Origin of the sequence: Dyella sp. 2RAB6 (genome assembly GCF_052115385.1) — a bacterium.
Classification (GTDB): Bacteria; Pseudomonadota; Gammaproteobacteria; order Xanthomonadales; family Rhodanobacteraceae; genus Dyella_D.
Genome location: NZ_JBFRGP010000014.1, coordinates 1 through 57,671, shown reverse-complemented (window position 1 = coordinate 57,671; position 57,671 = coordinate 1). Strand labels below are relative to the sequence as shown.

Below are 57,671 nucleotides of genomic sequence, written 5' to 3'. Positions count from 1 at the left end.
CGATGCCGAACGCCAGCGCGCCGAACGCACCGTGGGTGGAGGTGTGGCTGTCGCCGCAGACGATGGTCATGCCCGGCTGGGTGGCGCCCAGCTCCGGGCCGATCACGTGCACGATGCCGCGCTCGCTGCTGTCCCAGCCGTGCAGCTCGACGCCGAACTCGCGGCAGTTCGCTTCCAGCTGCGCGACCTGGGCTTTCGCTTCTTCGTTCGCGTAAGGGCGCTCGCCCTTGTCGTTGGCGGGCAGGGTGGGCGTGGAGTGGTCCAGCGTGGCCAGGGCGCGGTCGGGGCGGCGCAGCTTCAGGCCGCGCTCGCGCAGTTCACTGAAGGCCTGCGGCGAGGTGACTTCGTGCACCAGGTGCAAGTCGATGTAGAGGATCGCGGGGGTGTCGGCGGTTTCAGCGGCGACGACGTGCGCGTCCCAGAGTTTTTCGAACAGAGTGCGCGTGCTCATGCGGCTACCTGCTCGGTGGCCTGCGTGTGCACTGGCGTCAGCCAGCCCCAGCGATCGTCGGTCCGGCCGTCGAACAGGCCGAAGAAGGCATCCTGCAATGCACGGGTGATCGGACCGGGGCGGCCACTGCCGACCGGCTTGCGGTCGACCGAACGCACCGGGGTGATCTCGGCGGCGGTGCCGGTCATGAACACTTCGTCGGCGGTGTACAGCGCTTCGCGCGGCAGGTCGCGCTCCTCGACCTTGATGCCGAGGTCTTCGGCCAGGGTCATCACCGTGTCGCGGGTGATGCCGGCCAGGATGCCGGCGCTGGTCGGCGGGGTCAGCAGCTTGCCGTTCTTGACCACGAACACGTTTTCGCCGGCGCCTTCGCTCAGCAGGCCGTTGTGGCCGAGCGCGATGCCTTCGGCGTAGCCGCCGCGGCGCGCTTCCAGGCCGATCAGCTGGCTGCTCAGGTAATTGCCGCCGGCCTTGGCCCAGCTCGGCACGGTATTCGGCGCCGGACGCTGCCACGAGGACACGCACACGTCGGCGCCCTGCTCGCGCGCATCGCCCAGGTAGGCGCCCCATTCCATCGCCATGATCGCCACGTCCACCGGTGCGCCGGGCTTGGCCAGCACGCCCAGGCCGCCGGCGCCGCGGAACACGATGGGACGCACGTAGGCCGAGCCCATGCGGTTGGCGCGGATCACTTCCATGCAGGCGGCGTTGATCTCGTCTTCGCTGTAGCCGATCTCGATCTCGTACACGCGCGCCGACTCGAACAGGCGCCGCGTGTGGTCGCCAAGGCGGAAGTAGGCCGGGCCCTGCGGGGTGGCGTACACGCGCTCGCCTTCGAACACGGAGGAGCCGTAGTGCAGCGCGTGGGTGCTGACGTGGACCGTGGCTTCGGTCCACGGCTTGATCTGGCCGTTGTGCCAGAGAAAGGGCGTGGTCATGCGGTGGCTCCTTGGACTTGCGGTTGCGCGGCGGCGGACGGGGCGGCCTGCCGCTCGATGCGGTTGACGATGGAAAGCGCGGCCAGTGCGGTGGCCTCGACGATGTCGGTGCTGACGCCGTTGCCGCGCCAGTCGCGGGTGGCGTGGCGCGCGGTGAGCTGGGCCTGGCCCTGGGCGTCGCCGCCTTCGCTGACGGCGCGCACCTGGAACTGGGTCAGTTCCAGGTCGGTGCCGGTGGCGCGCTCGATCGCGCGCAGCACGGCGTCGACCGGGCCGTCGCCGATGGCGGCTTCGCCGATCTCGCGGCCGTCGTCGTGGGCCAGCCGCACCGAGGCGGACGCGCTGCCGCCCAGGTGCGAGGAGGTGTTCAACTGCACGATGCGCCACGGACCGGTGGCATCCGGATCCTGGCCCAGCGCCAGCGCTTCCAGGTCTTCGTCGTGGATCTCACGCTTCTTGTCGGCCAGCGCCTTGAAGCGCGCGAAGATGCCGTCCATCGCGGTCTCTTCCGGGCTATGGCCCAGCGCCTGCAGGCGCGCACGCAGCGCGTGGCGGCCGGAATGCTTGCCCAGCACCAGCTTGGTCTCGCCCATGCCGACGTCCTGCGGACGCATGATTTCGTAGGTGCCGCGGTGCTTGAGCATGCCGTGCTGGTGGATGCCCGATTCATGCGCGAAGGCGTTGTCGCCGACGATCGCCTTGTTGCGCGGCACGGCCTGGCCGGTGAGCTGGGTCAGCAGGCGCGAGGTCTGCACCAGGCGGCGCGCGTCGATGCGCGAATCCACGCCGAAGTAGGGGCCGCGCACGCGCAGCGCCATCACCACTTCTTCCAGCGAGGCATTGCCGGCGCGCTCGCCGATGCCGTTGATGGTGCATTCGACCTGCCGCGCGCCCGCGCTCACCGCGGCGAGGCTGTTGGCGACGGCCATCCCTAAGTCGTCGTGGCAGTGCGAGGAGAACACCACCCGCTCGGCGCCCTTCACGTGCTTGCGCAGGTAGGCGAAGCGCTCGGCGATCTCGGCCGGCGTGACGTAGCCCACCGTGTCCGGCGCATTCAGCGTGGTGGCGCCGGCGGCGACGGCAGCGCTGAACACTTCGGCCAGGTAGTCCGGCTCGGTGCGCATGGCGTCCTCGGCGGAGAACTCGACCTCGTGGCACAGCGCGCGGGCGCGCTCGACGGCGGCGATGGCGGTGTCGATCACCTGCTGCTTGCTCATGCCCAGCTTGTGCTCGCGATGCAGCGGGCTGGTCGACAGGAACACGTGGATGCGCGAATGCTGCGCGGCTTCCAGCGCGCGGCCGGCGCTGTCGATATCCGCCGCCTGGCAGCGCGCCAGCGCGCAGACGGTGGAGTGGCGCACGGCCTTGGCGATCTCGGCGACGGCGGCGAAGTCGTCCGGCGATGCCTGCGGAAAGCCCGCCTCCATCACGTCGACGCCGAGCGCTTCGAGCGCATGGGCCATGCGCAGCTTGGCGCGGCGGTCCATGCCGAAGCCGGGCGCCTGTTCGCCATCGCGCAGGGTGGTGTCGAAGATGCGCACGCGGTCGTCGGCTACTACGCCGTCCTCGCTGCTGTCGTTGCTGTGCTGGGTCTGGTGGTTCATGTCGGCTCCGCTGCTGGCGCGTGGCCGAGGGCAACAAAAAACCCCGCATCCTGTTCGGGTGCGGGGTTCTTTGGGGTATTCAGGTCAGTTTTGCTTTACCTGGAACACACGCCCTCAGCCCGCACCTCCGTTGGTAATAAGGAGTACGAGTACAAGGGCAAGAAGGAGGTTGCCGCGCAGCCGCAGCAGGCCGTGAACCGCTGGAGGGCGGGTCCTTTCGGCGATGCTGGCGGTGGTGTTGCGTTGCGACATGTCATCGACCCTAACGGGGGCTGTCAGGGCGTGTCAACAGTTTCTTCTGTAATGATCGAAAAAAGTTTGCTCGATCACATTTGGACGTCCAGATGGCTGGATGCGATGAGGACGCGATTATTCGTGGTGATTTCGTGGAGCCTCGTGCATCGAGGAAAAGCCTGGAAATCAGACCATTCCTATTGATGGCATCGAAGGTCGACAAGTAAGTCGACGCATTTCAGCGCTTTGCACGGACTGGTACGCGGCGTCGCATGCGCGACCATGCAGCGGCGTACGGAGTCATTCGGGGCCAGCTTTGGCATGGGCAAAAAGCGGATGCGGCGGGGCACAAAAACGGACCAGGGCGTCGACCGCAGCGCAGGGGTGAACCGTCAGCCAGAGCCGACGGCCGCACCGTTCACCAGAACCAAGCTTGGAGTTCGCCCATAAGTTCACCTCCGAAGTTTGCCTGGACATTCACCCTAGCCGGCGCGCCTGCACTGGCGCGGCCCCGTCCAGCAACCAGGCTTTCAGCCCCTGGTCGCTGGCTTGCAGCGCTTCGGCGTGCGCCGGCCGGCCGAGCATGGCGGCCAGTGCGGGCGGGGTGGGCACGCTGTGTCCGATCAGCGGTTCGATCACGCTTTCGAACTTGGCCGGGTGCGCGGTGGACACCACGGCCCAGTCGTCCTGGCGTTCGCGCCGATCGAGCCGGTGCATGGCGGTGGCCGTGTGCGGGCAGAACACTTCGCCGTGCGCCGCGTGCCTGAGCACGGTGGCGCGGATGGCGGCGTCGTCCACGCTATGGGAAGCAAGCTGGCCACGCAGGTCTTCGTCGTAGGGGAAGGTCCAGCGCAGCCGCTCGAAGTTGCTCGGCGCGCCGACATCCATCGCATTGGCCAGGGTGGCGACCGCGGCGCGCGGCGCGTAGGCGGCGCCGGCGAAGTAGTCCGGCAGTGTCTGGTTGGCATTGCAGGCCAGCTCGATCGCGCCGACCGGCAGCCCGATCTCGCGCACCCACACCGCGGCCAGCGCGTTGCCCAGGTTGCCGGTGGGCACGATGAAATTGAGCGGGCGGCCATGCTCGCGCCACCAGCGCAGCGAGGCGTGCGCGTAGTACGCCATCTGCGGCAGCAGGCGGCCGAGGCTGATGCTGTTGGCGGACGACAGCGGACGCTGCGCCTGCAGCGCCGCGTCGTTGAGCGCGGCCTTGACCATGCGCTGGCAGTCGTCGAAGCGACCCGCCACGCGCAGCGCGCGCACGTTGTCGCCGAAGCAGCCGAGCTGGTGCGCCTGGCGCGGCGAGACCAGTCCGTCCGGATAGAGGATCACCACCTCGACGCCGGGCTGGCCATGGAACGCGGCCGCCACCGCGGCGCCGGTGTCGCCCGAGGTGGCGACCAGGATGGTCAGCGGCGGCTCGCCGGCCTGACGCAGGCGGCGGAAGCAGCTGGCCAGGAAGCGCGCGCCGAAATCCTTGAATGCGGCGCTGGGGCCGTGGAACAGCTCCAGCATTGCCGCGCCCGGGTACTGCGGCAGCGGGCGCAGCGGCGCGTCGAACGAGAACGCCTCGGCGCAGATCGCCGGCAGTTCCGCCGCCAGCGCATGGCCGGCGAAGAACGGACGCAGCAAGCGCGCGGCGGTGTCGGCCAGGCTGCCGTCGGCATCGAAATCGCCTGGCTTGAGGCTGGGCAGCGCCTCCGGCACATACAGTCCGCCATCCGGCGCGAGCCCGGCGGCGATCGCCTCGCCGATGCCTGCGCCTTCCGCGGCGCCGCGCGTGCTGTGATAGAGCAGCGGTTCACTCATGCCTTGCGCTCCACATCGATCAAGGTGGCGGCCGGCCCGGCGATGGGCGAGACCAAGAGGTCGCTGTCCAGGCCGGCGTCGGCGAAAGCCGCGGCCATCGCGGCGGCGGCGGCCTGGGCTTGTTCGCGGCGTTCGAACCAGCCGAACACGCTGGGGCCGGCGCCGGAGATGCTGGCGCCCATCGCGCCATGATCCATCGCCGCCTGCTTCACCCGCGCGAAACCCGGAATCAGCGGCGCGCGGCGCGGTTCCACCAGCACGTCGTCGAGGCCTTCGCGCACCAGCGCCGCATCGCCCTGCCAGCAGCCGGCCAGGGTCAGCGAGAGATTGGCGCTCTGCGCCACGAATTCGCCCAGCTGATACGCCCCGGCCAGCGCGGCGCGCGCCTTGCGCGTCTCCAGCACCATATGCGGATGGACCAGGGCGCAATGCCAGGCGTCCGGCACCGGCACGCGCACCAGCCGGTCGCGCGTGGCCAGCACCAGGCCGCCGAGCAGCATCGGGCCGACGTTGTCGCCGTGGCGGCCGCCGCTGGCCACCGCCTCGCCTTCGAGCGCGAAGCCGTACAGCGATTCCATCGGCAGCGGGCGTTCCAGCAGCGCGTTGGCGGCGACCAGCGCGGCCACGCAGGACGAAGCCGAGCCGCCCATGCCGGAACCCAGCGCGATGCCTTTGTGCAGCACCAGCTCGAAGCCGTGGCGCAGTCCCAGCGCCTTGCGCAGCGCCATCAGCGCCATGCCGGCGGTGTTCTGCGCGGGGTCCAGCGGCAGGTCGGTGACGCAGCCTTCGATGGCGGCGATGCGCACCACCGGTTCGTCGATGCGGCGCACCTGGGCGCGGTCGCCGGCGCCGGCCAGGCTGTGGCCGAGGATGTCGAAGCCGATGCCGACGTTGCCGACACTGGCCGGCGCGTGGGCCTGGGCGGAAAGAGCGCGTTGGGGTGAGCGGGCCATCGGTTCCGGGGATTGGGCAAGTTGAGCGTTCATGCGCGCGCCTCCAGCGACTCGGCGATGCGCAGCAGGTCGCCGAACACGCCCGCGGCCGTCACTTCCGGCCCGGCGCCCGGTCCCTGCACCAGCAGCGGATTATCGTGGTATCGGCGCGTGGTGAATTGCACCACGTTGTCGGTCAGGCGCGTGTGCGCAAAAGGGTGGGCGGCGGGCAGCACGGCCAGCTTCACGCTGGCGCGGCCGTCGCGGTCCAGGCTGGCCACATGGCGCAGCACGCCGCCTTCGGCGCGGGCGATGGCCAGTTGCGCGGCCATCGGCGCGTCCAGCTCGTGCAGGCGGGCCATGAAGGCGTCGGCGTCCAGCGCGGCCAGTTCGGCCGGCACCAGGCTCTGTACGTTCACGTCGTCCAGCGACAGCGCCCAGCCGGCTTCGCGGGCGAGGATCACCAGCTTGCGCGCCACATCCAGGCCGGACAGGTCGTCGCGCGGATCGGGCTCGGTATAGCCCAGCGCGTGCGCCTCGCGCACCAGCGCGGAGAACGGGCGGCCGCCGTCGTGGCGGTTGCACAGCCACGCCAGCGTGCCGGAGAACATGCCGTCGACGGCGAGCAGCTCGTCGCCGGTATCGAGCAGGTCGCGCAGCGTCTGCACCACCGGCAGGCCGGCGCAGACGGTGGCTTCGTAGCGGAAGCGCGCGCCTGCATGGCTGGCCGCGCGAATCGACTGCCAGCGCTCCAGCGGGCCGCTGCCGGCGAGCTTGTTCGGGGTGACCACGTGCACGCCGTCGGCCAGCCAGCCGGCGTAGTGCGCGGCCACCTCGTCGTTGGCGCTGCAGTCGATCAGCATGGCGTGGCGGCCGTCGTCGCCCAGCACGTGGCGCGCGAACTGGCGCAGGTCGGCAGGGCGCCAGGTCTGGGCGCGGTCGCAGCGGCGGTTGAGGTCGGGGTCGTCGCTGTCCAGCCACATGCGCTTGCTGGCGGCCACGCCGCACAGCTTCAGTTCCAGGCCGGCTTCGGACAAACGAGTCTGCGCCGCACGCAGTTGGGTGAGCAGGGCGCTGCCGACACGACCGGGGCCGATCAGACCCACGGCCAGCATGCGGCGGCGTGGAGTGGTCGTCGGCAGCGCCCTGGCAAGCACGGCGTGTTTGGGATGTTCCAATTGGGGGGCGAGGGCGTTCACGGTGGTCTCCTTGGGTTGGGAGCCCCGTCTCTCGCTTGGCGGTTCGGAGTAGCCCGGCCCGCCTCTCTTGAGGGCGGGGCCGTTGCGTGTGATGAAGCTACTCGCGCGCGGACACCCACCCGTGGCCGGTGGTACCGGTACCGGTGGTAATGGTCGTGGCGGAGGAAGCGATGGCGCCGGCCAACGGCATGCGCCCGGCGTGGGCCGGGTTGGAAAGCATGCGGATGGAGGAAGCAAGTGGCGACATGCGACCGACCATACGGGCCATGCTGCACTGCAGTCAACAGGTGCAACTGAAACTTTAGGGGCGCGCCCCGGTGACACCCACGTAACGAGGCGAGGTGTTGAATCCCCGCGGTCTCAACAACAAGGAGCGACCTCCATGAACAAGCGCATCCGCAGTATCGCCGCCACCAGCCTGGCCCTCTGCCTCGGCCTGGCCTGCGGTTCGGGCAGCGCGCAGGACCTCGGCAAGCTTGGCGGCCTGCTCGGCGGGGGCGGCGGCTCGATGAGCTCCGGCAGCATGGGCAACGTTGCCGGCCTGCTGCAGTACTGCGTGAAGAACAACTACCTCGGCGGCGATTCCGGCGCCTCGGGCATCAAGGACCAGCTGATGGGCAAGCTCGGTGCCGGCGGCGGCGCGTCGTCCAGCGGCGAGGCGGCCTCGGGCGGCGACGTGCTCGGTGGGCTGATGGGCAAGAAAAAGAAGAATTCGAGCCAGCCCACGGGTGGCGATGCCAGCCGCGATCCGAGTTACCTCAGCGGCGCCAAGGGCATTCTGCAGGGCGGCAACGGGAAGAGCCTGGACCTGTCGAGCGTCGGTGGTGGTTCGAGCGATCTGAAGTCGCAGATCACCACCAAGGTGTGCGACACGGTGTTGAAGCAGGGGAAGTCGTTCTTGGGGATGTAAGGCTGCCTGGTGGAACCCTTCTCCCCGCCGGGGAGAAGGTGGCGGCAGCCGGATGAGGGGCGGGTGCTCGCCACGAGCTATCGACGCAGCGACGCCTGCTTCTGCGCTGCTGCTTCACCGCTCCGTAGGTCCCCCTCACCCCGCCCTCTCCCCGGCGGGGTGAGGGAGCAAGGGCGTCACTTCGACAGGTCGATCGCGTACACCGCCGTCCCGTCCCCGTTGTCCTTCACCTGCCGCAGGTTCTTCACTCCCGCCTCGCGCGCCTCCGCTTCCTTGCCCGCGGCGCCCTTGAACACCACCGCCCCGCGCGTCTTCACCGGTGCGAAGCGCCACGACGCCTTCGGCAGGTCCTTCGCGTCCAGCGTGCGCTGGCGCTCCAGCCACCTGGCCAGGATCTCGCGCGTGCCATCCGGCGCGGACAGCACGATGTTCTTGCCGTCCAGCCCCGGGAAATTGCCGCCGCCGCTGGCGCGGTAGTTGTTGGTCACCACGATGAAGGGCTGCTGCGGCTGCACCTTCTTGCCCTTCCAGCGCAGGTCGACGATGCGTTTGCCGGCCGGCTTGGTCACGTCGATCACATAGCGGATGTCGCCCTGCAGCTGGTCGAAGTTGTAGCCGGGCATGCGGTCGTTGAGCAGCGGCTGTTCGGCGCTGGCGCCTGGGTCGATCTGGCGGAAGCGCTCGGCCGATTTCTCCAGCCACGCCTTCAGCCCCGCGCCGTCGGTTTTCACCGCGGTCAGGGTGTTCGGATAGAAGTACAGGTCGGCTGCGCTGCGCAGGCTCAAGGGGCCGGCCGGCACGTCGGTGTAGTCGTCCGGGCCGCCGAAGCCGGTGCGGAACGCGGCGGCCGAGGCCACCACCGGCACCTTGGCCAGTTCCGGATGGGTCTTGGGCAGCTCGGTCTGCACGTAGTCGCGTTCCGCGGCGTTGACCACGGACAGCGCCGTCATATTGCCGACGTCCGAGAAATAGCTGCTCAGGCGCATCCGCGTCTCGCCGATCGGCGTGCTGACGTGGGCCATCGCGGCCTCGTGCGCCTTGGCCACCAGCGGCGCGATCGCCGGATCGGCCGCCACGCATTCGTTCTTCTTCGGGCAGATCGGGCGGACTTCGCTGTGGGTGTGCTCCTTGTCGATCGTCCAGTGCCCGTCGCGGCGTGCCAGCGCCAGTTCGACCACGCCCAGGTCCTTGCCGAAGAAGCCGCCCATCACCGCCGGCACGCCGCGCACGAAGCCGCGCTCGGCATCGACGTCCTGCATGTCCTTGTAGTGCGGGCCGGGGAATTCGGTATGCGAGTGGCCCAGCAGCAGCACGTCGATGCCGGGCACGGCGGCGAGGTGCCAGCCGCCATTCTCCATGTCGGAGGTATAGGTGGCCGTGTTGAGGCCGCCGTGCAGCACCGCCACGATCAGGTCCGGATGCTGGGCCTGCAGCTCCGGCAGGTATTTCTTCGCCGCCTCCACCACGCCGGTCACGGTGACCTTGCCTTCGAGGTTCTGCTTGTCCCACTCCAGGATCGGCGGCGGGGTGAAGCCGATGATGCCCACGCGCAGCGGCACGCTGCGCGTGCGCCCCTGGGGCGTGACGACCTGGATGGACTTCTCCACCACCGTCCACGGCTTGAAGATCGGCGCGCCGTCGCGCGTGCTGAACACATTGGCCAGCACCAGCGGGAAATGCGGGCCGGCGCAGCGATCGCTGCGGCCGCCGTCGACGTTCATCGGCGTGCCGGTGACCTGCGACAGGAACGGCAGGCCGTAGTTGAACTCGTGGTTGCCGGCGGTGCCGCCGTCGTAGCCGATAGCGTCCATGGCGGCGTAGATCGACAGCTCCTCGTTGCAGCCGAGCGGCTTCGCCTGGGCCTGGTAATCGGCCAGCACGCTGCCCTGGATGGTGTCGCCGCTGTCGAACAGGAAGCTGTTCGGATACTGCTGGCGGGCCTGGCGGATCAGGGTGGCGGTGCGCTCGTAACCCACCGTCGCGTCCGGCTTGAGCTTGTAATAGTCGTAGCTCAGCACGTTGGAGTGGATGTCGGTGGTCTCCAGGATCGCCACCTGAGCGTGGCTGCCGTCCGCCACGCGGTCGGTGCGGGCGCCTTGGGAGGCGCAGCCGGCGAGCAGGGCTGCGGTGAGCAGGGCCAGGGGTAGGCGGCGGAGCGGCATGATGGATTCCCTTCAGACGAAAGCAAGCCGCGCAAGCTAGCAGATCGGCATGGCGGGGAACGCCTCGGCGCGGCGCCCGAAACCGGGCAACGGCGGCTGAACCCTTGCGCGGCGCGGACTTCCCGTTACCTCTGGTTCTGTCTGTGAAGGAAATGAGAACGTAAGATGGCGCCCTGATGACAGACCGGCCGGAACAGGGGGCCAAGCGCAACATGCAGAGATGGTCGTTTCGCTTTACGCGGAACAGCGTGGCGTGGCTGTGCGCGACGCTGTTCTTCGCCGGCTGCGTGCGCGCCACCGCCGGCCAGGAGCCCGTGCTGCAGCAGCAGAGCTTTATCTTCGCGCTGATGCTGTGCACCTGCGGCGTGCTGCTGTTCGCGTTCGCGCGCGTGGCGATGGCCCTGGTGGTCAGCGGCGCGCTGTTCCTCGGGCTGGATTTCATTTCGGAACTCAAGCAGCAGTATCTCGACGCGCCGCTGATGCCGTCGGACTTCGTCTATTACCTGCGTTCCAGCCTGGTCGAAACGCTGGCCCACTACCCGCACCTGTGGGAGCTGGCGCTGGGCGTGGTGGTGCTGGTGCCGCTGGGCTTGTGGCTGGTATGGCGCGGCGACCGGCGCATGTTGAATGGCCTGTCGCGGCCCAAGGCGCTTGCCGTGCGCGTGGGCGGTGCGGCCGCGTGCGCACTGGCGTTCTGGGTGTGCCTGCTGCCGAACGGGCCGTTCGCCCAGGTGCATGCGCGTAACGCGTGGCAGAAGCTGTCCGACGATGCGCAGCTCACCAACTTCTTCGTCAACCTGCAGGACTCCAACGTCTCGCTGCCGCCGATGACCGACGACACCCTGGCCGAGCAGGAGTGGAGCGCTACCGCGCACGGCGGCCACGGCAAGGCGCAGGAGCCGTATCCGGACATCGTGCAGGTGCTGGAAGAAAGCACCTTCGATCCGTCCAACTTCGCCGTCTGCAACGTGCCGCAGTGCCACGTGCAGATGTTCAAGCCGGACAAGTTCACGCTCGCCCACGGCCCGCTGCGCGTGCACACCTTCGGCGGCGGCACCTGGGTCAGCGAGTTCGCCGTGCTCACCGGCATGCCGCAGGACATCTTCGGCCCCGGCGGCATGTACGCGCCCTACGTGCTGGCGCCGCACGTGCGCGATTCGCTGCCGCAGCAGCTGCAGCGGCTGGGCTATCTCACCGTGGCGATCTACCCGACCAACGGCGCCTTTCTCAACGGCCGCAACGCCTATACCGCCTACGGTTTCGACCGCTTCTACGACGCCAAGGACCTGGGGCTCGACGAGTGGGAGGAAACCGACGCGCAGATGTTCGACGCGGCCAAGCGCGTCTACGACAAGGTGAAGAAACCCGGCCAGCCGGTGTTCGTGATGATCCTGACCCTGGCCCAGCACGGGCCGCACGACATGGATCCGCTGTCGACGCTGCCGGCGCCGTTCAACCATCCGCTGCTCAAAGGCCTGGCGGAAAAGCCCTCGCTGAACTTCAACACCTATCTTTCCAACCTGCACAACTCCGACCTTGCGATGACGCGGCTGGAGAAGGCCTTCCTGGATCGCCCCGAGCCCACCGTGCTGATGCACTTCGGCGACCACCAGCCCTCGTTCAACGGCCTGATCCGCCAGATGGACCGTAGCTGGCCGCCGGCGCTGCAGCCGTATAAGGACTATCTGTCGTACTACATGATCAAGAGCAACGTGCCCGGCCGCAGCTTGCCGAACTACCCGATGCTCGATATCGCCCACCTGCCGAGCATGGTGCTGCAGGCGGCAGGCGTGCCGATGGATCCGTACTTCTCCGCGGCGACCGTGCTGCGCGAACGCTGCAAGGGCCTGTACACCGATTGCATCGACCAGGACCTGGTGAAGTCGTACCACGCGTGGACGTTCAATCACCTGCACGTCTACGAGGAATAAGCCACGCCCGGCGTAGGTTGGGGTGAGCCACAGGCGAACCCCAACAGTGCGATGCGTTTGAACGTGGTCATGTTGGGGTTCGCCTGCGGCTCACCCCAACCTACGCGGCACGTCAGTGCCGCTCGGGCTTGGCGAAGTCGAAATACGTCCAGCGCTTTCCATCCGCACTCTCCAGCTGCTTCAACTGCAGGCTGAAGCTGTAGCTCGAACCCGGCAGCGCGCTGCCATCGACACGCTGCATGCTCAGCCCGGTCGACGGCTGCGCGGGGCGCAGTTGCATCGGCGTTACGCGATAGCTGTCCGCCGCCTTGCCCAGTGCGCCGCCGAGCGCCTCCTGCAGCACGCGGCCCTGCGCCTGCGGCAGCTTCAGGCCGAGCAGGGCGGCGATGGTCGGGGCCACGTCGACGTTGCCGCTGGGCAGCGCGTCGCGGAAGCCGCCGCGGAAGCTCGGGCCGGCGGCCAGCAAGGTGTTGTGCACGTCGATCGGGCTGAAGCTGCCGTGCTCGCCGCGCTCGCTGGGTGATTCGGGGAAGACGGTCGAGTACTCGGTGCCGCGGAAGCCCTGGATCACGGCGTCGGCGTCCCAGGCGTAGCTGACGATGATGTCCGGGCCGCGCGCGGCGTTTTCCAGATGCACGTTCTCCGCCGGCAAGGTGCCCGGCAGCTCGCCGTAGCGCTTGGCCACGAACACGGCCGCCACGTATTCGCGCGACTGCAGGAAGCGCACCGCGCGCTTCACCACCTCGGCGTTGTGCTCGGGCTGGTAGAAATATTCGGTGCCGCCGTTGGGGGCGAGCACCAGGGCGCCCTTGGGCAGGGTTTCCGGCACCACGTAGCTGGGCGTGGTGTAGGCCATCGGCTTGCCGCACAGGCGGCCGTCGTCGTCGTAGCGGGTCGGCTGCAGTTGCGAGCCGTCGGCGCGGATGCCGGTCATCACCGGCGAGTACACGCAGCCCAGGCCGTCGAAGGCGGGGATGCCGCCGCGCGTGCTCAGCTCATGCGCCATGCGGATGCCGCCGGAGACCGAATAACCCCAATCGTTGTCGATGCCCGTCACGCGGCCGTCGTTGATCTGGCGCAGCGGGAACAGGTCGCGCGCACCGGCGATATTGCTGTGGCCATGGTCGGAGACCACGATGATGTCGGTGTCCTCGGCCATGCCCAGTTCGCGCAGCTTCGCTTCGAGCTGGCCCAGCAGCGCGTCCTGCGCCTGCAGCGCGAGATGGAATTCCGGCGAACCCACGCCGTAGATGTGCTGGGTGGTGTCGGGGTTGCGCATCCACACCATGCTGAGGTCCGGCTTGTGCTTGGGCAGCACCTCGTCCAGGTAAACCTTCATCATCCACGCGTTCGCCGCGGTGGGCGGGGTGTCGCCGCCGGCGGTGGCGTCGCTGGTGGCACCGTCCTTGAGCTTGGCGGCCTTGGCGCGCTCGGTGGGATCGGCGTTCTCTTCGCTCAGCGTCACTTCGCCTTCGGCGTAGATGTTCGGCGCGGTCTTGGGCAGCGGGTAGCCGGCGGCCTGCAGTTCCTTGGCGAAGGACAGCGGCAGCGCGACGCGCTCGTCCAGCAGCAGGCCGACCTTGTCGGGGTCACCCTGGTTGGGCAGGCGGTAGTTCTGCAGGAAGGCCGCGCCGGACTTGCCGATGGCGGCCGTCTTCAACCCCGCCTTCTGTGCGGCGGCAAACAGCGTGGGCAATTCCAGCAGGTCGCCCTTGCTGGCCTTGTCCAGCGCGCGCAGCACCAGATCGTCTTCGGTGTAGACCGGGTTGCGGAAGTTCACGTCTTCGCCGGTGGTGGTGCGCGCGACCGGCGTGGCCTTCAGGCCGGTCTCGCGCGCCGCCCAGAAGCGGTTGCCGTAAAAGCCCAGGGTGCCGGGGAAGCTGCCGGTGGCGAAGGTGGAAGCGTTCGCCATGGTGAAGGTGGGGTAGGTCGAGTGGTTGTCCTCGAACCAGCTGCCGCGCCTGGCCAGGGCCTGCAGGTTGGGCGTGTCCTCGTCGCTGACCGCGTCCGGGCGCATGCCGTCCCATACGAACAGGATCACCCGGTGCGGGGCCGCCAGGGCGGGGCTTGCGTAGATGGCGGCGAACAGCAGGGCGGCCGCGGTTTTCAGGGCGCGGCGACGGAGCGGAGACATGCGGAACCTCGGCGAATAAGAAGGAGCTAGCCGGCCATGCTGGGCACGGCATGTTGCAGTTTGGTGTCGGCCCAGCCCAAGAGCGTAGGTTGGGGTGAGCCACAGGCGAACCCCAACAAGGTGGTGCGTATCCATGCGGCCATGTTGGGGTTCGCCTGTGGCTCACCCCAACCTACGCCGGCTCAGCCTTGGGGAACGCCTTTCATATCCGGCAGATGATGCGCAATGCCCTTATGGCAATCGATGCAGGTCTTCTCCCCCGTGCCCAGCCAGCGCTTGTGGATCGCCGCCGAGCGCGGCGACTGCCGGGTCAGGTCCATCGAGGCGTAGTTGTGGCAATTGCGGCATTCCAGCGAATTGTTGGCTTTCAGCCGGGCCCATTCGTGCTCGGCCAGCACCAGGCGTTCGTCGAGGAATTTCTCGCGGGTATTGATGGTGCCGAACAGCTTGCCCCACACCTCCTTGGAGGCCTGCATCTTGCGCGCGATCTTGTTGGTCCAGTTATGCGGCACGTGGCAGTCGGGGCAGGTGGCGCGCACGCCGGAGCGGTTGCTGTAGTGGATGGTGGTCTTCAGCTCCTGGAACACGTTGTCGCGCATCTCGTGGCAGCCGGTGCAGAACTTCTCGGTGTTGGTGGCTTCCAGCGCGGTGTTGAACGCGCCCCAGAACAGCACGCCGGCGAGAAAGCCACCCAGGGTGAGGAAGCCCAGGCTGTAGTGCACGCTGGGGCGCCGCAGCGTCTGCCAGAAGGCCAGCAGGCATCGCTTGATCCATGGCCACATGCTCAATTCGCCTTCTGCTCGGACAGCACCGTGTCGATGTCCTTGAAGCCGTTGGCCACCAGCGGTTTCGCATCGGTCTGCACCACGTGGCACTGGTTGCAGAAATAGCGCCGCGGCGAAATGGTGGCGAGGAACTGGTCGTCGCGGTCCATGTAGTGGGTGACGCTGATCGGCGGTGCCTGGAACTTGTCGGCGTTGGCGCGCGCATGGCACAGCATGCAGCGGTTGGAATTGCGGTCGATCTGGTAGTTGTCGATGGTGTGCGGGATGGTCGGCGGCTGCATCGGGTAGGCGCGGTTGCGCTTGATGTCGGCGTTCTCCACGCGCGCCATCGGCGGCGGCGCGATCTCCTTGTCGATCTCGGCGCCGCGGCGCAGCGCATCCAGGCCCGCACCGGCCGGCACCACCGCCACGGCCGGACGTGGCGCCGGTGCCGAAGCGGCAGGCGCCGCGCCCTCAGGCGGCTCGCCGGTCGGCCCTACGCGCCGGTGCGAAGCGACGAATGCCAGGACCGATGCCAGCGCCAGCACGACCACGGCGCTGGCGACGAAGCGGGAAGTGTTCGACATCGGGGCATCCTCAGGCAGGCAGCACTTTGACGGCGCACTTCTTGTAGTCGGTCTGCTTGGAGATCGGGTCCGTCGCGTCCAGCGTCACCTTGTTGATCAGCTGCCCGGCGTCGAACCACGGCACGAACACCAGCCCGCGCGGCACGCGGTTGCGGCCGCGCGTCTCGATGCGCGAAAGCATTTCGCCGCGCCGCGAAACCACGCGCACCTCGTCGCCGCGCTTCAGGCCGCGCGCCACCGCATCGTCGGGATGCATGAACACCACCGCGGCAGGGAAGGCGCTGTACAGCTCCGGCACGCGCATGGTCATCGAGCCGGAATGCCAATGCTCCAGCACGCGGCCGGTGCACAACCACAGGTTGTATTCGTCGTCCGGCATTTCCGCGGGCGGCTCGTAAGGCAGGGCCCACACCACCGCGCGCCCATCCGGGTTGCCATAGAACTGGAAGCCGGTGCCGGCCTTGACGTACGGGTCGGCGCCTTCGCGATAACGCCAGCGTGTTTCCTTGCCGTCGACCACCGGCCAGCGCAGGCCGCGCGCCTGGTGGTACGCATCGAACGGAGCCAGGTCGTGGCCGTGCCCGCGCCCGAATTCGGCGTATTCCTCGAACAAACCCTTTTGCGGGTAGTAGCCGAACGCGGCGGCCTCGTCGTTCTGGAAGCCCGCTTCGATATCGGCGACGGGGTAGCGATCGACCTTGCCGTTGCGATAAAGCACGTCGTACAGCGTCTTGCCCTTGAACTGCGGATGGGAGGCCAGGATCTCGGCCGGCCAGCATTCGTCGGTGGTGAAGCGCTTGGCGAATTCCATCAGCTGCCACAGGTCCGAGCGCGCCTCGCCCGGTGCCTTCACCAGCTGGTGCCAGAACTGCGTGCGGCGCTCAGCATTGCCGTAAGCGCCTTCCTTCTCCACCCACATCGCTGCCGGCAGGATCAGGTCTGCTGCTTGTGCGGTCACCGTGGGATAAGCGTCGGAGACCACGATGAAGTTCTCCGGGTTGCGATAGCCCGGATAGGTCTCCTCCATCATGTTGGCGCCGGCCTGCATATTGTTGTTGACCATCACCCAATACGCATTGAGCTTGCCGTCGCGCAGCGCGCGGTTCTGCTCCACCGCGTGATAGCCGGGCACCGGATCGATGATGCCGTGCGGGATGTTCCAGATCTCCTCGGCGTGGCGGCGGTGTTCCGGATTAGTCACCACCATGTCCGCCGGCAGGCGATGGCTGAAGGTGCCCACCTCGCGCGCGGTGCCGCAGGCGGAAGGCTGGCCGGTCAACGAGAACGGGCTGTTGCCCGGCGTGGAGATCTTCCCGGTCAGCAGATGGATGTTGTAGACCATGTTGTTGGCCCACACGCCGCGCGTGTGCTGGTTGAAGCCCATGGTCCAGAACGAGGTCACCTTCACCTTCGGATCGGCGTACAGCTCGGCCAGCTGTTCCAGCCAGCCGCGCTCCACGCCGGTCATCTGCACCGCCTTCTCCAGCGTGTACGGTGCAACGAAGTTGGCGAATTCCTCGAAGCTGATCGGCTGGCCGCCATTGGCGTCCTTCGCGTGCCTGGCCTTCAGTTCAAGTGGATTGTCCGGGCGCAGGCCGTAGCCGATATCGTCGTTGCCGCGCTTGAAGCTGGTGTACTTTCCGACGAATTCCTTGTCGACCTTGCCGGTCTTGATGATGTGGTTGGCGATGTAGTTGAGGATCACCAGGTCGGTCTGCGGGGTGAACACGATCGGGATATCGGCCAGCTCGAAGCTGCGATGCTCGTAGGTCGACAGCACTGCCACTTTCACGTGCGGATTGGACAGGCGCCGGTCGGTCACCCGGGTCCACAGAATCGGGTGCATCTCCGCCATGTTCGAGCCCCACAGCACGAAGGCGTCGGCGGCTTCGATATCGTCGTAGCAGCCCATCGGCTCGTCCATGCCGAAGCTGCGCATGAAGCCCATCACCGCCGAGGCCATGCAATGGCGTGCGTTCGGGTCGAGATGGTTGCTGCGAAAGCCTGCCTTCATCAGCTTGTTGGCGGCATAGCCTTCGAAGATGGTCCATTGGCCGGAGCCGAACATGCCCACCGCGCCCGGGCCCTTGGCCTTCAGCACCTGCTTGAATTGCGCGGCCATCACGTCGAAGGCTTCGTCCCACGACACCGGCGTGAACTCGCCGTTCTTGTCGTAAGCGCCGTTGGTCTTGCGCAGCAGTGGCTGGGTCAGACGGTCCGTGCCGTACATGATCTTGGACAGGAAATAGCCCTTGACGCAGTTGATGCCGCGGTTGACCTCCGCATGCACGTCGCCATGGGTGGCCACCACGCGGCCGTTCTTCACCGCCACGTTGACGCCGCAGCCGGTGCCGCAGAAGCGGCACGGCGCCTTGTCCCATTTCAATTGGGTGAGATCGCCTTCGGTCAGCACGTTGCTGGCGGCGGCGGGAAGCGCGAGGCCGGCGGCGCTGGCCGCGGCGGCCGCGGCGGTGTTGCGGATGAATTCGCGTCGCGTCAGGGTCATGCCTCGGCTCCCGGTGGCGGTTGCAGCGGCTGTTCGAGTTCGTCGCGCGGCTCGGCGTGGTGGTAGATCAGCGAGACGTTGACGACGCCGGGCAGGGCCAGCATCGCGTCGATCAGGTCGAGCACTTCGCGCTGGTGGCCGGTTTCGCACAGCAGCACGCAGCGATGCTCGCCGCGCGCGGTGATCTCCAGCGCCGGCTGGGTATCGACATAGGCTTCGAGCGCCGGCATCGCCTGCGGCCGGTGCTGCACCAGCAGGCTGGAGATATGCAGCTCGTCGTTGCCCGCTTCGTGGCCGCGCTCGCCGCGCGGAAAGCGCCCTTGCAGGAAGGCGCGGCGGCTGGGGTGGAAAGTGTCGGCGCTCATGTCAGCTCCCCGGTGGACCGTTGAACATCTGCCAGATCCACACGGCGAAGCCGTAGGAGGCGACGGTCAATACCGCCAGGATGGGAAACAGCGCCACGGTAAGGAGCAGGAAGACCATCCGCTCCTGGCGTTTCCCGGTGCGATCCGCGGGACGTTCCATACTTGTTCCCCGTGCCGGCGAGAGGGACGCACGGCTGCGTCCCTCTCCGATGCTAGCGCCGACGAACCGGCAACTACTTGACGCCGGTCAAGTCAGGCAATGTCGCGGCGTACTCTACCGGCCCTTCACGTTGAAGTTCGGTGAAAGAGAGGGCACGTCGAATCTCATGCCGACTGCTGTGGCGTCTGCCTTTTTCTCAATCTCAGGGAGCGAGTCCTTCTCCCGGAGGGAGAGGGGCTTTACTCGACGCATGTTAGGAGAAGCTGTGAAATCAGGCGTCGTAGCGCACGCCGCCGATCCAGGTTTCCTGCACGACCAGCTCGTCGTCCAGCACGGCGAAATCCGCACGCTGCCCGGCGACGATGCGGCCCAGCTCGCGCTCCAGCCCCAGCCATGCGGCCGGATACGCGCTGGCCATGCGCGAGGCTTCCGCCAGCGGCAGGCCCACCGCGTTGACCAGGTGGCGCACGCCGGTGGCCATGTCCAGCGCCGAGCCGGCCAGCACGCCGTCGGCGCTCTGGCAGATGCCGTCGCGCGCCACGATGGTCTGGCCGTTGAGCACATAGGTGGGATCGTCCGCACCCACCGGTGGCATTGCGTCGGTGACCAGCACGCTCTTGCCGCGCGCCTTGGCGGCGATGGCCACGCGCAGGCTGGCCGGGTGCACGTGGTGCAGATCGACGATCAGCCCGCACCAGCTATGCGGGTCGTCCAGCGCCGCGCCGACCACGCCGGGTTCGCGGCTGCTGAGCGGGGTCATTGCGTTGTACAGATGGGTGAAGCCGCTGACGCCGGCGTCCAACGCGGCACGCGTGGTGGCGTAGTCGGCGGCGGTATGGCCGGCGACCACCACTACGCCGGCGGCGCTGAGCAGGCGGATGGTGTCCAGCGGCACGCGTTCGGGCGCCAGCGTCATCATCACCACGCCGCGATGCTTGCGCGCGATATCGGCGATGTCCGCGGCATCGGGCAGGCGGAACAGATTGGCATCGTGAATGCCCTTGCGCGCCGGCGCCAGGAACGGGCCTTCCAGATGGATGCCGAGGATGCCGGGCACGCCTTCGGCGATGGCCGCGTCGACCGCTTCCAGCGCGGCATGCATGACTTCGGCGGTGTCGGTGATCAGCGTCGGCAACATGCCGGTGGTGCCGAACTTGCGGTGCGCCGCGGCGATGCCGCGCAGCGTGTCCACCGTCGGCGCGGCATTGAACAACAGGCCGCCGCCGCCGTTGACCTGCACGTCGATAAAGCCGGGCAGCAGCAGGCGGCCCTGCAGATCGTGGCGTGCGGCCTGGGCCAGCGAGGCATCGCCGGCCGGCAGCAGCGCTTCGATGCGGCCGCCGCGCAGCAGCACGGCGAGATCGTCACGCGCGCCGTGCTCGCCGAGCACGCGGCCATTGACCAGGGCGGTAAGCGGTTGCGCAGCGCTCATCACACGGTCTCCGTCACCTTGCGCAGATGCGGCGGCACGTCCGGATCGAAGCCGCGCGCCAGCGCCAGTTCGCTGGCGGCGCGGTAGAAGCTCTGCACCGCCAGCAGCGGGGTGACGATCGAATCCATGCCGGCCGGCAGCGGCAGCGTGTCCGGGCCGCTGGCGCCGGGCTTGGCCACCAGCACGCGCGCGCCGCGCGCGCGGAATTCCTCGGCCACCGCCAGCGTGCTGTCCAGGGTGTCGTCGCCCTGGGCGAAGAACAGCACCGGGAAGCCGGCGCCGACGATCGCCATCGGGCCGTGCTTCACCTCGGCCGCGCTGAACGCCTCGGCGTGCAGGCCGCAGGTTTCCTTGAGCTTGAGCGCCGCTTCCAGTGCCGGGCCGAAGCCGTAGCCGCGGCCGACCACGAACAGGTTGCGCTGCTCGCGCAGGCCGTCGACCAGCGCGCTCCAGTCGGCATCCCAGCCGCGCCGCAGGTCGGCCGGCAGGCGCGCCACGTCAGCGTGCAAGGTGTCGTCGTTGCCCCAGTGCGCGGTCAGCTGCAGGATCGCCGCCAGCGTGGCCAGGTAGCTCTTGGTCGCCGCCACGCTCAGCTCGGGGCCGGCGCGCAGCGGGATCACCGTGTGGGCCAGCGCGGCCAGCGGCGAGTCCTCCACGTTGACCATCGCCACCACCAGCGCGCCGGCATCTTTCGCGGCCTGCGCGCTGCGCAGCAGGTCGGGGCTCTTGCCGGACTGCGAGATGACCAGGAACAGCGCGCCGTCCAGCTTCAGGTCGGCGTCGTAGATCGAGGCGACCGAGGGCGAGGCCGAGGCGGTGAGCAGCCCCAGCCGCGTCTCGAACACGTACTTGGCATAGGCCGCCGCATGGTCGGAGCTGCCGCGCGCACAGGTGACGATGAACCGCGGCGGCTCGGCGCGCAGGCGCTCGCCCAGGGCCTTGAGCACGTCGGCATTGGCGGCGAGCTGGCGCTCGACCACGTCGGCAGCCTCGTGGGCTTCGCGGTACATCAGGGTGTCGCTGGCTTGCTTCATGGGATGGCGTTCTCGGTGATGCGTGCGGCCGCGCGGCGTCAGGTCTTGAGCGTGCGCGGCGTGGCGTTCTTGGGTGGGGTGGTCTTGGGCGTGCTGTTCTTGGGTGTGTTGTTCTTCGGCGGTGCGGTCGAGCCGCGCACCACCAGCTCGGGGACGAAGCATTCGTTCGACGGCTCGGCAAAACCTTCGCCGTTCTCGCGCTGCAGGTCGGCCATCAGGTGCAGTGCGGCATGGCGGCCGATCTCGCTGGTGGACTGGCGCGCGGTGGTCAGCGCCGGCCACGCCTGCTTGGAGAACGGGCTGTCCTCGAAGCCGGCGATGGACAGGTCCCACGGCACATCCAGGCCGCTGGAGCGCGCCGCGGCGAGCACACCGGCGGCGATCTCATCGTTGCTGCCGAAGATCGCGGTGGGCGGATCCTTCAGCGCCAGCAGCTTGCGCGCACCGCGGAAACCGTCGTCGAAGGCGTAGCGGCCCGGCAGCACCAGCTTCTTGTCCTGCACGATGCCGTAGTCCTTCAGCGCGTCGGCATAACCCTGGTAGCGCTCGGGACTGGAACGGTGATGCGGCTCGCCCCACAGGAAGCCGATGCGCTTGTGGCCGAGCTGGATCAGGTGCTCGGTGATCGCATAAGCCGCGCTGCGGTCGTCCACGTAGACGCAGGGCGAGCCGTCGTGCGGATCGTCGCGCGAGGAAATGATGCGCACCAGGTCGATGTCGTGCTTGAGCAGCGTGCTCACCAGCTCATGCTGCTCGGACATCGGCGGCGCCAGCACCAGGCCGGCCAGGCGGTTGCGCTCGACCAGCGCGCACAGTTCGCGGGCCAGGCCGGGCGACGAGGAATCGCAGGGGTGGATCTGCAGGCCGAAGCCGCGTTCGCGGCAGGCCGACAGCACGCCTTCCTGCATGCTGATCACGTAGTGCGCGTTGGGGTTGTCGTAGACCAGGCCGATCGCATACGCGTGCGTGCTGCGCAGGCCGCGGGCGGAAGGGTTGGGCTGGTAGCCGAGCGCTTCGATCGTGCGCTCCACTTTCTCGCGTGTGTCGGCGCGTACCGAAGCCTCGCGGTTGATCACGCGGGAGACCGTCTTCAGCGAGACGCCGGACGATTTGGCGACGTCCTTGATGGTGGGGTTGCGCAACGCGGGAACTCCGGGGGAAACAGTACGGGCATCGTAGCCCGGCAGCTTGCAGTGAGGATGGCGGAGCCGTGACAGCCAGCCCCGCCGCAAAGCCTCACGATGCGTGCTGGCCCACGCGGTGCCCGCGCAATCCGTAGAACAGGATGTACAGGTAGCAGGGCACCATCAGCAGCATGAAGACCAGCTGGAAGTCGTAGTGCTGTTTCAGGTGTACGAAGGCCTGCGGCACCAGCGCGCCGCCGACGATCGCCATGATCAGCAAAGCCGAGCCGGCCTCGGTCCAGGTTCCTAAGCCCTTGATCGCCAGCGGGAAGATCGCCGGCCACATCATGGCGTTGGCAAAGCCGAGCGCCGCCACGAAACCCACCGAGACATAGCCGGTGGTAAGCCAGGCGCCGATGGTGAAGATCATGCCGAGCACGGCCGACACCGCCAGGTAGCTCTGCTGCGAGATGATCTTCGGGATCAGCACCAGCCCGGCCAGGTAGCCCAGCAGCATGGCGACCAGCGTGTAGGAGGTGAAATGCTTGGTGGCATCCAGCGGGAGACCCAGGCCCTGGCCGTAGGTGCCGATGGCGTCGCCCGCCATCACTTCCACGCCCACGTACAGGAACAGGCACAGCACACCCAGCCACAGGTGCGGGAAGCTCAGCAGGTTGCCCTTGGCGTGGCCGATCTCGGTCTCGCTGTTGGCGCCGGAAGGCTTGATCTCCGGCAGCGGCGAGCGCAGCACCCACACCGCCAGCACCACCAGCAGCCCGGCCATCGCCATGTACGGCATATGCACCTTGGCGGCGAAGGTATTGAGCAGCGCCTCGCGCGCTTCCGCCGACGGCGCGGCCTTGACCTGCTGGTCGAAGGTGTCGATGCCGCTCAGCACCAGCCAGCCGAACACGAACGGTGCGAGCGCACCGGCGATCTTGTTGCAGATGCCCATGAAGGCGATGCGCTGCGCTGCGCTGTCGATCGGCCCCAGGATGCTGATGTACGGATTGGACGCCGTCTGCAGCAGGGCCAGGCCCGCGCCGATCACGAACAGGCCGGCGAGCGCGCCGCCGTATACGCGCATCGAGACGAACTGGCCGAACAGCACCGCGCCGATCGCCATCACGAACAGGCCCAGCGCCATGCCTTTCTTCATGCCGGTGCGCTTGAGCACCGCGGACGAGGGCAGGGCGAGGAAGAAGTACGAGCAATAGAACACCATCGGTACCAGGAAGGCGTTCACGTCGTCCAGCGAGAACGCCAGCTTGACGAAAGTGATCAGTGGCCCGTTGAGCCAGGTGACGAAGCCGAAGATGAAAAACAGCAGGCCGATGATCAGCATCGGCACCAGGCCGGAGGCCCGGGCGTGCGTATCGCCGGTAGCGAGTGTTGTGGACGACATGTAGTGACTCCCCGAATGTGCCGATGCCGACGACGGCCCGCGAGCCGCGTCGCCTCCCGTCGTTTTATCGGCGCTAACTAGCAACGTTGTCAATCGGCGCTCCGGACAGGTCACCTGGGAGCCAGCCGGGTCATTCCGCCTTTCGCCCGGCCATGGCGCGCCGCGGCATGCCCGTTCTGGACCCGGCAAAAACCGTGCTAAGTGGCGTAACCAAGCGGCTCGGTGGGCTTTCGGGCCGGCCGCCGGCCGCGTTATGGCGAGGTGTTTGCTGCGTCGCGGGAACGTCAGTGCGGGTCTAGGAAATTCGACCAGTTGACAACGTTGTCATTGCGCTCCCATATTCCGACTCCATCGGGGGCTGTGACAACAGCATGACGTCGGCATGACCGCGTCGAACGTGAAGACGGGCGTGGAAACGGGCGTGAAAAGGGGAGGGCTCGTGGCGGAACTGGCCAACCAGGGTGTCGGGCTGAAGGGTGCCTCGCAGGGCGCGCCTTTGCTTGCGGCGGATGTCGGTGGCACCCATGCGCGGATCGGGCTGGTCAGCCAGCGCCCGGACGGTGCGCGGCCGGTCACCGTGCTGCAGTACCACCGCTATGCCTGCGCGGAATGGCCCAGCCTTACCGCCGTGCTCAAGGATTTCGTCAGCCAGCTCGGCGGCAGCGTGCACGTGGACCAGTGCGCCGTGGCCAGCGCCGGCTATGTGCTGGGCGACGCCATCGTCAACGACAACCTGCCCTGGCCGGTATCCATCCGCGATATCCGCGACAGCTTAGGGATACAGCAGCTGGCCGTGGTCAACGATTTCGAAGCGGTGGCCTACGCCACCCAGTTCCTGGTCCAGGCCGACACCACGCCGGTGATCGAGGCGCAGACCGCCGGCGGCGCCGGTCCGGTGCTGGTGATGGGGCCGGGCACGGGCCTGGGTTCGGCGGTGCTGCTGCCGGGCAAGCCGCACGCCACGGTGCTGCCGACCGAGGCCGGGCAGATCGCCCTGTCGCCGGGCAACGACCGCGAGATCGAGATCCTGCGCGTGCTTTCGGGCGAGCGGCCGTATGTGTCGTTCGAGCATGCGCTGTCCGGTCCGGGCCTGTTGAATCTGTATCGCGCGCTGTGCGTGCTGCGCCGTCAGGCACCGCTGCTGGCCAAGCCCAGCGACGTCACCCGCGCCGCGCTGGAGGCCAGCGATGCCGCGGCGGTGGAGGCGCTGGACGTGTTCTGCGGCCTGCTCGGCAGCTTCGTCGGCGATCTCACCCTGCTTTACGGCGCGCGCGGCGGCGTGTTTCTCGCTGGCGGCATCCTGCCGCAGATCCGCGAGGTGCTGCTGGCCAGCAGTTTCCGCGAGCGCTTCTTCAACAAGGGCGTGATGCGGGCCTTCTTGCAGCAAGTGCCCGTGCGCCTGATGGAACACGGCCAGCTCGGCGTCATCGGCGCCGCTGGCATGTACCTGGACGGCCATGCGCCGACGGGGGAGGCAACCAGGCAATGAACGCCAAAGAGTTGTAACGCAACGACGTATCCGGGGGGCCACGGCCCAGCCTGTCACTCCATGCGAGGCCGTCTGCTCGCCTGGAACACATAAGCCTTTGAGGGAGGTTTACATGTCGCACCGTAGAACAATGCTCGCCGCGAGCATCATCGCCAGCCTGTGTATGGCCGGCGCGATCCATGCTCAGGACGCCAATACGCAGAACCAGAGCGCGCCGAACCCGAACGCGCAGAATCAGAGCAGTCAATCGAAGGCCGACCAGAAGAAGGCCGTCGATCTGCAGGGCGTCACCGTCACCGGCATCCGCGCCAGCCTGCAGCAGTCGCTGGAGACCAAGCGCAACGCCGATGCCGTGGTCGAAGCGATCACTGCCGAGGACATCGGCAAGTTCCCGAACACCAACGTGGCCGAGGCCATGGCGCTGATTCCGGGCGTGACCATCGACCGTCAGTTCGGCCAGGGCGATCGCGTCAGCATCGATGGCACCGATCCCAGCCTCAACCTCACCTTCCTCAACGGCCAGCCGATTTCGCAGACGCCGTGGCAGTACGGTGCGCAGCCGAACCGCGGCTTCGACTTCACCATGCTGGCGCCGGAAATCGTCGGCCGCCTGGAGGTGTACAAAAGCCCCGAGGCGCGCCTGACCGAAGGCAGCCTGGGCGGCACCATCCTGCTGCACACGCTGCAGCCGCTGGACCTGGCGCCGAACACCTGGCGCGGTTCCTTCAGCCTGAACTACAACGACCAGGCCGAGAACCACCGTCCGTCCGGCTCGCTGCTGTATAGCTGGCACAACGACGCCAAGACCTTCGGCGTGATCGCCTCGGCGCAGCACTTCGAGGAAAAGATCAACCGCCAGGGCATCGAGATCTTCGGCTACCACCCGGTGTCCGACTACGCCAGCAGTCCGGCCGTGGCCGCCGGCATCGCCAACGGCTCGCTCAATCCCAATGCGAAGGTGCCGGACGAGATCAACTCGGCGTTCTTCCAGCAGGAGCGCAAGCGCGACACCGTCACGCTGGGCTTCCAGCTGCGTCCGACCAGCAACTGGGACGTGGACTTCAACACCCTGTACATCCGCGAGAACTTCAACAACTGGAACCAGTCGTTGTATCCGTTCACGCATGCCACGCCCGGCCAGATCACCAGCTTCACCCAGGGCGGCAACGGCATCGTCACCGGCGGCCACGTGTGCGGCAAGCTCGACGACCCGACCTGCGGCGACATCGCCCAGGGCACCCTGGACAGCAATATCCGCCACTCGGTGGTGCGCACCACCGCGTTCGACCTGAAGAGCAACTACCGCGGCGACGGCTGGACCATCGGCGGCGCCGTGGGCTACAGCAAGGCGAACAACGACGACATGTCGCAGGTGGCCATGGAGCCGGTATACGGCGGCGGCTACAGCTGGGATATCAGCAAGGGCTTCAAGTTCGACAGCCCGAACCTGGCGCGCAATCCGGCCAACTGGCACATGGGCGACACCCCGGGGATGGGCGGCTGGCCGGGCAACTACGGCGTGTTCCATGCCAACGCCAAGGACACCTACGCCCAGCTCGACTTCACCAAGGACTTCGACAGCATCGTCAACACCGTGCTGGCCGGCGTGCGCTACAACCGCCACGAAGAAAGCATGGAGCAGCACGTCTACGGTCCGAACGGCCCGATCTCGCTGGCGGCGCTGGGCACTTCCGGCTACACCGACACGCTCGGCGGCTTCTCCGGCATGCTGCCGGACGCGGCCAGCCACATCCAGCCCAACCGCGATGCCGAATGGGCCTGGGTGCGTGCGACCAACGGCGGCAACGACGATCCGGGTTCCTATCTCAACGGCACCTGGAAGATCGTGGAGAAGACCACGGCCGCCTACCTGCAGGCAGCCTTCGGTTCCGGCCCGTTCCGCGGCAACGTGGGCGTGCGCTACGTGCACACCGTCGACGACGGCAGCGGCTACAACTACAGCGGCGTGCCGCAGTATCCGGCCCCGGCCGGCTGGTGGCAGACCAGCTCCACCACGCACAACAACTGGCTGCCCTCGCTGAACGTGTCGTACGACGTGGCCGAAGACGTGGTGCTGCGCTTCGCCGCGGCCAAGGTCATCTCCCGCGCGCCGTACAACATGCAGGTGAACAACCTATTCCTCAACGACTCGGTGCTGACCGGTTCGGGCGGCAACTCCAAGCTCGACCCGTACAAGTCGAATAACTACTCGGCCTCGGCGGAGTGGTACTTCGCACCGCAGTCGGTGCTGGCCCTGACCGGCTTCTACAAGAAGATCGCCAACTACATCTTCGTCGACTCGGCGGTCGAGCAGCACTACAACTCGGCGCACGACAACGACCCGGCGACCTTCGCCCGCCTCGTCGCCAATGGCCAGTGCACGGCCAATGGCTTCTGCGGCTACGACATCAGCCGTCCGCGCAACGTCGGTGGCGGCAAGGTCAAGGGCCTGAGCCTGTCCTACCAGCAGCCGTTTGCCGACACCGGTTTCGGCGTGGTGGCCAACTACACCTACGCCGATGCCACGCTCGACAGCGGTGGCGCCCTGCCGTACAGCTCGAAGAACTCGTACTCGCTGAGCCCGTACTACGAGAAGGGCCCGTACAGCGCCCGCCTGACCTACAACTGGCGCAGCTCCTACCTCGCCGGCGGCTACATCGCCGGTGCGCCGCCGGCCACCACCGGGTCCTACAAGGATCTGGGTGCGACCATCGGCTACAAGCTCAACGACAACATCTCGTTCACCCTGGACGGCATGAACCTGTTGAACTCCAAGTACGTGCAGTACCTGCAGAGCGAGTCGATGCCGCTGAACAAGTACACGACCGGCCGCCGCTACATGCTGGCCGCACACGTGAACTTCTGATCGTGCTCTGTGCCCGGGCGCTTCCGCAGGAGGCGCCCGGGATGGCTCGACGAGGAACAGCCGCCCTTGCGGGGCGGTGCCACCGCCTGGTCGAGCGACGTCCGCTTAGGTGGCAGACTTGAGCAACAACCTCCCCATTGGGCCCGGCATGTCCGGGCCCTTCTTTGGGAGGAGCCCCGAAAAGTTGTAGGTTGGGGTGAGCGCAGCGAACCCCAACGGACGTCCGGACACGTGCCTTCGTTGGGGTTCGCTGCGCTCACCCCAACCTACGCCAGACTTGAGCGACGAGGAACGCAGCCAGTGACTTTTGCACTACGCCTTGGCCGGACCCTGATGCTGGCCGCACTGGCCATCCTTCCATCTTTTACGCTCGCCGCGGAGCAACGCTCCGACGTGCTGCCATCCCTTATTCCGCTGCCCGCCAAGCTCGCCCGCGCCGATGGCAGCTTCGCCATCGACACCAACACCGTGCTGGTAGCCGGCGATGCCGAAAGCCGCCGCACCGCCACCTGGCTGGCCGAACAGATCAAGCGCAGCCGCGGCGTGGAGCTGCGCATCGTCGACAAGGCCGGCAGCGCGCCCGCCATCGTCTTTCATCACGACACGCAGTCTTCCGCACCGGCCGAAGGCTATGTGCTCGACGTCGACACGCACGGCGCACGCATCGCCGCGCGCGACGGCGACGGCCTGTTCCACGGCGCGGTAACCCTATGGCAACTGCTGACCCAGGACGACGCCAAGCCCACCGCACCCTTCGTGCATATCGAAGACGCGCCGCGCTTCGCCTGGCGTGGCCTGATGCTGGATTCCGCGCGCCATTTCCAGAGCGTTGCCGAGATCCGCGCGCTGATCGACCAGATGGCGCTGCACAAGCTCAACGTGCTGCACTGGCATCTCACCGACGACCAGGGCTGGCGCATCGAGATCAAGCGCTATCCGGAACTGACCCGCATCGGCGCCTGGCGCACGCCGCCGGATGCCGGCAGCAACGGCGAGCCGCAGCGCTACGGCGGCTTCTATACGCAGGACGAGATCCGCGCCGTGGTGGCCTACGCGGCCGCGCGCCACATCACCATCGTTCCCGAGCTGGACATGCCCGGCCACGCACAGGCGGCCGTCGCTTCGTATCCGCAGCTGGGCGTAACCGGCAAGCGTCCGCCGGTGTCGGTGGACTGGGGCGTGCACACCTATCTGTACAACGTCGACGACGCCACCTTCGTCTTCATGCAGCACGTGCTGGACGAGGTGATGGCGCTGTTCCCCTCGCGCTATATCCACGTCGGCGGCGACGAGGCGGTGAAGGACCAGTGGCAGGCCTCGCCCGCGGTGCAGGCGAAGATGCACGCGCTGGGCCTGAAGAACGAGGACGCGCTGCAGGGCTGGTTCATCGCGCGCATGGGCACTTACCTGAAGGCGCATGGGCGCCGGCTGATCGGCTGGGACGAGATTCTCGAAGGCGGCGTGCCGGCCGATGCCACGGTGATGTCGTGGCGCGGCATCAAGGGCGCGATCGAGGCGGCGCAGAAGGGGCACGACGTGGTGTCTTCGCCCTCGCCGGATCTGTATCTCAACCAGTTGCAGAGCGACCGCGCCGATGAAGGCGCCGGCCGCGAACCGGTGCAGGACCTGGCCAGCATCTATGCCTTCGAAGCGGTGCCGAAGGAACTCGACGCCGCCCAGGCGCGCCACGTGCTCGGCGCGCAGGCCAATGTGTGGACCGAGTACATCACCAGCGACGCGCACCTGCAGCACACCATCTACCCGCGCCTCGCGGCGCTGGCCGAAGTGCTGTGGTCGCCGGTGTCCACGCGCGACTGGCAGGGCTTCCTGGCGCGCTTGCCGACGCAGCTGGCGCGTTACCGTGCGCAGGGCGTGGCGTATGCCGACAGCGCCTTCGCACCGTCGATCGAGCTGGATCGCAATGCGGCGCTCGCCACCGGCAAGGCCCGCGTCACGCTGGCCAACCAGACGAAGTTCGGCGAGCTGCACTACACCGTGGACGGCAGCGAACCGAGCGCGCAATCGCCACGCTACCAGGCGCCGTTCGAGGTGAAGCTGCCGGGCACCGTGCGCGCCATTGCGGTGGATGCCAGCGGCCATTCGCTGTCCGCGCCGCGCGAGCGCGTGCTCGATACCACCCATCTGCTGACGCGCGAGAACGCCGAGCTGCGCAACTGCCCGGGCAGCGATTTCCGCTTGCGCGTGCAGCCGATGCCGGACGCCACCAGCATGACGCCCGCCTACGGCATCAATATCTTCGACACCTGCCAGCGTTATCCCGAAGCGCGCCTGGACGGCATCGGCAGCATCCATGTGGAAGCGGTGCAGCTGGAGCGCAACTTCCAGCTCGCGCACGAGGCCAAGCTGGTGGTGTCGCGTCCGGCGAAAACCGCGCACGGCGAACTGGTGGTGCACAAGGACCGTTGCGACGGCGAGGTGCTGGCCAGCATGCCGCTGCCGGACCCGTCCGGCCCGCGCCGCTTCCAGCTCGCCGCCGCGTTGCCGGACCAGCAGGGCGCGCATGATCTGTGCCTGGTCTTTACCGCGCCCATCACCGGCCCGCTCTACGGCATCGAGCGCGCCAGCCTGACCCCGACCGGCAAACCGTGAGCACCAGCCGCCGCCTCGCTTCCGTCGACGCCCTGCGCGGCTGCACCGTCGCGGCGATGCTGCTGGTCAACGATCCGGGCGACTGGGGCCATGTGTATTGGCCGCTGGAGCATGCCGATTGGCATGGCTGCACGCCGACCGACCTGGTGTTCCCGTTCTTCCTGTTCGTGGTGGGCGTGTCGGTGGCGCTGTCGATCGCGCCGCGGCTGGAGCAGGGCGCGGATCGCGGCGTGCTGCTGCGCGCGGCGATGGTGCGTGCCTTGCGCATCGTCGGCCTGGGGCTGCTGATCCATGTCGCCGCGGCGCTGATCCTGCCGGATGCGCATATGCGCATTCCGGGTGTGCTGCAGCGGATCGGCATCTGCTTCGGCGCGGTGGCTGCCTTTCAGCTCTATGCCAGCGGGCGCGCGCAGTGGAGCGCCATCGTGGTGTTGTTGACGGGCTATGCGGCGCTGCTCGCATTCGGCGGCACGCTGGAGCCGTTCCACAACATCGTCAGCCGCACCGACACCGCCATCTTCGGCCATTACGCCTACCGCTACTTCCCTGCCACCGGCCTGGGCCACGACCCCGAGGGACTGCTCGGTACGCTGCCTTCCATCGCCACCACCCTGCTTGGCTTGCGCGCCGGCCACTGGCTGCGCGCTGGCGACCGTCGCGCGCTGCTGTTGAGCGGCACCGCCTGCGTGCTGCTCGGCGCGATGTGGTCGCTGCTGCAACCGCTCAACAAGAACCTGTGGACGCCGTCGTTCGTGCTGTGGACGGCGGGTTGGGCGACCTTGGCCTTGCTGCTGTTCCACCTGCTGGTGGATCTGCGCGGCTGGCCCGCCTGGGGTCGGCGCTTCGGCGTCAATGCGGTGGCTGCGTATGCGGGCTCGGAGTTCATGCAGATCCTGCTGCCTGGCCTGGGCATCCAGGATCCCTTGTATCGAACGATTTTCGCCGGGTGGATCACGCCTCTCGCAGGTCCGTACATCGCATCGCTCGCTTACGCTATCGCGTTCGTGGCTGTGTGGTGGGCGATCATGTGGGCGATGGACCGCAAGCGGATCTATCTCAAGCTGTAACACGCCTCGCTGCCACCGGCTATCATCGCCCGCTTGCCGATACGAAGCTGACGATGAGAGGTTTGCCATGAGTCGTTCGTCCACACTCGCGCAACGCGGGTTGATGCTGTCCCTTTGCGCGCTGATGAGCGCGTGCGCCAGTCAGGCGGTGACACCGCCCAAGCAGAATTCCGCTGTGGCGATCGATGTCCCGCAAATCAAGCGCCCCGAAGGCGAGACGCCGCAATGGTGGTTCCGCAACGGCGCGGCGCAGGCGGCGCAGGTGTCGGCGCAGGCGGGTGGGCAGGGGCAGCGGGCGAAGAATGTGATCGTGTTTCTCGGCGATGGCATGAGCATTCCCACCATTGCCGCGGCGCATGTGCGCGCGGGGCAGCGCAAGGGTGTGGATGGCGAGAGCTACAAGCTTAGCTTCGAGCAGTTTCCGTTCAGCGCGTTCAGCCGCACCTACGAGACCGATCAGCAGACGCCGGATTCGGCCGGCACCATGACCGCGATCATGACCGGCGTGAAGACGCGTGCCGGCTATATCGGCGTGTCGCAGGTGCCGCGCCGGCAGGATTGCGCGGCCAGCAAGGGCCAGGAACTGGTGACGACGCTGGAGCTGGCCGCGGCGGCAGGCATGAGTACCGGTGCGATTACGACCACGCGGATTACCCACGCCACACCGGCGGCGACTTATGGCCATCTGCCGGAGCGCAACTGGGAAGTGGATGCCGAGCTGACGGCGCAGGCGAAGGCGCAGGGCTGCAAGGATTTCGCCGCGCAGCTGGTCGACTTTCCCGCCATCGACGGCCTGACCGTAGCGATGGGTGGTGGCCGCACCGAATTCATGCCGGCCGGCGAAACCGATCCGGAGTACGCCAACAAGGTCGGCCAGCGCCTCGATGGCCGCGACCTGATCGCGCAGTGGAAGGCGAAGCATCCGGGCGGCGCTTACGTGTGGAACGACAAGCAGCTGAAGTCGCTGGACCTGTCGAACACGCCGCGCCTGCTCGGCCTGTTCGAGCCTTCGCATATGAACTACGAGCATGAGCGCCCGCAGGACAAGGCCGGCGAACCGAGCCTGGCCGAGATGACGGTTGCCGCGATCGATGTGCTCAAGCGCAACCCGAACGGTTTCTTCCTGATGGTCGAAGGCGGCCGCATCGACCATGCGCTGCACGCCGGCAATGCCTACCGCGCGCTGGACGAAACCATCGCCATGGCCGACGCCGTGGAAGCGGCGCTGGGGCATACCGATGCGCAGGACACGTTGATCGTGGTTACCGCCGATCACTCGCATACGATGACGTTTGCCGGCTATCCCAAGCGCGGCAATGACATTCTCGGCCTGGTGCAGGGGCATACCGACAGCTACGACGAGGAAGGTGGCGCCGGCATTGCGCGCGATGCCACCGGCAAGCCGTACACCACGCTGGGTTTTGCCAATGGCCCGGGTTACACCGGCGCCACCGACAAGCAGCCGGAAGGGCCGAAGCGTTATCCGCACAACCCGAATGAGTATTCGCCGGCGAAGAAGGGGCGGCCGGATCTGAGCAAGGTCGATACCACCGCACCGGACTATATGCAGGAAGCGATCGTGCCGTTGAAGGGCGAGACGCATGGTGGCGAGGATGTGGCGATTTTCGCCAATGGCCCGGGCGCGTCGGCGTTCCATGGGGAGATCGAGCAGAACGCGATCTTCCACGTGATCGTGCAGCATGCGCCGCGCTTGCGCGAGGAGTTGTGCAAGCTGGGTAGTTGCAATGCGGATGGGGTGCCGGTAGATCGGCCGACGTATGAGGCGTGGTTGAAGCAGGTGAGTGCGAAGTAACGCCTCGCCCTCGTTCCGGCGCACAGCGTAGGTTGGGGTGAGCCGCAGGCGAACCCCAACATGGCCACGTCCAGGCGCGCCGCATGGTTGGGGTTCGCTTTGCTCACCCCAACCTACGCCGGTGGTGGTGCCGTTTCATGCTGTATCTGCTGCCTCTGAAATGGTCAAACCAACAGTTGCGGATGTGGATGGGCGCCGAAAGGCGTGGCGCCATCCACGCGCAGCGCGGCGGCGAGATAAGCCCATAGCGCTTCCGGCGCGGCAGCATCTTCCGGCGGTGAACCATCGGGCAGTTGCCGGCCCGCGGAACCCGTCCTGACGTACTTGCCGATCACCGTCGCCGTACCTCCCTTCGCATGATCGGCACCTGGCAGCGTGCGGCTGAACTCGCCGGTCAGCAGCGTCACCACATTGCGTCCGCGCAGCGTCAGCATGCGCTGCAGGAACACCGACAGGCCCGGCGTGATCGGCGCCATGATCTGGCGCGCGAGCTTGCCGCCGTCATCGTGATGCGTATCGAACTGCCGATCCTCGCGGCCGGTGAAAGCCACTTGCGCGAAGACCACGCCGGCATCCGCGCGGACCAGAGCCTCGACGGCTGCGAACGTGGCAGGCAGATCGTCGACCGCCGTGCGGCCCGGGGTGACGCCATACGCATGGCGGATGCCACCCAGCGCAGCAGCAGCCAGGCCCGCATCGGCGAAGGCGCCGACGTGCTGGCAGACGATGCCGCGTTCGGCCGGCGGATCGGCCGCGACACCTACCGGTACGCCGAGCCGGTTGACGATGACGCAAGGCAGAGGACTGGCCGGCAAGGCCGCGGCCATCCGCAGCAATTGGCTGCGCGGCCCCGATTGCAGCATCGCCACGCGAGCATCATTGTGGCTGTACAACCCATGGCGGAACGGCACCGCCGCCATATGCGCAAGCGCGACTGCCGGCAACGCGCCCAACGAAGCGGCATCGACATACAGGCGATGGCCCAGCGCACGGACATTGCCGGATCTCACGTCAAAGGCGCCGTTGGCAAGAAACGCATCGGCACTGTTGAACAAGCCAGCTGGCCCACCGTTCAACCACAGCACGACCAGCGCTGGGCGTTCGCGTGGTGATGCCAAGGCATCGAAGGGGCCAAGTGCAAGCGCGCCGGCGACGGCAAGGCCGGCTTTCAGCAGGCTGCGCCGGGAAGGGGAATGGGTAGGCATATGGGATGGCCGGGTGGGTGAGATGCAAGGCAGCCGCGGTCGTTCGTCACCGCAGCGAAAGGCGGGGTCCAGTGCCTTCAAGGCCCTGGATTCCAGCGTTCGCTGGAATGACGGGATCGAGAGGTGGCGAAGCTTTGCTGGGTGTGCTTAAGCTAGTCCTGTCCATCCATCGAACGGCGGCCATCCTGTGTCGCGAATCAGACAGCCAGCGAAGCGCGCAACAGCGTGGCCGATGACCGCGCTGGCCAAGGACTACCCGCGTGGGTGCCATGTGCCTAAGCACCAGCATCGCCGCGGCCAACTGATCTACGCCGCCAGCGGCGTGATGCAGGTGACCACCCGCGAAGGGATCTGGATCGTGCCGCCGCAGCGCGCGCTGTGGATACCGATCGGCATGCCGCACGAGATCCTGATGGAAGGGCGCGTGGCGGTGCGCATGCTTTATCTCGATCGCGCCACCAGTGCACCGTTCGGCGCGCATTGCCGCGTGCTGGCGGTGGCGCCACTGCTGCGCGAACTGGTCCTCGCGGCGGTGCAGGCGCATGGCGAACGCGACGCGGCGACCTTGCAACTGGCCATGCCCTTGCTGCTGCATGCGCTGCTCAAGGCGGACGAGGCGCCGTTCCGCATCCCGGTGCCGTCGGACCCGCGGCTGAAGAAAGCCTGCCAGCGCCTGCTGGACGATGCCACGCGGCCGGATACGCTCGAACAGCTCGCGGCACGGGTCGGCGCCAGCAGCCGCACCTTGGCGCGTCTGTTCGAAAGCGAGCTGCGCATGTCCTTCGTGCGCCGGCGCCAGCACGTGCGGCTGGCGCGCGCGATCAGCCAGATGAGCCTGGGCCGTCCGATCAAGACCGTCGCGCGCGAAGCTGGCTATGCGAGCTGCAGTGCGTTCTGCAGCATGTTCCACCGGATCATCGGCGCCAGCCCCACGGCGTACCTGCGCCAGGTCGAGGGACGGCCCGCTTTATGACTGCGCTGCGGCGTCCGTCATCTCACCGTCAAAGAACCGACATGTGGCCGCTTCACGATATTTGAACGTCCGCGCCCCCAACGCGCGACGCCCCGATCTCCTGGAGCTCTGCATCTCATGAAGAAGAACCTGCTGGCGATGGCCACGGCCGTCGCGCTCGCCGCTTTGTCCCACGGCGCCATGGCCGAGGACCTGCCGACCGCCGACGCGACCAACGTCAAGCCCGACGCGGCCAAGACCCTCGAAGGCGTCTCGGTGATCGGCCAGGGCGAGACCCGCCAGGTGCAGCGCGTGACCACCAAGGACGTCGCCGTGCTGCCGGCCGGCACCAGCCTGCAGAAGATCCTCAACCGGATGCCGGGCGTGAACGTGCAGTCCAACGACGCGTTCGGTGCTAATGAGGAATCGCAGACCATCAGCCTGCGCGGCTTCAACGGCCAGCGCCTGGGCTACACGCTGGACGGCGTGCCGCTGGGCGACAACGCCTACGGCAACTACAACGGCTTGAACATCAGCCGCGCGCTGATCGCAGAGAACGCCGCGGGCGCCGAACTGGCGCAGGGTATCGGCAGCCTCGGCATCGCCTCGACCAGCAACCTGGGCGGCGCCATCCAGTATTTCTCCGCCGATCCGCTGCCGACCTTCGGCGGCCGCTTCGCGCAGACCTTCGGCAGCGACCAGAACCGGCGCACCTATCTGCGCCTGGATACCGGCGACTTCCACGGCTTCTCCATGTACCTGTCGGGCGTGCGCGCCACCGCCGACATGTGGGCGCCGCCGAGTTCGCCGACCACCACCAAGCAGTTCAACGCCAAGGCCGTGTATCAGTTCGACGGCGGCCGCATCACCGCGTTCGCCGACACCTCGCGCACCTCGCAGGCTGACTACGCGTACCTGTCCAAGAGCGGTATGGCGCGCGGCCTGGGCTGGGACTGGAACCTGTATGCGCCGAACTGGAACCGCGCGCTGGCCGCGGCGTATTGCGCGCCGGCCTACACCATCAAGGGCGTGAAGGATGCGCGCTGCGGCTACTCCGGCGGCGTGGACAATATCGACGACGCCTACTACCAGAGCCGCGCGCTGCGCCGCGACGACCTGTACTACCTCGCCGGCGATTTCTATCCCAGCGACGCGCTGACCGTGCACGCCCAGGTCTATCACCACGAGAACGCCGGCCAGGGCCACTGGTGGTCGCCGGGTCAGAAGTCCAACCCGGGCGCGGCGCAGGAGCTGCCGATCTCGATCCGCAGCACCAACTACAAGATCAACCGCAACGGCGTGCTCGCCTCGCTGGGCTGGGATCTGGGCAGCCATCACCTGGAAGGTGGCGTGTGGTACGAGCAGAACCACCACAACGTCGAGCGCAACTTCTATTACATCCCGTACACGCTCAGCAGCCCGATCAGCGACAACACCTACCTGAGCGATCCGAATCGCCGCCTGTTCAACCAGGCCTACACCATCACCACGCGCCAGGCCTACCTGCAGGACAGCTTCAAGCTGCTGGATGACCGCCTCAGCGTGGACATCGGCGTCAAGAGCCCGCACGTGACCATGACCGCGCGCCAGGCGCCGGGCGTGTACGAGGCGCCGGTGGCCAACGGCACCTTGAAGGCCGAGAAGAACCTGCTGCCGCAGGTCGGCGTGGGCTACAAGCTCGACGCCGGGCAGGAGCTGTTCCTGTCCTACGCCAAGAACATCGCCGCGTTCCAGGGCGGCGGCGCCAGCGGCCCGCTGCTGGTGACGCAGTCCTCGTTCGACGCCACCCGCGGCAACCTGAAGCCCGAGCAGTCGCGCACCATCGAAGGCGGCTACCGCATCGTGCAGCGCGAGTTCGAAGCCTCGGCCGCGGTGTACGACGTGAAGTTCGACAACCGCCTGCTCTCGCTCAATCCCTGCCCGAGCATCCAGCAGGGCACCACGTTGGCGTGCACCACGCGCTTCTACAACGTGGGCTCGGTGAGCAGCCGCGGTGCGGAGTTCACCTTTATCTGGAAGCCGTTCGAGCATTTCCAGTGGTACAACTCGGCTTCGTTCAACCGCTCCACGTATGACGACAACTACGTGCAGAACGGCGCCGTGGTGCCGACCAAGGGCAAGATCACGGTGGACACGCCCAAGCGCATGTTCGCCAGCGAGATCGCCTGGACCTACGGCCCGTGGAACCTGAGCCTGCGCGGCAAGTACACCGGCTCGCGCTACTACACCTACACCAATGACCAGGGCTTCGGCGGCTATACCTCGTTCGACTTCGGCGCCGGCTACGACTTCGGCGCGGCCTGGTTCGCGCAGGACGTGCGCCTGTCGCTCAACGTCAGCAACCTCACCGACAAGCGCTATGCGTCGAACCTGACGGCGTTCGCCAACACCGATCCGAACGGACGCCAGCTGGCGTTCCATGCCAGTGCGCCGCGGCAGAGCTTTTTGACGCTGGACGTGAAGTTCTGAGAAGGCATCGCGATGGCGTAGCGTAAAGCCCCTCTCCCTCCGGCGACCCGAAGGTAGTCCCTGTGGGAGAGAGGGGTTGGGGTGAGGGTACGGGCGGAGCGCAAGAGTGATGCGCACCGCTCCGCCCGTACCCTCATCCGGCTGCCGCCACCTTCTCCCGGAGGGAGAAGGATGTTTATCTGGAAGCACAATTACTAGCCCAGTAAGGAGCCCCCATGAAACCGTTATGCTGGCTAGCCCTCGTTACCTTGAGTCTGACCTTGCCCTGCGCTGCCTACGCTGCCGAAAGGCCGATTGCCGCAAAGGTCCTCGTCCTGGGCCATCGCGGCGCCAGCGCCCTGCGGCCGGAGCACACCCTGGCCTCGTACGCCAAGGCGATTGCCGACGGCGCCGACTTCGTCGAGCCGGACCTGGTGATGACCAAGGACGGCGTGCCGGTGGCCCGCCACGAGAACGAGATCGGCGGCACCACCGACGTGGCCGCGCATGCGGAATTCGCCGGACGCAAGACCACCAAGACCATCGACGGCCACCATGTCACCGGCTGGTTCACCGAAGACTTCACCCTGGCCGAACTGAAGACCCTGCGTGCGCGCGAGCGGCTGCCGGAATTTCGCGGCACCAAGTACGACGGCCAGTTCCAGATCCCCACCCTGGACGAGATCATCGATTTCGTCGCCGCCGAAGCCGCGGCGCAGGGCCGGGTGGTCGGCCTGATCCCCGAGATCAAGCACGGCACCTATTTCCAGAAAGCCGGCCTGCCGATGGAAGACCGCGTGCTCGCCATCCTCGATGCGCACAGCTACACGCGCACCGCGCCGGTGGAGATCCAGTCCTTCGAGATCGCCAACCTGCGCTATGTGCGCGGCAAGCTGGGCAAGAGCCATCCGAACGTGCGCCTGCTGCAGCTGCTGGACGATCCGAACGAGCAGCCGTACGACGTGGTGGCCGCGGGCGGCAAGCTCACCTATGCCGACATGATGAAGCCGGCGGGGCTGCGCGATATCGCCGGCTACGCCGATGCCATCGGCCCGAACATCCGCGCCATCATCCCGCTCAACAAGGACGGCACGCTGGGCCAGCCGACCGCGCTGGCGCATGACGCGCATGCGGTGAAGCTCGAGCTGCACCCGTACACGTTCCGTCCGGAGAACCATTTCCAGGCGAAGAACTTCTGGCAGGGCAGCGATCCGAAGACCTTCAACGAGGCCGGTTCCGTGGCGGAAATCCGCGCCTATCTCGATGCTGGCGTCGATGCGTTCTTTACCGACGACCCGGCGCTGGGCCGCAAAGCAGTCGACGGTCGCTGAGCTGCCATCACGCTGTCACCGCGGACGGGTTCACTCGCCCGTCCACTCTCTGTGCGGTGATTCCATGCGTCTGCAACGCGGTTTCCTGGCCGGCCTGCTTGGCCTGGCCTTTCTTGCACCGGCGCATGCCGTACCGGTGCTGCTGATCTCGATCGACGGCCTGCGCCCTGCCGACGTGCTGCAAGCCGCGCAGCACGGGCTGAAGCTGCCCAATCTGCAGCGCTTCATGACGGAAGGCAGCTACGCCAGCGACGTGCGCGGCGTGTTGCCGACGCTGACCTATCCCAGCCACACCACCTTGCTCACCGGCGTGTCGCCGGACAAGCATGGCATCGCCGGCAACCTCACCTTCGATCCCAGCAACAAGAACCAGCAGGGTTGGGCCTGGTACGCCAGCGATATCCGCGTGCCGACCTTGTGGGACGCCGCGCATGCCGCGGGCCTGAGCACCGCCAACGTGCACTGGCCGGTGAGCGTGGGTGCGCAGGTCGACTGGAACCTGCCGCAGATCTGGCGCACCGGCCTACCGGACGACCGCAAGCTGCTCGCCGCACTGGCCACGCCGGGCCTGCTGCCCGGGCTGGAAAAGGAACTCGGCCCCTACGCCGACGGCATCGACGAGACGCTGGCCGGCGACGAGAACCGCACGCGCTTCGCGGTGAAGCTGCTGGAAGAACGCAAGCCGGCCTTCATGACGGCGTATCTGGCTTCGCTCGATCACGAGCAGCATCACAGCGGCCCCGATACGCCGGAGTCGAAGCGCACGCTGGAGCGTATCGACGGCCTGGTCGGCGAGATGGTCGCCGCCGCGCGCCGCGTGCATCCGGACGGCGTGATCGCGGTGGTGTCCGACCACGGCTTCGCGCCGGTGCAGCAGGACGTCAACCTGTATGCGCCTTTTATCCAGGCCGGCCTGATCACCTTGAAGGATGGCGCCGTGGCCGATTGGCAGGCGATGCCGTGGAACGACGGCGGCAGCGCGGCGATCGTGCTGAAGGAGCCGGGCAACGCCGACATGGTGGCGAAGGTGCAGGGCTTGCTGGCGCAGTTGCAGGGCAATCCGGCGTATGGCATCGAACGCGTGCTCGATCATGCGCAGACGGTGGAGCGCGGCGGTACGGCGCAGGCGTCGTGGTTCGTGCTGTTCAAGGCCGGCTACGAGATGGCGATCAAGCCGGACGTACCGCTGCCGGCGCCGAGCCATTACCGCGGCATGCACGGGTATGACCCGGTGTGGCCGATGATGCGCTCGACCTTCCTGATCGAAGGCAAGGGCGTGCCGGTGGGCAAGAATTTGGGCGCGATCGATATGCGCGACATCGCGCCGACCTTGGCGAAGTCGCTGGGTGTGGCGTTGCCGGCGGCGCAGGGCAAGGTGTTGTTCTCACCCTAAGAACATGTCTGACGTAGGTTGGGGTGAGCCGCAGGCGAACCCCAACGTCGCGAGGCACATCAATGTGGCGATGTTGGGGTTCGCCTGCGGCTCACCCCAACCTACGTCCGGGTGGAAAGGCGCGAATACCTCCGCAAATCGCGCGTAACTGACGCCAATCTTGCGCTAACGCACATCACTGCCCACTGACACGCAGATGTAAATCCGATTTCACAAATCCCTAGCAAGCTTGCGCACCAACGGCTGCTGGCGGCCGCGTCATGTCGTCCTTGCCGGGCAGCGAAGGACGCGAAGGGATGACGCGCTCGCCGAAGGGGGCAGCCGTTCTTTTTCCCATTCATCTATTTCACCTATCGACGTGGCCACCCGCCAAGGCGGGCGGCTGCGCAAAGGAAACGTACGCATGTCAGTCCGCAAGGGTTCCATCCGCCTTACCGGCCTCGCGCTCGCGCTGTTCGCGGCGCTGCACGGCACGGCCGCCGCAGCTCCCGGCGACAACGACACCACGCCCGCGGCTCCGGTCGATGCCGCCGCCGACAAGGCCAAGACGCTGGAGTCGGTCTCCGCGATCGGCCAGGGCGAAGTGCGCCAGGTGCAGCGCATCACCGTGGAAGACGTGAAGATCCTGCCGCCGGGCACCAGCGCGCTGAAGGTGCTGGCCGGCAAGCCGGGTGTGCATTTCGAGTCGGCCGATCCGTTCGGCAACTACGAGTGGTCGACCCGCTTCAGCCTGCGCGGCTTCAACCAGAACCGCCTCGGCTTCACGCTGGACGGCATTCCGCTCGGCGACATGAGCTACGGCAACAACAACGGGCTGCACATCAGCCGCGCGCTGATCGCCGAGAACCTCGGCAGCGCGGAACTGGCCGAAGGCATCGGCGCGCTGGGTACCGCTTCGACCAGCGATCTCGGCGGCACGGTGCAGTTCTTCTCCTCCGACCCGCTGCCCAAGTACGGCGTGCAGTTCTCCCAGGGCTTCGGCACGGATGCGGCGCGCCGCACCTTCGTGCGCCTGGATACGGGCAACGTCAACGGCTTCGCCATGTACATCTCCGGCGCCTACTCCGACGTCAACAAGTGGAAGGGCGACGGCGACCAGGAGCAGATGCAGTTCAACACCAAGGCCACCTACGATTTCGGCGACAGCCGCATCGGCGCGCTGCTGACCACCTCCGACCGCGACGAGACCGACTACCAGGATCTGTCGCTGGACATGGTGCATCGCCTGGGCTGGAACTGGGACAACTACGCGCCGGACTGGAACCGCGCGGTGAACGCGGCCAAGGGCATCTACAGCGGCGGCGTGACCAATGCCGACGACGCGTATTACGCCGGCCGCGGCGTGCGCAAGGACCGCGTCGCCAGCCTGTTCGGCGACTTCGCGCTGGCCGAGGGCGTGCGCCTGAAGGCCACCGGCTACTACCACAACGATCGTGGCCAGGGTCACTGGTTCACGCCGTACCAGGCTTCCTTCCCGGGCACGCCGCAGGAAACGCCGATCTCGATCCGCACTACCGAGTACGGCATCGACCGCGTCGGCGGCACGGCCGCGCTGACCTGGGACATCGGCGCGCACCACGTGGAAGCGGGCGTGTGGTACGAGGACAGCAACCACAACGTGCAGCGCAACTACTACTTCATCACCGGCCCGGTGGATGACCGCAAGTTCCTCGAGAACCCGAACCTGCGCCTGTTCTACCAGCACTACGAAACCACCACGCGCCAGTTCTACGTGCAGGACAGCATGCATTTCCTGGACGATCGCCTGAGCGTGGACGTGGGCTTCAAGGCGCCGCGCACCGAAGTGGAAGCGACCAATCTGCCGGGCACCGCGCGCGCCTACGCGTCGGGCGACCTGGTGGCGAAGAAGAACTTCCTGCCGCAGGTCGGCGCCAGCTACCAGCTCGGCGGCGGCTACGAGGTGTTCGGTTCGTACTCCAAGAACATCGCCGCGTTCCAGGCTGGCATTTCCGGCCCGCTGGCCACCACCCAGGTGGCGTTCGATACCTTCGGGCGTTCGTTGAAGCCGGAACAGTCGCGCACCTTCGAAGGCGGCCTGCGTGCGGTGTCCGACTTCTACGAGGCCTCGCTGGCGCTGTACGACGTGAAGTTCGACAACCGCCTGCTGGCGATCTCCCGTTGCAGCGGCATCGTGGGTTGCCCGAGCGCGTACGCCAACGTCGGCTCGGCCACCAGCCGCGGCGTGGAGCTGGCGCTGAACTTCAAGCTGACGCAGGAACTGCGCTGGCGCAACTCGCTGTCCTACAACCGCTCGCGCTACTCGGACGACTATGTCGACGGCGGCGTGGTGGTGCCGACCAAGGACAAGACCGTGGTGGACAGCCCCAAGCAGCTGTTCTTCACCGAGCTGGCCTGGGTCTCCGGCCCGTGGGACCTGCGCGCCTCGGCCAACTACACCGGCAAGCGCTACTACACCTATATCAACGACGGCGCGGTGCCCTCGTACTGGCTGTTCAACGCCTCGGCCGCCTACGACGTGGGCAAGCTCGGTGTGGTGCAGGACCTCAAGCTGGCGCTCAACGTGACCAACCTGGCCGACAAGAAGTACTTCGGCTCGATCGGCACCAATGGCTTCGTGGCCAGCGACCCGCAGGGCCAGTTCGCCACCATGCAGGTGGGCGCCCCGCGCGCGGCGATGCTTACGGCAACCTTGCGGTTCTAAGCATCAAGCCCTCCAAGGCCGAACCCTTCTCCCCTTGGGAGAAGGTGGCGGTAGCCGGATGAGGGTATGGGCGGAGTGAAACTCACCACTTCGGCCGCACCCTCACCCCAACCCCTCTCCCGATGGGAGAGGGGCTCAGCGCTGCGGTATTCCTCAATCTTCAAATTGGAACCCTTCTCCCTCCGGGAGCACGCGGGGAGCGCACAGGGATGTGCGCGGCTTTGAGGAGCGAGGAAGGTGGCGGCAGCCGGATGAGGGTACGGGCGGAGCGGTGCGCATCACCCTTGCGCTCCGCCCGTACCCTCACCCCAACCCCTCTCCCGATGGGAGAGGGGCTTACCGCACCAGCCCACAAACGCGACCTGCACCCGGGAAAAATAAAGTAGCGATTCCGGGAAAGCCTCGCCCCACTTATGATCGCCGGCGTACCTCCGCCCGATCGCCCGCATGGCCGCCATTCCTTCCGTTGTTCCACTCCAAGCCGTTCCCCGCTGGATGGCCCTTGGCGTCCTGTTGACGGCGCTGGGCGCCATTGCCGGCGCGATGCTGGCCGACACCGAGGACGGCAGCCAGTGGATGTGGCTGCACTGGGCCTGCAAGCCGCTGGCGACCTCGCTGGTGTTCGCCCTGGCCTGGCGCGTGCGCGAGCCGATCTCGGCGCGCTACCGCGCCTGGGTGCTCGGCGGCCTGGGGCTGGCCCTGGTCGGCGACGTGCTGCTGATGCTGCCGCAGGACCTGTTCGTCGAAGGCCTGGTGGCCTTTCTGTTCGCGCACGTGTGCTTCCTGGTGGCGCTCACCGGCGATGTCCGCCTGGGCGCGAAGCCCATCGCTTTGTTGATCTGCGTGGGCTATGCGGTGCTGTGCATGTGGTCCCTGTGGCCGACCCTGCCGGAGGAGCTGCACCTGCCGATCGTGGTCTACACCCTGGTACTGGCCCTGATGGGCGGCCAGGCGGTGGGCCGCGCCTGGCACCACGCACTGGCGCGCGATGCGCTGGCCAATCCAGCCTGGCTGGCCGGCGCGGGCTCGATCCTGTTCATGCTCAGCGACACCTTGCTGGCCTGGAACCGCTTCCGCATCAGCCTGCCGCTGGCGGCGCTGTGGATCCTCGGCTGTTATTTCGGCGCGCTGTGGCTGCTGGCGCGCTCGGTGATGCGCGCCTCGCCTGAAGACTCGGCGCTGCGGTGACGGACTCCCTGCGGTGAACGCCCAGGAGATCATCATCGGCTGGGCCACGCCGGTCTTCTTCGTGCTGATCGCGCTGGAGCTGCTGCTGGCGAAGTGGCGCGGCCGCCGCGTGTACCACGCCAGCGATGCGGTCAACAGCCTGTCGCTGGGGGTGATCTCGCAGATCGTGGCGGTGTTCGCCAAGCTGCTGACCCTGGGCATCTACGCCTGGTGTGTCGACCACCTGGCGCTGGCCACGCTGCCGGCCGATCGCTGGTGGGTATGGGTCAGCGGCCTGCTGCTCTACGACTTCCTCTACTACTGGCTGCACCGCGCGGGGCACGAGGTGAACATCCTGTGGGCCGCGCACGTGGTGCACCACCAGAGCGAGGACTACAACCTCAGCACCGCGCTGCGCCAGACCGGCAGCGGCGTGCTGCTGGGCTGGCTGTTCTACCTGCCGATGGCGCTGCTCGGCTTTCCGCTGGAAGTGTTCGCGGTGGTGGCGCTGATCGACCTGCTGTACCAGTTCTGGGTGCATACGGAACTGGTCGGGCGGCTGGGCTGGTTCGACCGCGTGTTCTGCTCGCCCTCCAACCATCGCGCGCACCACGCGGTGAACGAGCGTTACCTCGACCGCAACTACGGCGGCATCCTCATTGTGTGGGACCGCCTGTTCGGTAGCTTCATCGAAGAAGACGACAGCGACCCGCCGGTGTTCGGCACGCGGGCGCCGCTGCGCAGCTGGAATCCGCTGTGGGCGAATGCCGAGGTGTACTGGGCCACCTTGAAGGACGCGTGGCATGCGCGGCGCTGGCGCGACAAGCTGCTGGTGTGGCTGAAGCCGCCGGGCTGGCGGCCGGCCGACGTGGCCGAGCGGTTTCCCAAGCCGGCCTTCGATATCGGCCGTCCGCGTTATGCGCCGCCGTTGCCGCGTAGCTTGACCGCCTATGGCATCGCGCAGTTCGCGCTGCTGTTGCTGATGGGCGTGTGGTTTCTGGATATGGCCAAGCGGATGCCCGCCTCGGCGCTGCTGGCCTATGCGGCCTTCCTGCTTTTCAGCCTTACCGCGCTGGGCGTACTGCTGGAAGGCCGGCGCGCCGGCAGCTGGCTGGAAGCGGCGCGGCTGGCGTTGACCGCGCTCGCCGCGGTGGCGACCGGCGGCTGGTTCGGCGCCGCCGCCGCACCACCCGCGCTGGCGCCGGCCATCGTCACGCTGTGCCTGGGCAGCGCCGCCGCCCTGGCCACCATCCGCCTGCGTACGCGCCAGCCCGCCTAGGCGCGCGCACCCGCAGCATGGCGGGGCGGGGGCCATTCGTTATCATCGCCGCTTCATTTGCAGTGGGAACGAAGCGATGAGCGTGGTCAGCAAGCTAATCCGCCACAAGTCGGTCGAGCAATTGCAGGCGGACGTCGGCAAGCGCGGCGACTTCCGCCGCGTGCTCGGGCTGTGGCAGCTCACCGCGATCGGTATCGGCGGCATCATCGGCGTCGGCGTGTTCGTGCTGGCCGGCCAGCAGGCAGCGCTCAACGCCGGCCCCGCGGTGGCGCTCTCGTTCCTGATCGCCGGCATCGCCAGCGCGGCCGCCGCGCTGTGCTACGCGGAGTTCGCCGGGCTGATCCCGGTCACCGGCAGCGCCTACACCTATGGCTATGCGGTGCTGGGCGAACTGGCGGCGTGGCTGATCGGCTGGGATCTGTTGCTGGAGTACGCGCTGATCGTCGCGGTGGTGGCGATCGGCTGGTCCGGCTATGTGCAATCGGCGCTGGCCAGCATCGGCGTGGACCTGCCGCTATGGGCGAAGGGCGCCATCGGCACCGGCGACGGCCACGTGTTCAACCTGGTGGCGGCGCTGGTGACGCTGGGCGTATCGGCGCTGCTGATCTTCCGCACTGAGTGGGGCGCGCGCTTCAACACCCTGGTGGTGGCGATCAAGGTGGCCGCGGTGGCGCTGGTGATCGGTATTGGCGCGTTCTATGTGAAGCCCGAGAACTGGGTGCCGTTCATTCCGCAGCGCATCGTCGGCCCGGATGGCGTGGGCCATTTCGGTTTCCAGGGCGTGGCGACGGCGGCGGCGGTGGTGTTCTTCGCGGTGTTCGGCTACGACACGCTGACCACCGCGGCCGAGGAGTCGAAGAATCCGCAGCGCGATCTGCCGCGCGCGGTGCTGCTGTCGCTGGGCATCTCGATGACGATGTACCTGGCGGTGTCGATGGTGCTGACCGGCATCGCGCACTACACCACCTTGAAGACCGATGCGCCGGTGGCGGATGCGTTCAAGGGGCTGGGTTTGCCGTGGGTGGCGCTGACGGTGTCGGTGTCGGCGGTGTTCGGCCTGATCAGCGTGCTGTTCGCTTTCATGTTGGGCGCGACGCGGATCTGGTTTGCGCTGGCGCGCGATGGTCTGCTGCCGGGCTGGTTCGCCAAGCCGCATCCGCGTTACGGCACGCCGCATCGGCCGACGGTGGTGCTGGGGGTGTTTACTGCTTTGGTGGCTGGTTTGTTGCCGATCGAAGAGGTGGCGAAGCTGGTCAATATCGGTGTGTTGTCCGCTTTCATCGTGATCTGTTCGTCGGTGTTGATTTTGCGCAAGCGCAAGCCGGATCTGCATCGCTCGTTCCGCACGCCGCTGGTGCCGTTGGTGCCGCTGGTGGGGATCGCGTTTTCGATCTGGTTGTTGTCGGAGTTGCCGTTGGTGACCTGGGAGGTGTTTCTGATCTGGGTGACCATTGGCCTGGCCGTTTATTTCTTCTACGGCATGCATCACAGCAAGCTCGAAAAAGCCTGACCTGTCTGCCCGGCGGTGCGGCGTGGGTTGGGGTGAGCGCAGCGAACCCCAACGTTCGCGTCTTCGTGCGCCGCGCGATGTTGGGGTTCGCCGGAGGCTCACCCCAACCTGCGCCGGGCTCTGACGCTGCGTGAGGTCGGTTTTCACATGACCTCTGGCATGCGGTCCCGCGCCCGCATCGGCCTAGCATCCCGGGGCATCATTCAACGAGGGGAGATGGCCGTATGTTCGCCAGGACGTTGCTGGGGTGGTCGGTGGCATTGGCGTTGGGCGCGGTGCCGTTGGCGCAGGCGCAGTCGGCGGATCCGGTAGATCAGGCTTATCCGGGGACGTTGGCGCTCAAGCTGGATCTCACGGATGCGCCGAAGCGGATCTACCGCATCGTGGAGACCATCCCGGTCAAGCCGGGGGCGCTCTCGCTGTACTACCCGAAGTGGATTCCGGGCGAGCATATTCCGTCGGGTCCGATCAACAACGTCAGCGGGCTGATCATCACGGCCAACGGCAAGCAGGTGCCGTGGCGGCGCGATCTGCGCGACATGTTCACGCTGCATCTGGACGTGCCCGAAGGTGCGAGCAACCTGCAGTTGGAATTCCAGTTCCTGGCGCCGGGTGAAGAGGGTGGCGGGCTGTATGGCGCGACGGGTTCGGCGACGCCGAAGCTGGTGGATATCGAATTCAATCAGGTGCTGTTCTATCCGGCCGGCTACTACGCCAGCCGCATCGAGGTGCAGCCGACGCTGACGCTGCCGCGCGACTGGAAATTCGCCAGCGCGTTGGACGTGGGCGAGCAGACGGGGGCGCAGGTTGCGTTCAAGCCGGTGAGCCTGGAAAAGCTGGTCGATTCGCCGGTGATCGCGGGCGAGCACTTCAAGCGCGTGCAGTTGAGTACGGATGCGAAGGGGCCGGTGTATCTGGATATCGTCGCCGACGATCCGGGCAACCTGAAGCTCAGCGACAAGCAGGAAGCGCAGCACAAGGCGCTGGCGGTGCAGGCGGTGAAGCTGTTCGGTGCGCGGCATTACGCGCATTACGATTTCCTGCTGACCTTGTCCGATCACAACGGTTCGTTCGGGCTGGAGCACCAGCAGTCCAGCGACGACCGCTTGCCGCCGGCCTTCCTGACCGACGACAACATGTATCTGTCGGCGGCGTTCGTGCTGCCGCACGAGTTCGTGCATTCGTGGAACGGCAAGTTCCGGCGGCCGCACGACCTGTGGACGCCGAACTACAACGTGCCGATGCAGGGCGATCTGCTGTGGGTCTATGAGGGCCTTACCAACTACTACGGCGAAGTGCTGACCGCGCGCTCGGGCATGTGGACGGCGGAACAGTACCGCGACTGGATCGCCGAGACGCAGGCGGCGATGGTCAATCGCACCGGCCGGCAATGGCGTTCGCTGCAGGACACCGCCGATGCGGTGCAGCTCACTTCCTCGCAGGGTTCGCGCTGGGCCAACCGCATGCGCGGCGTCGACTATTACCCCGAAGGCACCTTGCTGTGGCTGGAGGCGGACAGCCGCATCCGCGAGCTCAGCGGCGGCAAGCGTTCGCTGGATGATTTCGTGCGCGCCTTCCATGGCGTGCAGGACGGCAGCCAGGTGCCGCTGACTTACACCTTCGACGACGTGGTGGCGACCTTGAACAAGGTGCAGCCCTACGACTGGGCCGCCTTCCTGCATGAGCGGCTGGACGCCACCGGCGACAAGCTGCCCGCGCAGGGCGTGGAGCAGGCGGGCTGGAAGCTGGAGTACAACGACGAGCCGTCATCGGTGCGCAAGGCGGTCGAAGGCGTGCGGCATTCGCTCAACCTGCTGTATGGCATCGGCTTCGCGGTCAGCAGCGACGGCAAGCTCAGCGACGTGCAATGGGGCGGACCGGCATTCAAGGCAGGCCTGGTGCCGGGGCTGAAGCTGGTGGCGGTGAACGGGCGCGATTATTCGGCCGATGGGCTGAAGGACGCGATCAAGGCGGCCAAGGAGAAGGGCGGTGCGATCCAGCTGCTGGTGAAGAACAACGAGTTCTTCCAGACCGTGTCGATCGACTATCGCGACGGCCTGCGTTATCCGCACCTGACCCGCGCCACCGGCGCGGACCGGCTGGGGCAGATCGCCGCGCCGCTGAAGTAAATCGCTGCATGGCCAAAAGAAAAGGGCGCCCGTTGGGGCGCCCTTTTTGCTTGCTTGCGCGAAAAGCTGCGCTTAGAAGCGGTACTCGAGCGAAGCCGAGTAAGCCGCCACGTTGACGTTGGCCTGCGACTGGCTGGCGCCGGCGCGGCCGTACTTCACGCGGTAGTTGTCGTAGTTGAGCGCCAGCGCGACGTTATCGGTCACGTTGTAGCCCACGCCCACGCCGGCGTACCAGCCGTTGTTCCAGCTCTTCTCGCTGGTGTGCAGGTTGCCGTAGGTGGTCTCGGCGGTGGTGCGCGAACGCAGGTAGCCGCCGTGGCCGGTGACGAACCAGGAGCCGTAGAAGTCGTACTTGGCATTCACGCCGAGGATCACGGCCTTCGGCTGGAAGCCGACCGTGACCGGGCCGATGTACTGCTTGGCCTGGCCCAGCGAGGTGTAGCCGACTTCGGCGCCGACGATGTTGTTCCAGCGCCAGCCGAAGCGCACGCTCTGGAACACGTCGGACTTGTCGGACAGGCCGCCGACGCGGTAGTTGCTCTGACCGAGGTTGCCGGTCACGAAGAAGTTGTTGAGCTGGTTGCTGCTGGCGGCGGCGTCATCGGCCTGGGCAGCGAACGGGGACAGGGCAGCAGCGGCCAGCACGGCCGAGAGCAGAAGCTTGTTCATGGAGAACTCCATTTTTCTTTTTTGGGGATTCCGCGGCGGCGATCTGAGGGGGAAATCGTCGCAACGGCCCGCGTGGGGTATCGCGGAACACGAAGGATAAGGGCGTTTTTACATTTCCAAACCCCGCGCAGGATTCCAAGGAAAGGCATGGTTCAGCCTGCTGCATGACCTCTGGCAGGGGGAGCGGTGCGCCGCTGCGGTCTAGCATCAAACGGTCATGTTCCGTTCAACGTCCGCCTGGGCGTTGCGCGTTTGCCACCAGGAGACCGTTTTGAAAGCTTCGCGCCTCGCTTCCGCCATCCTTGCCGCGGGCTTCGGCCTGTGCGGCTTCGCCGTTCAAGCCGACGTCCCGGCACCGCAGGACGTACCGTTCAACGGCACGCTCAAGGTGAGCGTGGATGCCACCGACCTCGCCCGCCGCATCTTCCGCGTGCACGAATCGGTGCCGGCGCAGCCGGGCCCGCTGACCCTGCTGTATCCGCAGTGGCTGCCCGGCAACCATTCGCCGTCCGGCCCGATCGACAAGCTGGCGGGCCTGAAGGTGTCGGCCAACGGCAAGGAACTGAAGTGGACGCGCGATCCGCTCAACGTCTACGCCTTCCACGTCGAGGTACCGCAGGGCGCCAGCAGCGTGGACGTGGATTTCCAGTTCCTCTCCCCGCAGGACACCCGCCAGGGCCGCGTGGTGATGACGCCGGAAATGCTCAACGTGCAGTGGAATACGGTGACGCTGTATCCGGCCGGCTATGTCGCCGCCCGCATCCAGGCCGAAGCCAGCGTGAAGTTCCCGGCCGGCTGGCAGTTCGGCACCGCGCTTGAGCAGGCTTCGCGCGATGGCGACACGGTGACCTTCAAGCCGATCAAGTTCGACGACCTGGTCGACTCGCCGATCTACGCCGGCAAGTACTTCAAGCGCGTGGATCTGGACCCGGGTGCGAAGACGCCGGTGTTCCTCAACATCGTGGCCGACGATCCGAAGTACCTGGAGATCAAGCCCGAGCAGCTGAAGGCGCACCAGAACCTGGTACAACAGATGTACAAGATGTACGGCGCGCACCACTACAACCATTACGACTTCCTGTTCTCGCTCAGCGACAAGATGAGCGGCAACGGCCTGGAGCACCATCGCTCCAGCGAGAACGGCGTGGGTCCGAACTACTTCACCGAGTGGGACAAGAACGTGCTGGCGCGCGACCTGCTGCCGCATGAGTTCAACCATTCCTGGGACGGCAAGTACCGTCGCGGCGCGGACCTGTCCACGCCGAACTTCAACGTGCCGATGCAGGACAGCCTGCTGTGGGTGTACGAAGGCCAGACCCAGTTCTGGGGTTACGTGATGGCCGCGCGCTCGGGCCTGTGGAAGCCGGAAGAAGCGCGCGACATGCTCGCCAACGTCGCCGCCAACTACGACAAGGGCCGCCCGGGCCTGCAGCAGTGGCGCAACATCCAGGACACCACCAACGATCCGATCATCGCCCAGCGCCGGCCGTTGCCTTACCGCAACTACCAGATGAGCGAGGACTATTACTCCGGCGGCCAGATGATCTGGCTGGAAGTGGACGGCAAGCTGCGTTCGCTGACGGGCAACAAGAAGTCGATCGACGATTTCGGCAAGGCCTTCTTCGGCATGAACAATGGCGAATGGGCGGTCAACACCTACACCTTCGAGGATGTGGTGAAGACGCTCAACGACATCCAGCCGTTCGACTGGGCCAGCTACCTGCGCGAGCGCCTTGACGGCCACGGCCCGCTGATCGGCGGCATCGAGGCTCACGGCTGGAAGCTGGTCTACAACGACAAGCCCTCGGCGGTGGTGAAGGCGGCCGAGGCCCGTTTCGGCGGCGCCAACCTGGTGTATTCGCTGGGCGTGTCGCTGGGCAAGGGCGGCGACATCATGGACGTGCTGTGGGACGGCCCCGCCTTCAAGGCCGGCCTGTCGCCGGGCATGAAGATCGTCGCGGTCGACGGCAAGGAGTTCTCCAGCGATGCGGTCAAGGACTCGGTAACCGCCGCGGCCAAGGACAAGAGCAAGCCGGTGGAACTGCTGGTGAAGAATTTCGACCAGTACCAGACCCTGCGCATCGACTACCACGATGGCCTGAAGTACCCGCACCTGGAGCGTGTCGAAGGCAAGCCGGACCAGTTGTCCGAGTTGCTCAAGGCGCGCTGAGCCTCCCAGCGCTCAGCCAAGCGAAAGGCCCGCCGCCAGGCGGGCCTTTTCGTATCCGGGGCCCTCGTCGCACGCCTCGCCTCAAGCCGCTATACTCCGCGTTCGCCGCCGCCCGACAGGACGGCAGGCGGTCTCGCAGCACCACGCGCCCGTAGCTCAGCCGGATAGAGTAGTGGCTTCCGAAGCCATTGGTCGGGGGTTCGAATCCCTCCGGGCGCGCCATTCCCTTTGCTTCGAAATCTGCGCGATACCGTCGCGCCGTATGTGTCGGCGCCGTCGGCGCATGCCCCGGGCTTGCCAGGTTCTGCGCGTCCGCATCGATCGGGCGAGCGCGGCGCCGTGGGTGCCGAAGTGGCGCGTGAGCCGAATATCGACCATAATCGGCTCATCTCGTGAGCCGAATAAACGGTGTAATCGGCTCACCCCATGGAGCCCACCGCATGGATAACCCCCGTTGGATCTGGCAGCAGCCAGACTGGCCGACCTTCCGCTGGCACCCCAAGACGCTGGCGCCGCTGTTGCGCTCCTGCCAACAATTGCAGGGGCGCCTGCTCGGCATGGCCGGCGCGATCGCCGGCGACGAACAGGTCGAGGGGGAACTCGACACGCTGCTGCAGAACATCATCACCTCGTCCGCGATCGAAGGTGAGCACCTCAATGTGGCCTCGGTCCGCTCGTCGCTGGCGCGGCGCTTGGGCGTGACGCAGGACGAGACGGCATCCACCACCCCGCGCAGCGAAGGCCTGGCCGAGCTGATGCTCGACGCGACCAGGCACGACGGCGAGCCACTGACCACGCAGCGCCTGTTCGATTGGCATGCATGGCTGTTCGCGCAGCAGGATTCGTTGCTGGCGCGGCCGATCCGTGTCGGTGGCCTGCGCGGCAACGAGCCGATGCAGGTGGTTTCCGGCCGTCTCGATCGCCCCACCGTGCATTTCGAAGCGCCGCCGCGTACGGGGCTGGAAGCGCAGCTCGATGCTTTCCTGGCGTGGTTCAACAGCAGCCGCGAGGAAGCGACACTCGATCCCTTGCTGCGCGCCGGGCTGGCGCACTTCTGGTTCGTCACGCTGCACCCGTTCGACGACGGCAATGGCCGCCTGACCCGCGCCATCACCGACCTGGCCCTGGCGCAGGCGGAACATCAGGCCATCCGCTTCTACACCATGTCGGCCAGCATCCTGGCCGATCGCGCCGGCTACTACCGCGTACTCGAAACCAGCCAGAAGGCCACGCTAGATGTCACGCCGTGGCTGCAGTGGTTTCTCACCACGTTGCAGCACAGCCTGCAGGAAGCCCTGCAGCGCATCGACCGCGTGCTGGCCAAGGCGCGCTTCTGGCAGCAGCACCCGTACCAGGGTCTGCTGGCGGAACAGGTCAAGGTGCTCAATCGCCTGCTGGAAGGCGGCGAGCGCGGCTTCGAGCAGGGCATCAGTGCTGCGAAGTACCAGGTCGTGGCCAAGGTATCCAAGGCCACCGCCACCAGGCATCTGGCCGACCTGGTCGACAAGGGCTACCTGGAACGCCTGCCGGGAGGCGGCCGCAATACGCGTTATCAGGCGAAGAACTGAGGTTCGCCGGCAAGCCTGTTTAGAGGCCGCCTCGAGCCAGCGTATTAAGCGCTGGCCCCGAGCTGCTGCGATTCGCCCGCCACCATGCGCGTCGACGATGCCCCCATCCACGTAGCGACCACCCGGTTGCGCCCTTCGCTCTTGGCGCGGTACAGCGCGTGGTCTGCGCGCACCAGCAGTTCGCTGACGTCGTAGCCGGCGCTGTGGGTGTCGGCGACGCCGAAGCTGGCCGAGACGGACAGCTCGCCGCTGTCCAGCGGGGACAGTGCGCCGATCGCCGCGCGCAGCTGTTCGGCGCGCTCCAGTGCGTGGTCGGACGGGCAATCGGGCAGCAGCACGGCGAACTCTTCGCCGCCCAGGCGTCCGAACACTTCGCGCGGGCCGAGCAGTGCGCGGCAGGCTTCGACGATGTGCTTGAGCGTGTGGTCGCCCACGGCGTGGCCGAAGGTGTCGTTGATCAGCTTGAAATGATCCAGGTCGAGGATCACCAGTGCGGCCGGCTGGCGTGTCTTCGCCGCCGACTGCAAGGCCAGTTCGGCTTGGTCGATGAAATGCTTGCGGTTGCAGATGCCGGTGAGGCTGTCCAGCCGCGACAGCCACATGAAGCGCAGCTGCGAGCGCTTGAGCCGGTAGATCCACAGCGTGATGAAGCCCAGCACCATCAGCAGCAGGGCGATGTACAGGCGGCTGGCTTCCACCGCCTTGCGATCCAGCGCCTGCTGCAGCTGCAGGATCTGGTTCTGCTTGTTGAGCGTGTCCAGCTGCAGCCGGCCGGACAGCACCTGCTGCTTCACCACCTGGTAGGCCAGCGCCTTGGCGGAGACGTCGTCCAGATAGCCCTTGTCGGCCACCATGTACTGCTCGAGATAAGCCAGCGCCGCAGCCAGGTCGCCCTGCTTGCGCGCCACGCGGTACAGCACCTGATAGGCCATGCCCAGCGGTGCGGTGTATTCGCCCTTGATGCTGTTCTGCACCGCGGCGAGCGCGTGCTTGCGCGCCTCGGCCAGGTTGCCCAGGCTCAGGTGCGCCTTGGCCAGCGCGGCGTCGAACTGCGCGATCAGGGTCTGGTAGCCGTCGTGCTGCACGTCGGCGTAGTTGCGCGTGAGCACGGCGATGGCCTGGGTGGCTTCGCCGCGTTCGAGGTCGGCGACGGCCAGTTCCGCGCGCAGCGTGTTGGCGTAAACGGTTTCGCCGACGGCGACGCAACGCTCGATCGCCTGGTCCAGCTGCTCGCGCGCGTTCGGCTTCTCGCTGCGGTACGCGGCCTCGGCCTTGAAGAACAGCCCTTTGCACGGGCCTTCGCCGGGCGAGAGGTTCTTCAGCATCTCGTCCGCATATTGCGCGGCGAGGTCGTATTGGCCGGCGGCGACCAGCAGCTGCGCGGCTTCGCCCAGGCCTTGCAGGCGTGCGCGCTTGTCGGTGATCTGCGGCAGCTGGCTGGTGAGCTTGTCCAGCCGGGTGAAGGCTTCTTCGTAGCGATGGCCGATGCCGAGGATGTTGATCGAGGTCGCCGTGGCGCGGAAACGCAGCGTGGCGTCGACGTCCTGCGCGATCACCTGGTCCAGCAGCGGGCCGGCGCGCTCGTAGTCGCCGTAGTACGCCACGTCCCAGGCTTTGAGATAGCGCAGATGCCATTGCTGCTGCGGCGACAGCTGCGGCAGCTCCGGCTCCATCTGCAGCAGCAGCTTGGCGAAGGTGCCGTGGTCGGAGGTCTTGATGCTGTCGGCCACGTCCAGCAGCGCGGGCGGGGTATCGGCGGCGCCGGCCTCGATAGCGGCGGCTGCCAGCGGCCACAGCAGACACGCCCCGGCGATGAGAAGTCCATAACCCCAGAGGCCGGGACGCCGCATGCCGAGGCGCCCGTTCACGCGACGACGGCCTCGCGCCGCAGGCTTTCTTCCGCCGGGGACGGCGGCTCGCCTTCGCCCTCGTCTTCCTGCTCTTCTTCTTCCTCTTCGGCCGGCAGCTGCACAGCCATCAGCGTGCCCAGGCCCAGCAGCGCCTGCAGGCCTGCGGCGTCGCCGGCGAGCACGGCGGCGCCGTGCTGCGGTTCCAGGCGCGCCTCGGCCAAAGCCAGTTCCAGCTCGGCGTCGGGCGCGTCGCGCAGGCGGGCGTCTGCGCCCATGCGCTCCAGGAACTTGATGATGTCGGACATGTACTCCCCCTGCGATTTCGTGTTCCAGCTTGTGCGATGGCCCGTTGGCGGCGCCATCTTTATAGAGACCCGTTTTGACCGGGCCTATCGAACCATCTCAATCAAATCAGCCTCTTCAAACCCGCCGACCGCAGCCAGCGCACGCAGGGACGGGGGCCGTCGCGCGGCGCCGGCGCGAAACGAAAGAGCGTTGCGATGTCCCCCGACCCTGGGTCCGCGCGGCGGAAATGGAGCTTCCGTGCGGACGGTCGCCGGCATCATAGCCCGGCTTTTCGCGCCGCGTGTGATGGAAAAACCGCCAAAGCAGCTTGTATGCCAGGGGTTAGGGTGGCTTCCGGCAGGGCGCCGGAAGGGTCAGTGGATACGGTGCCAGGCGACCGGCTCGGCCTCGGGCTCGGCCTCAAGCTCGGCGGCCAGATGCAGGAACAGGATCGGCCGCACGGCGCCGAAGCAGGCGATGCCGTCGAACAGCGGCGCCCAGTCGCGGCCGGGCAGCTGGTAGTCGAGGGCGCCCGGCGTGCGGCGTTTGGGCGTGGCGGCTTCGCGGCTGGCAGGCGCAAGGCCGAGGAATTCGATGAGAGCAACCGGCGTGGTGCGCATGATGTCCACCTCCCCTTGCGTGATGGACCTTCGCTGAGCTTCGGCACCGATTCTGCGCGGGCACGCGGGGAAATCCTCTACCTCGTGCCGGCTATGCCTGGCCTATGGCTTTCCACCGATGTGCCGCCGGGAAGAGCGAAAGGCGAGTAGCGAGGGCGCCGTCATGTACACGCCCGGCCGGTTCACCGACAAGAGCCTCGCCGCGCGTGACAGGGGCGTACGCGCACAGGCTTGTGCCCTCGTTACTCGCCTTTCGCTCCTGCTCGGAGCGTCAGCGGAAGCGCAGGTTAGGCGCCGCCGCGGAGCATGTCGATGTCACTTAAGGCGGGCCTGGCCTCGGCCGAAAGCGACCCGCCGGGCGGCCGTTACAGCCGCGATACGCCTACCGGCCGGCTCCTGCTAGCCTTGGCTGCTGCGGCCGGCAAAGGCCGTTCTTTTGGAAGGCGTCCTACATGCGGAACCTGGAAGAGGCCCGGATCGCCATCATCGGCCTGGGCTACGTCGGCCTGCCCCTGGCCGTGGAATTCGGCAAGAAGTACGACACGGTGGGTTTCGATATCCGCGCCGCGCGGGTGGAAGAACTGCGTGCCGGTAAGGATGCGACGCTGGAAGTGGATGCCGAGGAACTGCAGTCCGCCACGCGCTTGCGCTACAGCCATGCGCTGGAAGATCTGCGCGACCGCAACGTCTATATCGTGACGGTGCCGACGCCGATCGATGCGGCGAAGCGGCCGGATCTTGGGCCGCTGGTAAAGGCCAGCCAGATGCTGGCGACGGTACTCAAGCGCGGCGATATGGTGGTGTACGAGTCCACCGTCTATCCCGGCTGCACCGAGGAAGTGTGCGTGCCGTTGCTGGAGGCGGGCTCGGGCCTGAAGTTCAACCAGGA

General features: G+C 67.1%; 43 protein-coding genes and 1 tRNA gene (1 of these 44 running past the window's edge). 21 read left to right on the top strand and 23 right to left on the bottom strand.

Annotated elements, in window-relative coordinates:
• The 3 genes in view from leuC to AB4083_RS17510 are tightly spaced (each overlapping or abutting the next) and all read right to left on the bottom strand, a layout consistent with a single transcriptional unit that may run on beyond the window.
• A protein-coding gene (leuC, locus tag AB4083_RS17520; RefSeq protein WP_441609467.1) for a 3-isopropylmalate dehydratase large subunit crosses the window boundary here: on the bottom strand, positions 1-451 show its 5' end (the start). Its footprint begins 965 nt before the window's first position; 451 of the gene's 1,416 nt are visible here — the first part of the coding sequence; it begins with the start codon at positions 449-451; the stop codon falls past the left edge of the window.
• Positions 448-1,389 carry a branched-chain amino acid transaminase gene (locus AB4083_RS17515; protein ID WP_441609465.1) on the bottom strand — a complete coding sequence of 314 codons (942 nt, stop codon included), beginning with the start codon at positions 1,387-1,389 and terminating at the stop codon, positions 448-450. The genes leuC and AB4083_RS17515 overlap by 4 nt, the downstream gene beginning before the upstream one ends.
• Positions 1,386-2,993 carry a 2-isopropylmalate synthase gene (locus AB4083_RS17510; protein ID WP_441609463.1) on the bottom strand — a complete coding sequence of 536 codons (1,608 nt, stop codon included), beginning with the start codon at positions 2,991-2,993 and terminating at the stop codon, positions 1,386-1,388. The genes AB4083_RS17515 and AB4083_RS17510 overlap by 4 nt, the downstream gene beginning before the upstream one ends.
• Positions 2,994-3,083: 90 nt before the next feature.
• On the opposite strand from AB4083_RS17510, the gene AB4083_RS17505 reads away from it, so the two are divergent.
• Complete coding sequence (locus AB4083_RS17505; RefSeq protein WP_441609461.1) at positions 3,084-3,431, top strand: hypothetical protein; 348 nt, start codon at positions 3,084-3,086, stop codon at positions 3,429-3,431.
• A gap of 273 nt (positions 3,432-3,704) precedes the next feature.
• On the opposite strand, the gene thrC is transcribed toward AB4083_RS17505, so the two are convergent.
• The 4 genes from thrC to AB4083_RS17485 form a co-directional block, all read right to left on the bottom strand.
• A complete protein-coding gene (thrC, locus tag AB4083_RS17500; protein WP_441609459.1) occupies positions 3,705-5,033 on the bottom strand; it encodes a threonine synthase in 1,329 nt (442 codons plus the stop codon).
• The gene (locus AB4083_RS17495; protein ID WP_441609457.1) at positions 5,030-6,019 is read right to left on the bottom strand and encodes a homoserine kinase; all 990 of its coding nucleotides are present in this window, start codon (positions 6,017-6,019) and stop codon (positions 5,030-5,032) included. The genes thrC and AB4083_RS17495 overlap by 4 nt, the downstream gene beginning before the upstream one ends.
• Positions 6,016-7,080, bottom strand: coding sequence for a homoserine dehydrogenase (locus AB4083_RS17490; protein ID WP_441609567.1), 1,065 nt, complete (start codon positions 7,078-7,080; stop codon positions 6,016-6,018). Before AB4083_RS17490 ends, AB4083_RS17495 begins: the two co-directional genes overlap by 4 nt.
• Positions 7,081-7,261: 181 nt before the next feature.
• Positions 7,262-7,411: a hypothetical protein gene (locus tag AB4083_RS17485; protein ID WP_441609455.1), complete on the bottom strand. Its 150-nt coding sequence runs from the start codon at positions 7,409-7,411 to the stop codon at positions 7,262-7,264.
• A gap of 135 nt (positions 7,412-7,546) precedes the next feature.
• Between AB4083_RS17485 and AB4083_RS17480 the strand changes: the two genes are divergently transcribed.
• Positions 7,547-8,074 (top strand): DUF2501 domain-containing protein, encoded by a 528-nt coding sequence (locus tag AB4083_RS17480; protein ID WP_441609453.1) that lies wholly within the window; start codon positions 7,547-7,549, stop codon positions 8,072-8,074.
• Positions 8,075-8,250: 176 nt separating this feature from the next.
• Here AB4083_RS17480 and AB4083_RS17475 read toward each other — a convergent pair whose 3' ends face one another.
• Positions 8,251-10,236, bottom strand: coding sequence for a bifunctional 2',3'-cyclic-nucleotide 2'-phosphodiesterase/3'-nucleotidase (locus AB4083_RS17475; RefSeq protein ID WP_441609451.1), 1,986 nt, complete (start codon positions 10,234-10,236; stop codon positions 8,251-8,253).
• Between the two features lie 212 nt (positions 10,237-10,448).
• On the opposite strand from AB4083_RS17475, the gene AB4083_RS17470 reads away from it, so the two are divergent.
• Complete coding sequence (locus tag AB4083_RS17470) at positions 10,449-12,167, top strand: LTA synthase family protein (protein WP_441609449.1); 1,719 nt, start codon at positions 10,449-10,451, stop codon at positions 12,165-12,167.
• Between the two features lie 112 nt (positions 12,168-12,279).
• Here AB4083_RS17470 and AB4083_RS17465 read toward each other — a convergent pair whose 3' ends face one another.
• The 10 genes from AB4083_RS17465 to AB4083_RS17420 form a co-directional block, all read right to left on the bottom strand.
• A complete protein-coding gene (locus tag AB4083_RS17465; protein WP_441609447.1) occupies positions 12,280-14,301 on the bottom strand; it encodes an alkaline phosphatase family protein in 2,022 nt (673 codons plus the stop codon).
• A 182-nt stretch (positions 14,302-14,483) separates the two neighbouring features.
• Positions 14,484-15,083 carry a NapC/NirT family cytochrome c gene (locus AB4083_RS17460; RefSeq protein WP_441609445.1) on the bottom strand — a complete coding sequence of 200 codons (600 nt, stop codon included), beginning with the start codon at positions 15,081-15,083 and terminating at the stop codon, positions 14,484-14,486.
• Positions 15,084-15,085: 2 nt separating this feature from the next.
• On the bottom strand, positions 15,086-15,652 hold the full coding sequence (locus AB4083_RS17455; RefSeq protein ID WP_441609444.1) for a nitrate reductase cytochrome c-type subunit: 567 nt from the start codon (positions 15,650-15,652) through the stop codon (positions 15,086-15,088).
• A gap of 10 nt (positions 15,653-15,662) precedes the next feature.
• Positions 15,663-18,158 carry a nitrate reductase catalytic subunit NapA gene (gene napA, locus AB4083_RS17450; protein WP_441609442.1) on the bottom strand — a complete coding sequence of 832 codons (2,496 nt, stop codon included), beginning with the start codon at positions 18,156-18,158 and terminating at the stop codon, positions 15,663-15,665.
• The gene (locus AB4083_RS17445) at positions 18,155-18,523 is read right to left on the bottom strand and encodes a chaperone NapD (RefSeq protein ID WP_441609440.1); all 369 of its coding nucleotides are present in this window, start codon (positions 18,521-18,523) and stop codon (positions 18,155-18,157) included. The genes napA and AB4083_RS17445 overlap by 4 nt, the downstream gene beginning before the upstream one ends.
• A 1-nt stretch (position 18,524) precedes the next feature.
• Positions 18,525-18,683 (bottom strand): periplasmic nitrate reductase, NapE protein, encoded by a 159-nt coding sequence (napE, locus tag AB4083_RS17440; protein ID WP_214570055.1) that lies wholly within the window; start codon positions 18,681-18,683, stop codon positions 18,525-18,527.
• Between the two features lie 271 nt (positions 18,684-18,954).
• Positions 18,955-20,115, bottom strand: a complete 1,161-nt coding sequence (nagA, locus tag AB4083_RS17435) for an N-acetylglucosamine-6-phosphate deacetylase (RefSeq protein ID WP_441609438.1) — start codon at positions 20,113-20,115, stop codon at positions 18,955-18,957.
• Positions 20,115-21,149: an SIS domain-containing protein gene (locus AB4083_RS17430; protein WP_441609436.1), complete on the bottom strand. Its 1,035-nt coding sequence runs from the start codon at positions 21,147-21,149 to the stop codon at positions 20,115-20,117. The genes nagA and AB4083_RS17430 overlap by 1 nt, the downstream gene beginning before the upstream one ends.
• 38 nt (positions 21,150-21,187) lie before the next feature.
• Entirely contained in the window at positions 21,188-22,291 is a 1,104-nt protein-coding gene (locus AB4083_RS17425) for a LacI family DNA-binding transcriptional regulator (RefSeq protein ID WP_441609434.1), read from the bottom strand.
• 94 nt (positions 22,292-22,385) lie between these two features.
• Entirely contained in the window at positions 22,386-23,678 is a 1,293-nt protein-coding gene (locus AB4083_RS17420; protein WP_441609432.1) for a sugar MFS transporter, read from the bottom strand.
• A 382-nt stretch (positions 23,679-24,060) separates the two neighbouring features.
• Here AB4083_RS17420 and glk point away from each other — a divergent pair, with 382 nt between their 5' ends.
• From glk to AB4083_RS17395, 5 genes are all read left to right on the top strand, one after another.
• Positions 24,061-25,167, top strand: coding sequence for a glucokinase (gene glk / locus AB4083_RS17415; protein WP_441609430.1), 1,107 nt, complete (start codon positions 24,061-24,063; stop codon positions 25,165-25,167).
• A gap of 112 nt (positions 25,168-25,279) precedes the next feature.
• Positions 25,280-28,033 (top strand): TonB-dependent receptor, encoded by a 2,754-nt coding sequence (locus tag AB4083_RS17410; protein WP_441609429.1) that lies wholly within the window; start codon positions 25,280-25,282, stop codon positions 28,031-28,033.
• Positions 28,034-28,366: 333 nt separating this feature from the next.
• Positions 28,367-30,643 carry a family 20 glycosylhydrolase gene (locus AB4083_RS17405; protein WP_441609565.1) on the top strand — a complete coding sequence of 759 codons (2,277 nt, stop codon included), beginning with the start codon at positions 28,367-28,369 and terminating at the stop codon, positions 30,641-30,643.
• On the top strand, positions 30,640-31,710 hold the full coding sequence (locus tag AB4083_RS17400) for an acyltransferase family protein (RefSeq protein ID WP_441609425.1): 1,071 nt from the start codon (positions 30,640-30,642) through the stop codon (positions 31,708-31,710). Before AB4083_RS17405 ends, AB4083_RS17400 begins: the two co-directional genes overlap by 4 nt.
• A gap of 67 nt (positions 31,711-31,777) precedes the next feature.
• A complete protein-coding gene (locus AB4083_RS17395) occupies positions 31,778-33,523 on the top strand; it encodes an alkaline phosphatase (protein WP_441609423.1) in 1,746 nt (581 codons plus the stop codon).
• Between the two features lie 164 nt (positions 33,524-33,687).
• On the opposite strand, the gene AB4083_RS17390 is transcribed toward AB4083_RS17395, so the two are convergent.
• Positions 33,688-34,728 carry a DUF1501 domain-containing protein gene (locus AB4083_RS17390; RefSeq protein ID WP_441609422.1) on the bottom strand — a complete coding sequence of 347 codons (1,041 nt, stop codon included), beginning with the start codon at positions 34,726-34,728 and terminating at the stop codon, positions 33,688-33,690.
• 232 nt (positions 34,729-34,960) lie between these two features.
• Between AB4083_RS17390 and AB4083_RS17385 the strand changes: the two genes are divergently transcribed.
• The 9 genes from AB4083_RS17385 to AB4083_RS17345 all read left to right on the top strand — a co-directional run bounded on the left by AB4083_RS17385 (position 34,961) and on the right by AB4083_RS17345 (position 49,620).
• A complete protein-coding gene (locus AB4083_RS17385) occupies positions 34,961-35,701 on the top strand; it encodes a helix-turn-helix domain-containing protein (RefSeq protein ID WP_441609420.1) in 741 nt (246 codons plus the stop codon).
• A 180-nt stretch (positions 35,702-35,881) separates the two neighbouring features.
• The gene (locus AB4083_RS17380; protein ID WP_441609563.1) at positions 35,882-38,149 is read left to right on the top strand and encodes a TonB-dependent receptor; all 2,268 of its coding nucleotides are present in this window, start codon (positions 35,882-35,884) and stop codon (positions 38,147-38,149) included.
• Positions 38,150-38,364: 215 nt separating this feature from the next.
• Positions 38,365-39,459, top strand: a complete 1,095-nt coding sequence (locus AB4083_RS17375; protein WP_441609418.1) for a glycerophosphodiester phosphodiesterase — start codon at positions 38,365-38,367, stop codon at positions 39,457-39,459.
• 64 nt (positions 39,460-39,523) lie between these two features.
• Positions 39,524-40,852 (top strand): alkaline phosphatase family protein, encoded by a 1,329-nt coding sequence (locus AB4083_RS17370; protein WP_441609416.1) that lies wholly within the window; start codon positions 39,524-39,526, stop codon positions 40,850-40,852.
• 403 nt (positions 40,853-41,255) lie between these two features.
• On the top strand, positions 41,256-43,535 hold the full coding sequence (locus AB4083_RS17365) for a TonB-dependent receptor (RefSeq protein ID WP_441609414.1): 2,280 nt from the start codon (positions 41,256-41,258) through the stop codon (positions 43,533-43,535).
• A 495-nt stretch (positions 43,536-44,030) separates the two neighbouring features.
• A complete protein-coding gene (locus tag AB4083_RS17360) occupies positions 44,031-44,723 on the top strand; it encodes a lysoplasmalogenase (RefSeq protein ID WP_441609412.1) in 693 nt (230 codons plus the stop codon).
• Between the two features lie 13 nt (positions 44,724-44,736).
• Complete coding sequence (locus AB4083_RS17355) at positions 44,737-45,981, top strand: sterol desaturase family protein (protein WP_441609410.1); 1,245 nt, start codon at positions 44,737-44,739, stop codon at positions 45,979-45,981.
• Positions 45,982-46,057: 76 nt separating this feature from the next.
• Positions 46,058-47,491 (top strand): amino acid permease, encoded by a 1,434-nt coding sequence (locus AB4083_RS17350; RefSeq protein ID WP_441609408.1) that lies wholly within the window; start codon positions 46,058-46,060, stop codon positions 47,489-47,491.
• A 224-nt stretch (positions 47,492-47,715) separates the two neighbouring features.
• On the top strand, positions 47,716-49,620 hold the full coding sequence (locus AB4083_RS17345; RefSeq protein WP_441609406.1) for a M61 family metallopeptidase: 1,905 nt from the start codon (positions 47,716-47,718) through the stop codon (positions 49,618-49,620).
• A 72-nt stretch (positions 49,621-49,692) separates the two neighbouring features.
• Here the strand turns inward: AB4083_RS17345 and AB4083_RS17340 are convergent, their stop codons facing one another.
• Positions 49,693-50,289: an outer membrane beta-barrel protein gene (locus AB4083_RS17340; protein ID WP_441609404.1), complete on the bottom strand. Its 597-nt coding sequence runs from the start codon at positions 50,287-50,289 to the stop codon at positions 49,693-49,695.
• Between the two features lie 271 nt (positions 50,290-50,560).
• On the opposite strand from AB4083_RS17340, the gene AB4083_RS17335 reads away from it, so the two are divergent.
• The 3 genes from AB4083_RS17335 (at position 50,561) to AB4083_RS17325 (ending at position 54,027) form a co-directional block, all read left to right on the top strand.
• Positions 50,561-52,459, top strand: a complete 1,899-nt coding sequence (locus AB4083_RS17335) for a M61 family metallopeptidase (protein WP_441609402.1) — start codon at positions 50,561-50,563, stop codon at positions 52,457-52,459.
• Positions 52,460-52,604: 145 nt separating this feature from the next.
• A tRNA-Arg gene (locus tag AB4083_RS17330) sits at positions 52,605-52,681 on the top strand.
• Positions 52,682-52,899: 218 nt separating this feature from the next.
• Positions 52,900-54,027 (top strand): Fic family protein, encoded by a 1,128-nt coding sequence (locus AB4083_RS17325; RefSeq protein WP_441609400.1) that lies wholly within the window; start codon positions 52,900-52,902, stop codon positions 54,025-54,027.
• Between the two features lie 44 nt (positions 54,028-54,071).
• Here the strand turns inward: AB4083_RS17325 and AB4083_RS17320 are convergent, their stop codons facing one another.
• The 3 genes from AB4083_RS17320 to AB4083_RS17310 form a co-directional block, all read right to left on the bottom strand.
• Entirely contained in the window at positions 54,072-55,877 is a 1,806-nt protein-coding gene (locus AB4083_RS17320; RefSeq protein WP_441609398.1) for a diguanylate cyclase, read from the bottom strand.
• A gap of 14 nt (positions 55,878-55,891) precedes the next feature.
• Positions 55,892-56,182 carry a hypothetical protein gene (locus tag AB4083_RS17315; protein ID WP_441609396.1) on the bottom strand — a complete coding sequence of 97 codons (291 nt, stop codon included), beginning with the start codon at positions 56,180-56,182 and terminating at the stop codon, positions 55,892-55,894.
• Between the two features lie 354 nt (positions 56,183-56,536).
• Positions 56,537-56,782, bottom strand: a complete 246-nt coding sequence (locus AB4083_RS17310; protein ID WP_441609394.1) for a hypothetical protein — start codon at positions 56,780-56,782, stop codon at positions 56,537-56,539.
• Between the two features lie 452 nt (positions 56,783-57,234).
• Between AB4083_RS17310 and AB4083_RS17305 the strand changes: the two genes are divergently transcribed.
• The coding region (locus AB4083_RS17305) for an NAD(P)-binding domain-containing protein (protein WP_441609392.1) at positions 57,235-57,671 on the top strand (437 nt) is incomplete at its 3' end.

Bases quoted from the DNA above. Each gene is read 5' to 3' on its own strand.
- AB4083_RS17460 (WP_441609445.1), bottom strand. From the start codon at position 15,083: ATGTGGCCATGGATCAAGCGATGCCTGCTGGCCTTCTGGCAGACGCTG.
- AB4083_RS17480 (WP_441609453.1), top strand. From the start codon at position 7,547: ATGAACAAGCGCATCCGCAGTATCGCCGCCACCAGCCTGGCCCTCTGC.
- AB4083_RS17475 (WP_441609451.1), bottom strand. From the start codon at position 10,236: ATGCCGCTCCGCCGCCTACCCCTGGCCCTGCTCACCGCAGCCCTGCTC.
- AB4083_RS17430 (WP_441609436.1), bottom strand. From the start codon at position 21,149: ATGAAGCAAGCCAGCGACACCCTGATGTACCGCGAAGCCCACGAGGCT.
- glk (WP_441609430.1), top strand. From the start codon at position 24,061: ATGACCGCGTCGAACGTGAAGACGGGCGTGGAAACGGGCGTGAAAAGG.
- AB4083_RS17320 (WP_441609398.1), bottom strand. From the start codon at position 55,877: ATGCGGCGTCCCGGCCTCTGGGGTTATGGACTTCTCATCGCCGGGGCG.
- AB4083_RS17315 (WP_441609396.1), bottom strand. From the start codon at position 56,182: ATGTCCGACATCATCAAGTTCCTGGAGCGCATGGGCGCAGACGCCCGC.
- AB4083_RS17445 (WP_441609440.1), bottom strand. From the start codon at position 18,523: ATGAGCGCCGACACTTTCCACCCCAGCCGCCGCGCCTTCCTGCAAGGG.
- AB4083_RS17510 (WP_441609463.1), bottom strand. From the start codon at position 2,993: ATGAACCACCAGACCCAGCACAGCAACGACAGCAGCGAGGACGGCGTA.
- AB4083_RS17490 (WP_441609567.1), bottom strand. From the start codon at position 7,080: ATGCTGGCCGTGGGTCTGATCGGCCCCGGTCGTGTCGGCAGCGCCCTG.
- AB4083_RS17470 (WP_441609449.1), top strand. From the start codon at position 10,449: ATGCAGAGATGGTCGTTTCGCTTTACGCGGAACAGCGTGGCGTGGCTG.
- AB4083_RS17455 (WP_441609444.1), bottom strand. From the start codon at position 15,652: ATGTCGAACACTTCCCGCTTCGTCGCCAGCGCCGTGGTCGTGCTGGCG.
- AB4083_RS17350 (WP_441609408.1), top strand. From the start codon at position 46,058: ATGAGCGTGGTCAGCAAGCTAATCCGCCACAAGTCGGTCGAGCAATTG.
- AB4083_RS17495 (WP_441609457.1), bottom strand. From the start codon at position 6,019: ATGAACGCTCAACTTGCCCAATCCCCGGAACCGATGGCCCGCTCACCC.
- AB4083_RS17390 (WP_441609422.1), bottom strand. From the start codon at position 34,728: ATGCCTACCCATTCCCCTTCCCGGCGCAGCCTGCTGAAAGCCGGCCTT.
- AB4083_RS17370 (WP_441609416.1), top strand. From the start codon at position 39,524: ATGCGTCTGCAACGCGGTTTCCTGGCCGGCCTGCTTGGCCTGGCCTTT.
- AB4083_RS17325 (WP_441609400.1), top strand. From the start codon at position 52,900: ATGGATAACCCCCGTTGGATCTGGCAGCAGCCAGACTGGCCGACCTTC.
- AB4083_RS17485 (WP_441609455.1), bottom strand. From the start codon at position 7,411: ATGTCGCCACTTGCTTCCTCCATCCGCATGCTTTCCAACCCGGCCCAC.
- AB4083_RS17375 (WP_441609418.1), top strand. From the start codon at position 38,365: ATGAAACCGTTATGCTGGCTAGCCCTCGTTACCTTGAGTCTGACCTTG.
- AB4083_RS17360 (WP_441609412.1), top strand. From the start codon at position 44,031: ATGGCCCTTGGCGTCCTGTTGACGGCGCTGGGCGCCATTGCCGGCGCG.
- AB4083_RS17410 (WP_441609429.1), top strand. From the start codon at position 25,280: ATGTCGCACCGTAGAACAATGCTCGCCGCGAGCATCATCGCCAGCCTG.
- AB4083_RS17420 (WP_441609432.1), bottom strand. From the start codon at position 23,678: ATGTCGTCCACAACACTCGCTACCGGCGATACGCACGCCCGGGCCTCC.
- AB4083_RS17395 (WP_441609423.1), top strand. From the start codon at position 31,778: ATGAGTCGTTCGTCCACACTCGCGCAACGCGGGTTGATGCTGTCCCTT.
- AB4083_RS17340 (WP_441609404.1), bottom strand. From the start codon at position 50,289: ATGAACAAGCTTCTGCTCTCGGCCGTGCTGGCCGCTGCTGCCCTGTCC.
- AB4083_RS17515 (WP_441609465.1), bottom strand. From the start codon at position 1,389: ATGACCACGCCCTTTCTCTGGCACAACGGCCAGATCAAGCCGTGGACC.
- napE (WP_214570055.1), bottom strand. From the start codon at position 18,683: ATGGAACGTCCCGCGGATCGCACCGGGAAACGCCAGGAGCGGATGGTC.
- AB4083_RS17365 (WP_441609414.1), top strand. From the start codon at position 41,256: ATGTCAGTCCGCAAGGGTTCCATCCGCCTTACCGGCCTCGCGCTCGCG.
- AB4083_RS17310 (WP_441609394.1), bottom strand. From the start codon at position 56,782: ATGCGCACCACGCCGGTTGCTCTCATCGAATTCCTCGGCCTTGCGCCT.
- AB4083_RS17345 (WP_441609406.1), top strand. From the start codon at position 47,716: ATGTTCGCCAGGACGTTGCTGGGGTGGTCGGTGGCATTGGCGTTGGGC.
- AB4083_RS17385 (WP_441609420.1), top strand. From the start codon at position 34,961: ATGACCGCGCTGGCCAAGGACTACCCGCGTGGGTGCCATGTGCCTAAG.
- napA (WP_441609442.1), bottom strand. From the start codon at position 18,158: ATGACCCTGACGCGACGCGAATTCATCCGCAACACCGCCGCGGCCGCC.
- AB4083_RS17405 (WP_441609565.1), top strand. From the start codon at position 28,367: ATGCTGGCCGCACTGGCCATCCTTCCATCTTTTACGCTCGCCGCGGAG.
- AB4083_RS17465 (WP_441609447.1), bottom strand. From the start codon at position 14,301: ATGTCTCCGCTCCGTCGCCGCGCCCTGAAAACCGCGGCCGCCCTGCTG.
- nagA (WP_441609438.1), bottom strand. From the start codon at position 20,115: ATGAGCGCTGCGCAACCGCTTACCGCCCTGGTCAATGGCCGCGTGCTC.
- AB4083_RS17380 (WP_441609563.1), top strand. From the start codon at position 35,882: ATGGCCGAGGACCTGCCGACCGCCGACGCGACCAACGTCAAGCCCGAC.
- thrC (WP_441609459.1), bottom strand. From the start codon at position 5,033: ATGAGTGAACCGCTGCTCTATCACAGCACGCGCGGCGCCGCGGAAGGC.